Source organism: Micromonospora sp. NPDC001898 (genome assembly GCF_042891255.1).
In the GTDB taxonomy this organism is placed as follows: Bacteria; Actinomycetota; Actinomycetes; order Mycobacteriales; family Micromonosporaceae; genus Micromonospora.
Genome location: NZ_JBIATC010000001.1, coordinates 170,749 through 218,478, shown reverse-complemented (window position 1 = coordinate 218,478; position 47,730 = coordinate 170,749). Strand labels below are relative to the sequence as shown.

Below are 47,730 nucleotides of genomic sequence, written 5' to 3'. Positions count from 1 at the left end.
GCCCAACCCCTTACAAAACCCCCCCCCCGGCCTGGGGGGTGTCCGTACCGCCGCGGGGGGGGGCCCCCCCCGCGGGGCCCCCACCCCCATCGTCGTCTCCGGGCCGGTATCCGGGTGGTCAACGAGGTGCCGGTGCGCCGGCACGGCCAGGGGCGGCCGGTCGCGGGGCGGCGGAACGGAGCCGGCAGCCGTAGGCCCCGGACAGGCGAAAGGGGCGGCCCGCATCTCGGCGGACCGCCCCTTTCCATGTCTGCGGGATCAGCCCTCGGCGGCCCGGCGGCGGGACACCTCGGCGAGGGCCACCGCGGCGGCGACGCTGGCGTTGAGCGATTCCACCTCGGAGATCATCGGAATGCTCACGGTCAGGTCGCAGGTCTCGCCGACCAGCCGGGACAGCCCGCGCCCCTCCGAACCGACCACCACGACCAGCGGCCCGACGGCGGCCTCCAGGTTGTACAGGTCGGTCTCGCCGTCGGCGTCAAGGCCGACGACCATGAAGCCGGCGTCCCGGCAGGCCTTGAGCGACCGGGTCAGGTTGGTGACCTGGGCGACAGGCACCCGCGCCGCCGCGCCGGCGCTGGTGCGCCAGGCGGTCGCGGTGATCCCGGCAGCCCGCCGCTCCGGTACGAAGACACCCTGCGCGCCGAACGCGGCGGCGGACCGGATCACCGCGCCAAGGTTGCGCGGGTCGGTGACGCCGTCCAGCGCCACCAGCAGCGGGGCGGTCTGCTCCAGCGACGCGGCGACCATGTCGTCGAAGGACTCGTACGCGAACGGCGGCACCTGGAGGCCGACGCCCTGGTGCAGCACGCCGCCGGTCATCCGGTCCAGCTCGGCGCGGCTGATCTCCAGGAGGGCGATGCCCCGGTCGGCGGCGGTGCGGATGATCTCGTTGATCCGGTCGTCGCTCTCGATGCCCTGGGCGATGTAGAGCGCGGTGGCCGGCACCTGGGTGCGCAGCGACTCCAGCACCGGGTTCCGCCCGACCAGCAGCTCGGGGCTGTCCTTCGCGGGGTTGGACTTGCGGCCCGGCGCGACCCGGGGGCCGGTGCGGCCGGTCGGCTTTCCGCCCCGGCCGGCGGCCCCGCCGCCCCGGCCGACCGGAACGCCCCGACCGCCGCCCCTGCCCCAGGTGGTGTCCTTGGTGCCCGGCTTGCCGATCTTCGGGGCCCGCCCCTCCTCGCTCGCCGCCCGGAGCTCCTTGTCCTGCTTCCAGGCGGTGCGCTGCGGCAGCTTCTCGGTGCCCGAGTACCCCTTGTGCCAGGGGCGCTCGTCGGCGGGCAGGGTCCTTCCCCGGCCCGCGAGGGAGTCCTTGTTCTTGCCTCCGGAGCCCTTCGGGGCACCTGCCTTCGACGTCAGTCGCCGGCCACGGCGCTGCGAGTTGCCGGCCATCAGTCCTGCTCTCCAATAGTCCAACGGGGGCCCTGGGGGGTGTCCTCGATCATCACGCCGGCCTGCTTGAGCTGGTCGCGGACGGCGTCCGCGGCAGCCCAGTCCTTGCGGCTGCGGGCCTGCGCGCGCTGTTCCAGGGCCAGCGCGACCAGCGAGTCCATCACGTCGCGCAGGTCGTCCACGCGACCGCCGCCCGTCCAGGCCTCGTCCAGGGGGTCGATCCCGAGGATATCCAGCATTGCCCGCACGGAGCCGAGCGCCGTGCGGACGGTCACATCGTCGCCGGAGGTCAGCGCGCTGTTGCCGTCCCGGATCACCTCCTGGAGCACCGCGAAGGCGGCCGAGGTGTTCAGGTCGTCGTCCATCGCGGCGACGAAGGCCTCCGGTAGTTTCCCGAACCCACCCGGGCCGACCCGCTCGGCGGCCCGCTGGACGAACCCCTCGATCCGCCGGAAGCCGGTCGCCCACTCGCGCAGCGAGTCCTCGGTGTAGTCGATCAACGAACGGTAGTGCGCGACCGCGTAGTAGTAGCGCAGCTCGATCGGGCGCACCCCGAGCGACGCGACGTACGCCAGGTCGAGAGCGTTGCCGGCCGACTTGCCCATCTTCGCGCCGCCGATGCTGAGCAGCCCGTGGTGCACCCAGTAGCGGGCGAACGGCAGGCCGGCGGCCTGCGACTGGGCGATCTCGTTCTCGTGGTGCGGGAAGGTCAGGTCGAGCCCGCCGCCGTGGATGTCGAACTCGGCGCCCAGGTAGCGCCAGCACATCGCCGAGCACTCGATGTGCCAGCCGGGCCGCCCCCGGCCCCACGGCGAGGGCCAGTACGCGTCGGCCGGCTCGTCGGGCTTCACGCCCTTCCACAGCGCGAAGTCGCGCGGGTCACGCTTGCCCCGCTCCTGGGCGTCGCCGCCGGCCTGCATGGCGTCGGGCGACTGGCCCGAGAGCGCGCCGTAGGCCGGCCAGGAGGCCACGTCGAAGTAGACGTCGCCGGAGCCGTCGGTGGCCGGGTAGGCATGTCCGGTGTCGATCAGCTTCGCGATCAGCTCGTGCATCTCCGGGACGTGCCCGGTGGCCCGCGGCTCGTACGTCGGCGGCAGCACGTTCAGCGCCTGGTAGGCGCCGGTCAGCGCCCGCTCGTTGGCGTAGGCGATCGACCAGAACGGCCGGCCCTGCTCGACGGCCTTGACCAGGATCTTGTCGTCGATGTCGGTCAGGTTGCGGATGAACCGGACCTCGAACCCCTTCGCCAGCAGCCAGCGGCGCAGCACGTCGTAGTTGACGCCGGAGCGAAGGTGACCGATGTGCGGGGGTGCTTGAAGGGTGAGACCACACAGGTAGACCCCCACCTTGCCGGCTTCCTGCGGGACGAAGTCCCGCACCGATCGGGTGGCAGTGTCATACAGGCGTAGCGTCACCTCACAAGGGTAGCCGTCCACGCATTCCCGGGACGCCCGGTGCCGGGTCGTACGCTGCCCTCGTGGATGAGGCGGCACGGCGGTACGGCACGACGGCGCGACCCGGCGACGGGCCGCGCGGGGGCGAGACGGCCCAGACGCTGGACCGGGGGCTGCGGCTGCTGCACCTGGTCGCCGACGCCCCGGGCGGGCTGACCGTCACCGAGGCGGCGAACCTGCTGGGCATCGGCCGGGCGGCCGTCTACCGGCTGGTCGGCGCGCTGAGCGGGCACGGCATGGTGCGGCGGGACGGCGACGGCCGGCTGCGCCTGGGCGCGGGGGTGCTGCACCTGGCCCGCCGGGCCCAGCCGCTGCTCGCCGAGGGCGCGCTGCCCGCCCTGCGCCGGCTCGCCGAGCAGGCCGGCGCGACCGCCCACCTCACCGTGGTCGAGGGCGGCGAGGGGGTCGCGCTCGCGGTGGTGGAGCCGAGCTGGACGTCGTTGCACGTGGCGTACCGGACGGGGACGCGGCACCCGTTGGACCGGGGGGCGGCCGGTCGGGCCATCCTCGGCGGCCGGTCGGGCTCCGCCGACCCGGTGGGCACCAGCGGCGAGTTGCAGCCCGGCGCGTACGGGGTGGCCGCGCCGGTGCTCGGCGTGCCGGGCCTGGAGGCGAGCGTCGGGGTGGTCGCGCTGGCTCCGCTGGACCCGGAGGTGGTCGGCGAGCAGGTGCTCGCGGCGGCCAGCGCCGTCGCCACCGCCCTCGCCCCCTGACGGCGGCCAGCTCCGTCGACCACCGCCCTCGCCCCCTGATGCCGGCCAGCGCCGTCGCCACCGCCCTCGCCCCCTGATGCCGGCCGCCCGGCCCCGACGTGTCGGGAGCAGGCCACTAGCACAGCCGGAGGGCATCCGGCTGGTTGTCCACAGGGGGATCGATCGACCGGGCGGGGCGTTGTCCACAGGGGTATCCAGGCGCGGCGGCTGCCGGGAGCCTGGGCGCATGCCCCGACACCCTGATCGCCCGTCCGCCCTCGCCTGGCAGGTCTTCCGTGCCTCCGAGGCGATCCGGCTGGGCCTCGTCACCGCGCACAAGCTACGCAGCTCGGCCTGGGTCAACCTGCGCCGCGACATCTACGCCGACTCCCGCCTCGACCTGGACCACACACTGGCCTGCCGGGCGGCGTCCCTGCAACTGCCCCCGGGCTCGGCGCTCGCCGGCCCGTCGGCGGCGCTGCTGTACGGGGTCGAGCACGCCGCCGAGTTCTCCGACGAGGTGCACGTGGCCAGCCCCCGCGCGGCGGGGCTGCGCAGCCAGCGGGGGCTCCGGGTGCACCTGACCGACCTGCGCCCCTCCACCTCGCCACCGGCCCCCGCAGCGCTGCTCACTCCCGCCCCACTGCCCGCCCTCGCCTCACTGCCCGCCCCTGCCCCGCTCTCGCCCCATGTTCCGCTGTCCCCGCACGTTCCGCTGTACGCCCACTCCTCGCTGCCGGCCCACGGCCCGGCCACGATCGGGGCAGCACCATCACCCGCCCCGGGTGCCCTCCGCCCGACGCCACCACCGCGCGACGCCGCCCGCGCCGGGCCGCGTCTCGGCCGGGACGCCGTGGATATCGCCATGGACGCCGCAGGTGTCGCGGGTGTCGCGGGGTGCCCGGAGGCCTCGACCCTCGTCGGGGCGGCTCCGATCGCGGTCGCGGCGGCGGCGTGGGCGCTCCCCCGCACCGATCCGGCGACGGCGGCCTGGGAGACCGCCGTCTGGCTGGAGCCCCTCCGGGCTGTCGGGATCGTCGACAGCCTGCTCCGCAAGGGCCTGACCACCCGGGACGCGCTGACCGCGATCGGGGTCCGCAACGCGGACCGGCCCGGGGGCCGGCGGGCGAGGTGGGTCTTCGGCCTGGCCGATCCCGGGGCGCAGTCACCGCCGGAGTCCGAGTTGCGGGTCCGGCTGGTCCTCGCCGGGCTGCCCCGCCCGGTCGCCCGGCACCCGGTCCGGCTGGCCTCGGGGCTCGTCCTGCATCCGGGCCTGGCCTGGCCGGAGTTCCGCGTCGCGGTCGAGTACGACGGCAACTCGCACGCCGACGCCGACCAGTTGCACCGCGACCGCCGGCGGCTCAACCAGCTCGTCTGCGCGGGATGGATCGTGCTGCACGCGCCGGGCCGCCGCCTCCGGCACGACTTCCCCGCGCTGACGCGGGAGGTCCACGCCGCCCTGGCCGCCCGGGGTTGGCGGCGTTGATCCCCGGGGCGAGAAGGGCCCAGGCGACCGTGGTCGCCCGGGCCCTCCCGGTGGCACCGGTGCTCAGCTGCGGGTCTTCACCGCCGCGTACGCGTCGATGATCCCGTGGCCGTAGAAGCCGTTGAACTTCGAGTCACCCGCGCAGTAGGCGTTGAACTCGGCATCCCGGCCCTCGTTGGTGTACGTCTGCAGGCGCGGCTCCGGGCAGGCCCGCTCCGTGGCGGTGCGGTAGAGCTGCCGCTCGACCTTGGCCGGGTCCATGCCCAGGCCATCCCGGGTCTTCTTGCCGTACTTGCTGACGATCAGCGCCGCGACGCCACTGACATGCGGCGACGCCATCGAGGTGCCCTGAAGGTAGGTGTAGTACCCACAGTCGCCGTTGGCCTTGCACTGCTTGAACACCGACTCCTCGAAGCCCTCGACGATGTTGCCGTTCTCGTCGACCGACCCCTCCTCCTGGAGCACGTGCTTCGGATACGTGGAGAGGATCATGTTGGCGTCGAGGCGGTAGGTGTCCGTGCCGAAGCCGTCGCGGAACCAGCCACCCGGCGCGGCGACCGAGATCTGCTCGGTGCCGTAGTTCGAGTAGTCGGCCTTCTTGCCGGAGGGGCCGACCGCCGACACGCCGATCACGTGCGGGCCCTCTACCGGGAGGTCCCAGCAGGTGGCGTTGTCGATCGGACGGTCGTACGGGTCGGCGCCGTAGTCCGGGCTGGAGGTGTCGGTGCGCGGCGCGCCCAGGTCCTCGTGGTTGTTGCCCAGCGAGCCGACCAGGGTGACGCCCTTGCGGTGGGCAAAGTCGAGCGCCCTCTTCATGGCCTCGATGGTCGCCCGCTGCTCGGTCTGCGCCTGCGGCGAGTCGGCCGGGTTCGCGGTGCAGTTGTAGAGCCACGGGTCGACGTAGAAGGACATGTTCACCACGTCGAGGCCGACGTTGCCCGCGTGCACCAGGGCGTTGACGACCGGGTCGAGGAAGAAGTAGCCGGAGTCCTGGCCGCCCTTCAGCTCGACCAGGGTGACGTTCGGGGCGACGCCGGAGAGGCCGAAGCCGTTCGCGGCGGCCCCGATGGTGCCGGCGACATGGGTGCCGTGGCCGCCGTCGTCGGTGCCGACCGGGTCGAGGCAGCTCGCCACCTCGCACTCCCCGTCGACCTCGGGGATGTCCGGGGCGAAGTTGCGCGACAGGGACCAGCTGAAGTTCGGCGCGAGGTCGGGGTTGCTGGCGTCGACACCGGTGTCCAGGATGCCGACGGTGACCCGACGGTCGCCCGGTTCCACCTTGCGGGCCTCGTCGGCCCGGATCATCTCCAGTCCCCAGAGCTTCTCGTCCAGCGGGTCCATCTTCTTGCCCCGCTTGGCGACGGTGCCCTTGGCGACGGCCTTGGCCTGGGCGAGGAGGTGCTCCTGCTCGACCCGGTCGAGCTTGGGCTTGCGGCCGATCGCCTTCCGCTCGGCCGCGCCGAGCAGGGCCGCGTTCGCGGTCGCCCGGCTGGCGAAGTCGGTACGGTCGCTGGTGACCTGGAACAGCCCGACCTCGTCGGTGCGGGAAACCACGGTGCCGCCCGCGGCGGTAATGGCGGCGATCGCCGCGTCGGCGGAGACGCCGGCCTCCGCGACGACGGTGAACTCCCGGGTCGCGGTCGGCTCGGCGTTCGCCGTGCCCACCACGCCGGTCACCGTGAGTGCCAACGCCGTTGCGGTTGCGACGGCACCGGCGGTGAAGCGCTTGCTCACCACATCAGATCCTCTCGTTGAGGGACGTGGCAGTCATCCCATATCACCGATGGACCTTCCGCCAGGTGAGAGTCCGTATTACACGGCATTCAGGCTTTCGTCGGCTCACTGTCATCGCGGCGTCGGCGGGCGCCCCGGCGCGGGAGGAGCTACGCCTCGCTCATCTCGCGGCCGGCGCAGAGCCGGTCGACCGCGTCCGGCAGGTCGGCCAGGGTGGAGACCTCGGCGTCGGCCGGCACACCGGGCGGCCGGGGCAGGCCGAGGCGGTTGAGCCAGACCGCCCGCAGCCCGGCCCGCCGGGCCCCGAGCACGTCGAGGTTGGGCGAGTCGCCCACGTGCACGATCCGCTCCGGCGGCACCCCGGCCGCCTCGACCACCGCGGCGTAGAACTCGGGGGCGGGCTTCTTCGGCAGGCCGTTCTCGTGCGCGTACAACTCGAAGGCGAACTCGCCGGCGAGGCCGCAGCGCTCCGCGCGGCTGTTGCCGTTGGTGGCGTAGCCCAGGGTGTACCGGCCGCGCAGCGCGGCGAGCGCCGGCAGCACGTCGGGGAAAGGGCTGGTCAGCGCGAAGCGCCGGGCGAAGAAGATCGCCGCGATGTCGTCCAGGTGCGCGTCGAGGCCGGCCCTGGCAAGGGAGCGGGCCAGCGCGGTCCGCCGGATCTCCATGACGGGGGCGGCGCCCATCGCGCCGAACACCGTGTGCCAGTCGGACTCCAGGTCCGCGAGGCTGATCCCGGCCGCCGCCGGGGTCATCCTCCGCATCTCCTCCAGTACGGCCATCAGCCCGCCGGTGACCGCCGGGCGCAGGTCGATCAGGGTCTCGTCGGCGTCGAACACGACATGGGTCAGCATCCGGCCAGCCTTCCACCCACCGGCGTGACCGTGGGGGGCGTCAGCCCTCGGCGGCGAGCGCGGGCTCGACGGGACGGCCGCCCGGCCGGTCGTCGACGGGCGACCCGCGCAGTTCGTCGAGGCGGACCAGGGCGACCCCGGCGACGATCAGGGCGCCGCCGAACAGTTGCACGACGGTCGGCAGCTCGCCCAGCACCAGCCAGGCGATGAGCACCGCGAACATCACCTCGGTCAGCCCGACGAACGAGGAGAGCCGGGCCCCGAGGATCCGGGTTCCGGCGATCCCGGCCAGGTACGCGACCACCGCGGCGACGAGCGACAGCCCGGCGATGGGAACCAGCCAACTGGTGCGCTGCCCCGCGAAGGTCACCTCGCCGAAGGTGGCCCGCAGCGGCAGCACCCCGGCCAGGCCCAGCAGGAGCAGGATCCCCGCGCCGACGGCCATCCCGGCGCTGGCCATCGTCACGGACGGCAGGCCGTCGTCGAGGCGGCCGGCGACCACGAAGTACCCGGCCAGCCCGACCGCCGCGCCCAGCCCCCACAACACGCCGACGGGGTCGAGCCGGCCGGCCCCGGTCAGGTCGAGGACGCCGACGAGGCCGGCCAGCGCGGCGACCGCCCCGGCCACGGTCAGCCGACGCGGACGCTGCCCGTGGATGAGCCACATCCAGCCGACCACGAGGATGATGCCCAGGTACTCCAGCAGCAGCGCCACGCCGACCGGGAGGTAGCGGACGGCGTTGAAGAAGCACGCCTGGGCGAGCGCGACGCCGAGGAGCCCGAAGACGCCGACCGGGGCGAGGTTGCGCCGCAGCACGCTCCACCGGCCGCGCATGGCCAACGCCGCTGGCACCGCAAGGATGCTGGCGGCGATGCCGACCCGGGCGATCACCGCGGCCTCCGCGGACCAGCCGGCCTCGATCAGCGAACGGGCGAAGGTGCCCGAGGTGGCGAACGTGACGGCCGACAGCAGCGCCAGGCCGAAACCGGTGCCGGCGGCGGGTCGTGGACGCATCGAGATCCTCAGTCCGTCATGGGTGAAGTAGCCTTACACCGATGACGCTAGGCGGGTCACCTGACAGGAGTCAAGTTGCTTTTCGCCCATGACACCGAGTACGGGCTGATCGCCACCGCCGCCCTGGTCAACACCACCGGCGACCACGGCGAGGCACTACCCGACGTGGCCGCCCTGGACGCGTTCTTCGCCGCGCACGGTTGGACCGGCCGGCACGAGCACACCGACGCGGAACTGCGGTCCGTCCGGGACCTGCGCCCCCGGCTGCGCCGGATCTGGCACGCCGAAACCGACGAGATCGTCGACATCGTCAACGGGCTGCTGCGCGAGGCCGGGGCGCTGCCGCAGCTCGTCCGGCACGACGACGAGCCGTACCACCTGCACGCCGTGCCCAGGGACGCGCCGCTGGCCACCCGGATGGCGGTCGAGGCCGCGATGGCCCTGGCCGACCTGGTACGCAGCGGCGAGCTGAGCCGATTGCGCGTGTGCGACCACCCGGACTGCGACAACGTGCTGGTCGACCTGTCGAAGAACCGTTCCCGGCGGTACTGCGACGCGAGCTGCGGAAATCGCGCTGCGGTCACCGCCTACCGGGCCCGCAGGGCCGCCACCCGCCCCTGACCCACGTCGCGCCCCTGCCCGCCCGCGACGACCGGGGCGTCCCCGTCCCCGGCGGCCTCCCGGTGGCCAGCCCTCGCCCACGCCGACCGGCGCAGCCGGGAAGCGCGGTCAGGAGGAAGTGTCCGTCATCAGCCAACGGGAGACGGCGACGCGAAGCAGGACGTTGTCCCCGGCGGGCCCGGCCGGGGCGGTGACGTCCCAGTCGTACTTGCGGCGGAACCCGTCGACGGCCCACTCCGGGAAGGACGAACGCAGGAAGGTGACCACGCCCTCCGCCACCACCGGGTACACGCCGTCCGGCAGCGCCAGCGACACCCGGGGATCGGCAACGATGTTACGGGTCTTCCGGTTCCGCTCCTGCGTGCAGATCCACCAGTCGCCGTCCCGGTAGAGGAACCAGACCGGCGTGACGTGCGGCGACCCGTCCGGTCGCACCGTGCACAGCCAGACGATCCGTTCCCGTTCGAGCCGCTCCAGGATCTCCGGATCGAGCATTGCCTGTCCGGTCACCGCGACGACGCCACAACGAAGGCCAGCCACGGGGCCGGGTCGACGGCCAGCACCGGCCCCGTCGGGCCCTTGCTCCAACCCCGACGCATCCGTGCCCGGCCCGGCTCCGCGACCAGGAAGGCCGCCACCGTCGTCTGTTCACCGGTCACCGGCAACCGCCCTCCACACTGATGATGATCTCCTCCGATGGTCCGCCACCTGCGGGTGGCCCAACGCGGAACGGCTTCCGCGGCCGTCGGAGACCCTTCCGAGAGCAGCGGCGCCCCCATCAGACGTCTCCCCCGGCCACCGCGCGGAGCAGTTGCTCGACCGGGACGTCCCGTCCGGTCCACCCGAGCACCGACTGTAGAGGGTGGACGATCAACTGGGCTCGTCCCCCCGGCCCGCCCGCACCCCGACCTGCCCGGTCAGGGTGGGTCACCGGTCAGGGGTGGGTCATCCGGAGCAGGTCGAGGGCCTCGTCGAGCTGGTCCGCGGTGAGCCTGCCGTCGGCCACGTGCCCCCGGGCGATCACCACGTCCCGGATTGACATCTCCTTGGCCAGCGCCTCCTTGGCGATCGAGGCGGCCTCGTCGTACCCGAGGTGACGGTTGAGGGGGGTGACGATCGACGGCGAGCCCTCGGCGTACGCCAGGCAGACCTCGGCGTTCGCGACCAGGCCGGCCACGCAGCGGTCGGCGAGCAGGCGGCTCGACGCGGCGATCAGCCGGATCGACTCCAGCAGGTTGCGGGCCATCACCGGCAGCATGACGTTCAGCTCGAAGTCGCCCTGCGAGCCGGCGAAGCCGACCGTGGCATCGTTGCCGATCACCTGGGCGCAGACCTGCCGGACGGCCTCGGCGACCACCGGGTTCACCTTCCCCGGCATGATCGACGAGCCGGGCTGGAGGTCCGGGATGCGCAGCTCGCGCAGGCCGGCCCGGGGGCCCGAGCCCATCCACCGGATGTCGTTGGCGATCTTGTAGAGGCCGACCGCGATGGTGCGGAGCTGCCCGGACGTCTCCACCAGCGCGTCCCGGGCGCCCTGCGCCTCGAAGTGGTTGCGGGCCTCGGTCAGCGGCAGGCCGGTGGACTCGCGCAGCTTGGCGATCACCGCCGCGGCGAAGCCGAACGGGGTGTTGATCCCGGTGCCCACGGCGGTGCCGCCGAGCGGCAGCTCCGCCAACCGGGGCAGCGCCCCCTCCAGCCGTTCGACGCCGTAGCGGACCTGGGCGGCGTACCCGCCGAACTCCTGGCCCAGGGTGACCGGCGTGGCGTCCATCAGGTGGGTGCGGCCGGCCTTGACCACGGTCTCGAACTCGGCCGACTTGGCCTCCAGCGCCTCGGCGAGGTGGGTCAGCGCCGGCACCAGATCCTCCACGACGAACTGGGTGGCGGCCAGGTGGATCGAGGAGGGGAAGACGTCGTTGCTGGACTGGGACGCGTTCACGTCGTCGTTCGGGTGCACGTCCCGGCCCAGTTCCCGGCCGGCCAGGGTGGCGATCACCTCGTTGGCGTTCATGTTGGACGAGGTGCCCGAGCCGGTCTGGAACACGTCGATCGGGAACTGGTCGTCGTACCCGCCGTCGGCCACGTGCGCGGCGGCGGCGGCGATCGCGGCGGCCACGTCGGCGTCGATCACGCCCAGCTCGCCGTTCACCTGGGCGGCCGCGCCCTTGATCTGGGCCAGGGCCTTGATCTGGGCCGGCTCGATCCCCCGCCCGGAGATCGGGAAGTTCTGCACCGCGCGCTGGGTCTGCGCCCGCCACAGCGCCTCGGCGGGCACCTCCACCTCGCCCATCGAGTCGCGTTCGATCCGGTAGCCCGCTGCCTCTGGAGTCGTCACGCCCTCCATCCTGCCGCGCCCGGCAGCTGCTCGCAGCGAGGCTCAGGAGAAAACGGACCGGACAACCAACACGGCAAGATCCACCGCGCTGGCCTCAACACGCTGGTCGACGGCTGGTGCATCGCCGACGAAGCCGGCATCCGCAAGCCCGAGCCGGCGATCTTCAACACCACCGCAGCGGGCAGGATCGCTATCCATGATCGACGATTTCGCGAAAGAGTACCTGCACAGCGATCTGCGAGACATTCGCAAGGTGATGCTGTGGAAACTCGGCGGGCTTTCCGAGTACGACATCCGCCGTCCCCTGACCGCGACCGGCACCAACCTCCTCGGCCTGGTCAAGCACCTGTCGATGATGGAGGCCAGATACTTCGGCGACATCTTCGACCGGCCGTTCCCCGAACCCCTGCCCCGGTGGGACGACGCCGACGCAGACGACGCGGCCATGTGGGCGACCGAGCACGAGACGCGCGAGGAGATCATCGACCGGTACCGTCGCGCGTGGGAGCACTCGGACGCGACGATCGCCGCTCTGGCGATCGACTCGCCCGGCCACGTGCCCTGGTGGCCACGCCCCAACGTGAAGCTGTTCAACATCCTGGTGCACGTCCTCACCGAGACCAGCCGGCACGCCGGACACGCCGACATCCTGCGCGAACAGCTCGACGGCTCGACCGGGTTCATGGCTGGATACGCGGACGCGCAGCCCGACGCGGGCTTCTGGGAAGCTCGGCGCGCGAAGATCGAACGGGCCGCCAAAGCAGTCGTCACCAAGCCCGATCCCGCTCCAGGAAGACCGCACGGACCCGCTCCGGTCGAGCCCTGACCGGAAGACCGCAGAGTAGGTCCGGACGCTTCGGTCCACCAGCGTCCGGACCTACCCTGCCGGCCGCTGGTCAGCGTTTGATCATCCGCGTAGAAGAAGCTCCACCCATTGCGGTGCGGGCTGACCTCCGGGTTGTAGTGCTTCACGATCTCCCGAGCTGCCTCGCTGGGAGTACGGACCGACCTGCCGGCCAACGCCCCAGACGTGATGTCGATGCGCTGCGGCGAGCAGGCGTTCCACCTCGCGGGCCCGCAGATCACGGCCGAAAGTCGGGGGCGCGGAGACAGTCGCGAATTTAAAATCTTGGAATCGTCGTCTCCGACCGGAGGGCCTCACCTTGCAGTTCAACCGGGGTTTCCCGGGCGTCCCTTCCGGACGCCTCCGGCGCGCACCGCGCCGGTTCCTCACCACGGGCCTCGCCGGCCTGCTCGCCGGCGCGAGCGCGCTGACCGTCACCACCGGGCCGGCCGCCGCCGGCGTGACCCAGTACGTCCTGCCGACCAGCGTCAGCTACACCGACGCCCGGCAGCCCACCCTCGCCTTCCCCACCACCGCCGCCGACGTGCCCGTCGGCACGTGGCAGGCCGACGGGGTGAAGCACACCTCGCGGGCCTACTTCACCTTCGACCTCACCCCGTACCGGGGCAAGGAGGTCATCACCGCCCAGGTCGTCACCGGGGAGTCGACGGTCACCGACTGTGACCGGCCGCGTGAGCTGGAGCTGTGGCGCACCGACACGCCGGCCGCCGCCCCCACCTGGAACACCGCTCCTGCCGTACGCGAGAAGGTCGGCGACGTCGGCCCGACCGCGCCCTGCCCCGCCGGCTACCTGGAGTTGGGCGCCACCGAGGTCTTCCGGCAGGCCGTCGCCGACGGGCGCGACTCGCTCACCCTGATGGCCCGGATCGCTGGCGACCACGAGGAGAACAAGCACTTCGGGCGGCGGATGAAGAAGCCGGGAGCCTCGCTGCTGGCCAACGGCGTGCCCGACGTGCCGAGCAAGCTGAACGTCGCGGGCCGGGCCTGCGCCGCCGGGCTGCTGATCGGCACCACCACCCCGATCCTCACCGCCGAGGTGACCGACCCGGACAAGCTGGAGCCGTATGCCGGGGACCGGGTGCGGGCCACCTTCGCCTGGTGGCCGGTCGACCGGCCCGCCGAGCGGACCGAGTGGACCTCCTCCGACTGGTACGCCCCCGCCCTGATCCAGTACACGGTGCCGAGCGGCCTGCTGGTCGACGGCGGCACGTACGCCTTCGTGGTCCGCGCCGCCGACGAGCACGCCGCCTCCGGCTGGTCGCCGGAGTGCCGGTTCACCGTGGACACGGTCCGTCCGCCCGCGCCCACGGTGGTCTCCACCGACTACCCGGCCGGCTCAGGTTTCCCCGGCCACGGCGGCCCGGGGATCGCCGGCGACTTCACCTTCAGCAGCGCCGCCGACGACATCGCCGGATTCTGGTATGGCCGTTCCGGCCTCACCACGTACGCCGCTGCCGGCCCCGGTGGCACCGCGACGGTCAGCCACACCCCCGACAAGTACGGCCCGGACTGGCTCAACGTGCAGGCCGTGGACCGGACGGGCAACCGATCGGCGCAGACCCGTTACTCGTTCACCGTGCGCAACACCGCGCCGACGGTTACCGACGGCGACCCCGACGCCTGGCTCGGGCAGCCGCGAGAGTTCACCTTCGCGCCGAACATGACGGACGTGGTGGAGTACGTCTGGTCGCTCAACAACGGCACCCAGCAGACCGTGGCGGCGGACGCTGCCGGCACCGCCACGGTGACGGTCACGCCGACGTTGGCGCGCAACACGGTGCACGTGCGCAGCCGCACCCGGGACGGGGTGCTCTCCGGCGACGCCGGGTACACGTTCTCCGTCCGCACCGCCCCGTTCGTCACCTCCGAGCAGTGGACGTTCGACGGGATGCCGGGCGCACCGGCCGGCACCGAGGGGAGCTTCACCTTCAAGCCGGCGATGGCCGACGTCACCGAGTACGTCTACGCGTTCGACTACGGCGACCTGCGGACCGTCCAGGCGGGCGCGGACGGCAGCGCGACCATCTCGTACACGCCGACCGACGCCGGTCACCACACGATCGAGGTGTTCAGCCGGACCAGCGCCGGGGTGCAGTCGGCCTCGGTCGGCCTGGCGTTCTACCCCGCCTCGATCGCGCCGACCGTGGCGTCCGAGGTGTACCCGCGCAACACGACCGGCGGCGGGCCGGGCGTGCCGGGCACCTTCACCTTCGCCCCGCACTCCTCGGTCACCGGCGTCACCTCGTACGTCTACCAGTTCCGGGGCGAGCCGGAGCGGACCGTGGCGGCGAACGCGGACGGCACCGCCAGTGTCGAGTGGACGCCGTCGGCGTACGACAACGAGTACGGCGGTTGGACGGAGCTGCGGGTGCGGGCGCGGACGGCCGCCGGGGTGACCACGGACGCGCAGTACTACTCGCTCCGGGTCGACCCGCAGAGCCCGCTGGTCACCTCGGACGTGTTCGGCTGGCAGGGCGGTGCCGTGGTCGGGCAGACCGGCGAGTTCGTGTTCACCGCCCAACTGCCGGGCACCACGGAGTTCGTCTACTCGTTCGACGACGGCGCGGAGAGCACCGTGGCGGCGGGCGCGGACGGCACGGCCCGGGTGAGCTGGGCGGCCGACTCGCCGTACGGCCACAGCCTGACCGTGCGCAGCCGCACCGCGGCGGGTGTTGTCTCCGGCCCGGCGTACTACAACATCTTCATCGACCCGAGCTGACCCGCGCGGTACGCCGGAGGGGGCACCGGGCCTGTGCCCGGTGCCCCTTCGTCATGCGCGGGACGGTCAGCGGCGGCCGACGGTGAGCACAGGCTTGGTGACCTCGGCGAAGAAGTCGTTGCCCTTGTCGTCGACGACGACGAAGGCCGGGAAGTCCTCCACCTCGATCTTCCAGACCGCCTCCATGCCCAACTCGGCGTATTCGAGCACCTCGACGTGGCGGATGCAGTCCTGGGCGAGCCGGGCGGCCGGGCCGCCGATCGAGCCGAGGTAGAAGCCGCCGTGCTGCTGGCAGGAGCGGGTCACCTGGGCGGACCGGTTGCCCTTGGCCAGCATCACCATCGAGCCCCCGGCGGCCTGGAACTTCTCGACGTACGCGTCCATCCGGCCGGCCGTGGTCGGGCCGAACGAGCCGGAGGCGTACCCCTCGGGGGTCTTGGCCGGGCCGGCGTAGTAGACCGCGTGGTCGCGCAGGTACTGCGGCATCGCCTCGCCCGCGTCCAGCCGCTCGGCGATCTTCGCGTGTGCGATGTCCCGGGCGACGACCAGCGGGCCGGTCAGCGACAGTCGGGTCTTCACCGGGTACTTGGACAGCTCGGCGCGGATGTCGTCCATCGGCCGGTTGAGATCGACCCGGACCACCTCGGACGCGTCGAGCGTCTCGTCGGTGACGTCGGGCAGGTACCGCGCCGGGTCGGTCTCCAGGCGCTCCAGCCACACGCCCGACGGGGTGATCTTGGCGACCGACTGCCGGTCCGCCGAGCAGGACACGGCGATCGCCACCGGGCAGGACGCGCCGTGCCGGGGCAACCGGACCACCCGCACGTCGTGGCAGAAGTACCGGCCGCCGAACTGCGCGCCGATGCCGAAGTTGCGGGTCAGCTCCAGCACCTCGGCCTCCAGTTCCAGGTCCCGGAAGCCGTGTGCGGTCATCGAGCCGGAGGTGGGCAGCGCGTCGAGGTACTTCGCCGAGGCGTACTTGGCGGTCTTGAGTGCGTACTCGCCGCTGGTGCCGCCGATGACGACGGCCAGGTGGTACGGCGGGCAGGCCGAGGTGCCGATCAGCCGCAGCTTCTCCTCCAGGAACTGCATCATCCGCGTCGGATTCAACAGCGCCTTGGTCTCCTGGTAGAGGTACGACTTGTTGGCCGAGCCGCCGCCCTTGGCCATGAACAGGAACTTGTACGCGTCCGGGTGGCCGTCCGGGTCCTCGGCGTAGATCTCCACCTGCGCCGGCAGGTTGCTGCCGGTGTTCCGCTCGTCCCACATGGTCAGCGGGGCGAGCTGCGAGTAGCGCAGGTTCAGCTTCGTGTACGCCTGGTACACGCCCCGGGAGATCGCCTCGGCGTCGCCGCCGTCGGTCAGCACGTGCCGGCCGCGTTTGCCCATCACGATGGCCGTGCCGGTGTCCTGGCACATCGGCAGCACCCCGCCGGCGGCGATGTTCGCGTTGCGCAGCAGGTCCAGCGCGACGAACCGGTCGTTCGGCGAGGCCGCCGGATCGTCGATGATCGACCGGAGCTGGGCCAGGTGCGCGGGGCGGAGGTAGTGGGCGATGTCGTGCATCGCCTCGGCGGTCAGCGCGGTCAGCGCGGCCGGCTCGACGGTCAGGAACCGACGCCCGCCCGGCCCGTGGACAACGTCGACGCCCTCGTCGGTGACCAGGCGGTACTCGGTCTGGTCGGGCCCGGTCGGCAGCAAGGGAGCGTAGGAGAACGCGGCACTGCTCATGAGCGGAAAGCCTAGGGCAGGCCGGCCGATCGGGGACACCCGACGGGTCGGTCCTGGGACGCCGCTCTCACCCGTCGCGCTCAGCCGTCCTTGTCGTCCTGTTCGGGGCAGAGTTCCCGCTTCGGCCCGCAGCCACCGTCGTCGCCGGGGCCACCGTCGGTGCCCCCGCCGGGGTCACCCGGGCCAGGGTCACCCGGGCCGGGGACGCCACCGTCGCCGGACGGCCGCGCGGGGGCCGTCCCGCCCGCGCCGAAGCGGACGTACCCGATTTCCCGACCCTCGCCGATGACCATGCCGGCCGGGCCGATGGCCAGGGCGTTCGCCGAGGTCCGCAGCACCAGCAGCTCCTTTCCGGTACGCGGGTCCAGCGCGATCAGCCGGTTCGGCTTCTCCTCGGCGAGCACCGCCGCGTACGGGGTGAGCGTCCCACCGCTCCTGCCGCCGGCCGCCCGGGTCCACCGGGTCCGGTCCGCGCCCAACTCCCGGGCGACGATCGACCGCTTGTCGGCGGTGCGGACCAGCGCGTACCGGTCGTCGACCGCGATCAGCTTCTCCCCCTCGCCGTTGACCTGGAGCATCCGGCCGTCGTACCCGTCGATGACGGCCTCCCGACCGTTCGGGGCGACGCCGATCAGCACGTTCCGCGCGCCCTGCGGGTCCTCCCGCTGGGCACAGCCGGCGCTGTCGGCGGTGCGCAGGTTGATCCCGGTGCGCCGCCACACCTCCCGGCCGGTGGTCGGGTCGTGGGCGGTGAGGGTGAACGCGCACGCCCCGTCCTGCGAGACCGCCCGGATCCGCAGCATCCGGCCGCCGACCACCGCGAGCCGCTCGTCCCGGCCGGGCTCGACGTCCTGGAGCACCCGCCCGGTGGCGGTGTCCACGACGTGCACCCGGCCGTCGACCGGGAAGCCGAGCAGCGGGGGCACCGCCTCCGGGCCGGCCACCCCGTCGTCGACCCGGGTGGTGCTCAGCCGGCGGGTGCCGAGCAGGTCCGGGTTGTCGGCGAAGAGGCCGGTGCTGACGCCGGGCAGGAACGCCGTCCACAGGGGCGCGGTGCCGCGCGGGTCCCAGGCGCTCAGCGTGCAGTCGGTCGCCTCGGTGCACCGGGCGTCGAGCAGCAGGTTCCGGTACGTCCACACGGCCACCGCGTCGTCATCGCGGCGGCGGGTCGCCCCGGTTGTCGGGTCGAGCAGCTCGTACCCCTTGACCAGGAGCTTGCCCACGGCGACGACCGGGTCGCGGTCGCCGCCGGCCACGGCGGACCAGTCGGCCTTGCGCTCCCAGAGCTGGACGCCGGTGGCGAGGCTGCGCGCCTCTACCCGGGTACGCTGCTCGACGACGACGACGGCGCCGCCGGCGATCGTGACGCTCTTCGGGGTCCCGCCGATCCGCTGCTGCCAGACCACGTCGGGCTCGGAGATCGGCTCACTGCGGTCGACCCAGTCCCACACCCCGGGCCACGGGTTCCACACCCCGGCGGCGGCGAGGACGACCACCGTGACGAGGGCGAGCAGCAGCCAACCACGCAACCTGAGGCCGCCCACCTTCGCCACACCGGACACGGTAACGACGATCACCGCCGGGTCGAGTGCCCGCGCGCCCGTGTCGCGGTGCTTTCTGCGCGGCGGACGTGTTAAGAGGGGCCCTGCTGCACCGGGGACGTCAGGAGGGCGCCCTCGTCTCCCGGGCCGCGGAACGGACGAGGGGGAGCACCCGGTACGGGATCTGCTGGGCGAGCGCGATGATCGTCGACGCCCGGCGGATGCCCTCGTACGAGACGATCTGGTCGATCACCCGCTGGAGGTCGGCGTTGGACCGGGCGACGATCCGGCAGAGCAGGTCGCTGGAGCCGGTGATGGTGTGCGCCTCCAGCACCTCGGGGATCGCCGCGAGGTGCGCGGTGACCGCGTCGTGCCCGAGCCGCTGGCTGATCTCCAGGGTGACGAAGCTGGTCACCCCGAAGCCGATCGCGGCCGGGGAGACGTCCGGCCCGAAGCCGCCGATCACGCCCCGGTCGACGAGCTTGTCGAGCCGGGCCTGGACGGTGCCCCGGGCCACCCCGAGCCGCCTGGAGCACTCCAGCACCCCGATCCGGGGCTCCTCGGCGAGCAGCCCGATGAGTCGCGCGTCCAATTCGTCGAGCTGGACATCCTGCACAGCGGCCACGGGTGCAGACCATACCGAATGCGCAACCTGACCAGGGATTCGGCCAACTGTTGCCCAACCACCCGCAATCCGGCGATCCTCGCCACAACAACCCACCGACGGCGGCCCGCGAGGCCGGCCGGTACGCAAGGGAGGCAACCATGACCCAGGCGATCGACCGACTCCAGTCGACCGAGGACATCGACGTCGACGTGCTGGTCGGCGCAGTCGACCACGACATCAGCCGCGACCCGTTCCCGGTCCGGGGGCTCGACCACCTGCACTTCCTGGTCGGCAACGCCAAGCAGGCCGCGCACTACTACTCGACCGCGTTCGGCATGACCTGCGTGGCGTACCGGGGGCCGGAGCAGGGCTACCGGGACCACGCCGAGTACGTGCTGACCAGCGGCTCGGCCCGGTTCGTGCTGACCGGCGCGGTGCGCCCGGACGCGACCGGCGCGGACCACGTGACGAAGCACAGCGACGGTGTCAGCGACATCGCGCTGGAGGTGCCGGACGTCGACGCCGCGTACGCGCACGCCACCGCGCAGGGCGCGACCGGCCTGATCGAGCCGCACGACGTCTCCGACGAGCACGGCACCGTGCGGATGGCGGCCATCGCCGCGTACGGCGACACCCGGCACACCCTGGTCGACCGGTCCCGGTACACCGGCCCGTTCCTGCCCGGCTTCGTGGCCCGGGGCCCGATCATGGACCGGCAGCCGATGATCGACGCCGGTCTCCAGCCGAAGCGCTTCTTCCAGGCCGTCGACCACGTGGTCGGCAACGTGGAGCTGGGCCGGATGGACGAGTGGGTGGAGTTCTACAAGCGGGTGATGGGCTTCTCCAACATGGCGGAGTTCATCGGCGACGACATCGCCACCGACTACTCGGCCCTGATGAGCAAGGTCGTCGCGAACGGCACCCGGAAGGTGAAGTTCCCGCTCAACGAGCCGGCCGTGGCCCGCAAGAAGTCGCAGATCGACGAGTACCTGGAGTTCTACCAGGGGCCCGGCGCCCAGCACATCGCCGTGGCCACCAACGACATCCTGAGCAGCGTCGACGCGATGCGCGCGGCCGGCGTCGAGTTCCTGGACACCCCGGACTCGTACTACGAGGACCCGGAGCTGCGCGCCCGGATCGGCAACGTGCGGGTACCGATCGAGGAGCTGAAGGCCCGCAAGATCCTGGTCGACCGGGACGAGGACGGCTACCTGCTCCAGATCTTCACCAAGCCGGTGCAGGACCGCCCGACGGTCTTCTTCGAGCTGATCGAGCGGCACGGCTCGCTGGGCTTCGGCAAGGGCAACTTCAAGGCCCTGTTCGAGGCCATCGAGCGGGAGCAGGAGAAGCGCGGCAACCTGTAGCCCACCTGCGACACTGTCCAGCGTGACCCAGCCTCCGACGTACCCGACGCCGCCGGCCGGTGGGCAGCCGCCCGCCGCCGGTGGCGTCGCGCCGCCCGCCGCCCCGGCGCAGCCCGGCCCCACCGGCTACGCCCCGCCGGGCGCCTCCGCCGGCCCGCCGCCGTCGCCCGGCTGGACCGGCCCGCCCGGCTATGCCCCGCCGCCCGGTTGGGTCCCGCCGCCGCGTCCCGGGTTCGCGCCGGTGCCGGTCAGCCCCGGCGGTCAGCCGCTGGCCAGCTTCGGCGACCGCCTGCTGGCCTACCTGATCGACACCGCTCTCGCCAGCGTGGTCGCCGTGGTGCTCTTCCTGCCGGTCTTCATGATCTTTGCGCACAGGATCTTCGGCGGCATCGACCAGGCCCACCCGGCCGGCACGTACTACGCGGCCGACGCGGAGAGCTTCATCACCGGCTTCATACTGCCGTTGCTCCTGGCCGAGGCGGGGCTGTTCGTCCTGATGCTGGGGCTCTACTGGCTCTACCACGTCGAGTACCTGCGCCGGACCGGACAGACGCTGGGCAAGAAGGTGATGAAGATCCGGGTCGTCCCGCTCGACCCGACCCGGACGCTGGACCGTGGCATGGCCGGCCGGCGGTACCTGGTGCAGTTCGTCGGGGCCATGTTCGTGCCCGGGATCAGCTACGTCGACGGGCTCTGGCAGCTGTGGGACAAGCCCTGGCAGCAGTGCCTCCACGACAAGTTCGCCCGGACGGTCGTCGTTAAGGTTGCTCCGTGAGCGTGCAACCAGGCTGGTACGTCGACCCCGCCGACCGCGAGACCAGGCGTTACTGGGACGGTGGGGGCTGGATCGGTGCGCCGATCCCGGTCGACGCCACCCCGCCGGAGGGCCCACCCCCGGTCGAGCCCCCGCCCCCGGCCAGCCCCGCCGGGCCGCCCGGGCAGCAGGCCGCACCCCCGGTGCAGCAGCCCCGGTCGCCCGGCGCCCCGGGGCCGTCCGGGCCCGGCCCGTTCCCCGGCTGGCCGGGGCCCGGCCCGCAGCAGGGACCGGTCGGCGGCCCGCCGCAGGGTCCGGGACACGGGCACGGCCCGCCACCCGGGTACGGGCACCCGCAGGGGCCACCGCCCGGCTGGCCGTACCCGAACTGGCCCGCGCGCCCGCCCGCGCCCCGCCCGCACGGGCTGCCGCTGGCCTCCTTCGGTGCCCGGCTGATCGCCCGGCTGATCGACTTCGGCGTCGTGTTCCTGCTCAACGCGGTCGTCAACGGCTGGTTCGTCTACCGGTACGTCGAGGAGATCACCCCCTACTTCCGGGAGGTGCTGCGCCGGGCCGTGGCCGGCGACTCGTCCACCGAGGGGCTGCCCCAGCCGGGCGAGCAGGCCGGCGGGCTCCAGGTCGCCATCCTGCTGATCGCCACCGCGCTCTGGTTCGCCTACGAGGTGCCCACGATGGCCGGCAACGGGCAGACCCTCGGCAAGCGGATGATGGGCGTACGGGCCGTGCCGGTCGAGGCCGACCAGCCGCTCGGCTTCGGCCGGGCGCTGCGCCGGTGGAGCACGCTGGGCCTGCCCACCCTGCTCTGGTACTGCTGCGGCTTCGGCCTGCTGCTCCAGCTCGTCGACGCGCTGTCGCCGCTGTTCGACCATCCGCTGCGCCAGGCGCTGCACGACAAGCGCGCCCAGACCGTGGTGGTCCAGCTCCCCCGCGTCCCCCGTGCCGGCAGTGGCTCCGCCGCCCCGAAAGACCCCGCCAACCCCCCGGGAGACACCTCATGACCGACACCGGACGTCAGCAGCCGCCGCTGCGGCTGACCCGCGCCGACCTCGACGCGCTGCCGAACTACGTGCCCGGCCGCAGCCCCGCCGATCTGGCCCGCGAGCTGGGCCTGGCCGAGGCGATCAAGCTGGCCAGCAACGAGGTGCCGTACGGGCCGTTGCCCGGCGTGGTGGAGGCGGTCGCCGAAGCGGTCGCCGGCTCGCACCGGTACCCGGACATGGGCGTGGTGGCGCTCCGCGCGGCGCTCGCCGAGCGGTACGGGGTGGACGCCGACCGGATCGCCACCGGCTGCGGATCGGTGGCGCTGGCCGAGCACCTGGTCCGGGCCACCTGCCTGCCCGGCGACGAGCTGCTGTACTCGTGGCGCTCGTTCGAGGCGTACCCGATCATCGCGGCGACCAGCGGCGCGACCAGCGTGCGGGTGCCCAACGACGCCCGGCACGGGCACGACCTGACGGCGATGGCCGCGGCGGTGACCGACCGGACCCGGATGGTGCTGGTCTGCAACCCGAACAACCCGACCGGCACGGCCGTGCGCGGGCCGGAGCTGGACCGGTTCCTCGACTCGGTCGGCGACGACGTGCTGGTGGTCATCGACGAGGCGTACCGGGAGTTCGTCACCGACCCCGAGGTGCCGGACGGCCTGACCTACCTGGACCGGCCGAACGTGGTGGTGCTGCGCACCCTGTCGAAGGCGTGGGGGCTGGCGGGCCTGCGGATCGGCTTCCTCGTCGCCGCCCCCGAGGTGGCCGCCGCCGTGCGCAAGGTGGTCACCCCGTTCTCCACGAGCATGGCCGCCCAGGCCGGCGCGCTCGCCGCGCTGGCCCAGGCCGACGAGGTCCAGCGACGATGCGCGCTCGTCGTCGCCGAGCGCGACCGGGTCACCGAGGCGCTGCGCAAGTTCGTCCCGGACCTGCCGTCGAGCCAGGCGAACTTCGTCTGGCTGCCGCTGGGCGACCGGGCGGTGGAGTTCGGCCGGGCCTGCGAGCTGCGCGGGGTGATCGTCCGGCCGTTCCCGGGCGACGGTGTCCGGGTCACCATCGGCACCCCGGCGGAGAACGACGCCTTCCTCGCGGTGGCCGAGTCCGCCCTGTCGTGACGGCAGGGGCCCGGTCCACGCATCGCGTCGACCGGCCCCTGCCCGTCGAGGAACCAGTCGACCGGCCCCTGACCGTCAGGGGGCTACGGGGTGTCGTCACGCCACCGGCACGGGGGCCCGGAACCGGCCGCGCCTGCGGTACACGTACGCGGCGAACAGGGCCAGCACCAGGCCGGAGGTGACGAATCCCCCGGTGAGCACCTGGGACGACCGGTCGGTGCCGCCGGTCGCGACGGGTTGCCCGCCGAAGGTGACCGTGCCGGAGGCGGTGCGCTTCGTCCAGCCGCTGGCCAGGTCGAGCTTCGCCGCCCACGGGCCGTCGGGCAGCCGACGGTCCAGCACGACCCGGACGGTGGTCGTGTCGCCCACGGCGAGGGTCTTCGCCTCGGCTCTCACCGGCCCGGCCGACAGCCCGCCGGGCCCGTCCGAGAGCCACAGTTCGCCGGTGAGGTCCAGGGCCCGCCGGCCCGTGTTGCGTACCTCGGTGGTGACCACCGGAACTCCTTCGGCGTCCCGGGCGCCACGGAGCGGCCCGGTGTCGAAGCTGGACGGCGGCTCGCCGCCGGGCCCGACCGACAGGTAGACCCGGATACCGGCGCGGCCGATCTGGCGCACGCTCCGCCCCTCGATGTCGGCCAGCTCGGCCCAGATCACCGCGTACCGCTCGCCCGCGGAGGCCCGCGCGGGCACGGTGATCGTCACCGGGAGTACGACCTCCTCGTCCGGGGCGGGCTCCAGTTCGCCGCGCTCCACGCGGACCCAGCTGCTCAGCTCGTTCTCGGTGCGCCCGGGGGCGAACTCGAAACCCTGCTCGCCGACGTCGGCCGCGGCGGCGTAGACGGCGATCTTCCGGCGGATCTCCGACGAGTTCTTGACCACGATGCGTCGCTTGACAGTGGTACCCGGACGGACGTGGTCGACGATGTACTTGTGCGCCCGGCTGTCGTCCCGTCGGTCCAGCGGGGCGTCGAGCAGCCGGATGCCGACCCGGCCGGCCGGTCCGACCGGTTGCCCGCTCGGTTCGGCCGTGGGCTGCGCCGGCCCGTCCCGATGAGCCTCCCCGACGTCGGGCCGCCCGGCTCCGGGCAGTGCGGGGCCGGGCGGGGCCGCCGGGCCGGCGAGGGCCGGTATCGGCGCCCCGGCCGCGACCACTGCGGTCACGGCCAGGGCAAGGGATCGGACGAGCGTGCGGTCATGCCACCGAATGGGTGATCACCCCCGTGTATGTGCCGCCGACCGCGCCGGCCGGGACGGCGATGCGTAGGGTCGGGTTCCAGGTGGCGGTGTTGTTGCCGGTGCCGGAGGTCTTGGAGAAGGCAATCCGGGGGACGTCGAGCGCCACGGCGTCGGCGGCGGTGGGCTGCCCCGGCACGAAGGTTCCGGCTCCGGTGGTGGACACGGCGGGGCCCGACCAGTAGGCCACGAGATTGGGCAGGATCGTCTCCGACCCGGTGCCGCCGCCGGTGGTGAACGCCGAACTGCTCACGGTGACCCTCCACGTAGCCGAGAGCGCCGCCCGGCTGTCGGTGACGGTGACGTTGCCGAGCTGACCGGTGTCGGTGGAACCGGCGAACACGGCGCCGAGGTTGACCGCGGGCGGCACGTTGATGTCCAGGTCGGCGGTGGACACGGTGAAGGTGACGATCGTGTCACCCGAGGGGGCGGCTGCCGCTGGCGACGCCACGGCCAGCAGCGCGGCCCCGGCTGCCAGGGCAAGAAGTGGTTTCCTCATGGCCAGCAGCCTAACGGGCATAAGGTCACTAACCGGACAGACTTACCATTTTCCCCTTAAGCGACAGAGTGGGTCACCGTGCCGACATAGGTGCCCGCCACGACACCCGAGGGGATGGCGATCCGGAGGGTCGGCGCCCAACTCACCTTGTTGTTGCCGTTTCCCGAGGTTTTACTGAAGGCCCGCCTGGGGACGCCGAGGGTGACCGCCTGCGCTGAGGTGGCCTGCCCCGGAACGAGCGTGCCGCCTCCGGTGCTCTTGACCACCGGCCCCGACCAGTAGGAGACCTGGCCGTTGGCGATCGTGCGACCGGCACCGCCGGCACCGGTGACGAAGGCGGTCGCGGTGACGGTGACGATCCAGGTGTTGGGGTTGACCGGGCCACGGAAGTCATCCACCTCCACCGTACCGAGACTCTTCGTCAGCGTGCCGCCGACGAATCCCGAGCCGAAGCTGACGGACGCGGGCACGGCGATGTCGACGCCTTCCACCCGGGCCAGCACCGCGGCCCGATGGCCCACCGCCTGGCCGATCGGGGGCACGCCGCCGAGGAGCAACAGAGGGCCGAGCACGGCCGAAAACACTCGCACGGGTGACACTTTAGAAGCTAATGTCCATTTTGTCGAAGGCGTGGTCCGCTCAGGTGGCGGCGAGCACCACCGGCTCGGACATCAGGAAGTAGCGCTGGTCGTCCGCGTCCGGGTCGACCGGCTCGCGGAGCCGCTCGACCGCCACGTAGCCGCCCCCCGCGTACGCCAGACCCGGTGCCCAGCCGATGCCGTCCCGGCCCACGTCCAGCGAGAAGCGGGAGCGCTCCGCGCCCGAGCTCGGGTCCAGGGTGACCAGGTCGTTCGCCTCGGTGAGCAGGTGCACCCGGCCGGGCTGGGCGGCGATGATCAGGGCCGGTCCCAGGTCGGCCCGGCGCCACATCTCCTCACCGGTCCGGGCGGCCCGCCCGGTCACCGCCCCGTCGGCCACCGCGACGACCCGCTCACCGTCCAGCTCGGACCCCGCCGGATCCAGGGCCGGGGCGGCCACCGGTGAACCGGCGCCGACCAGCCAGCCGCGTCCCGCCCCGTCGGCCGGGCCGGTGGTCCGCAGGCCCCGGCACCGGGAGCGGTGGCTCACGCACCCGACCGGGGTGACGGCCAGCTCGGCGGTCGCCCCGGGGGGCGCCCAACGGGTGGTCTGCGCCCCGGTGGCCACGTCGCGGAACTCCAGGGTGGTCGGCCCGGCGCAGCGGTCCACGGCGACGAACTGCCCGGCCGACGTGGTGGCCACGTCGGCACGGCACCCACCGTCCACGCCCGCCGACCAGAGCTGCCGGCCGTCGGCGAGCGCGATGCCGCGCACCCCGTCCGCCCCGGAGACCACCAGCACCGGCCGGCCGTCTGCGGCCCGGGAGAGGAAGAGCCCCGGCGGGTCCCAGACCGCCCCGGCCCCGGTGCGGCGGGTGGTCCAGCCCTCGACGGGCGTGGGGCCGTCGGCCTCCCAGTCCACCCGGCCGGTACGCGCGTCAAGCGCCACCAGCTTCCCGTCCGACCACCGGCTGACCACGGTGGTCCCCTCCGCCACCACCCCACTGACCTCGGCCGGCCAGCGCCGGTACGACCAGTACGGGGTGACCCGGTACCGGGCGTCGGCCGGCTGGTCGGCGTACACCTGACGGGTGGCGGCGTAGACGCGGAGCCGGCCGTCCACGATCAGCGGGGCCACCGGCAGCCGGCCCACCACCCCGACCGCGGGGGTGACCGCCGCCGGGTAGCCGGCCCGGGCGGGCGTGTCGACCTCGGCGGGAGCGAGCACCCGGTGCACGACCACCGCGACCGCCCCGGCACCGACCAGCGCCGCGACCGCCATCGCGACCCGCCGCCGCCCCCTCGCGAACACCATGCCGCACCTCCGCCCGGCACCCTACCGAGGAGGGCCGCCGCCGCCCCGGTCAGGCCGCCTCCGCGGCAGCCGCCGGTTCGACAGCGTGGGCGAGGTCGGCGAGGTCCCGGCGGAAGGCGCCCTCGACCGCGCGGGCCGCCAGGCCGCCGAAGAGCAGGGCCAGGACACGACCGTACGGGGCGGTGGACACCGCCTCCTGGCGCACCGTGACGGCGGTGCAGAACCGGCGGCGGCGCCGCACGGTCTGCAGCGTCCAGGTGGTCCGGTAACTCACGCCGATGCCGACCGAGGTGAGCACCAGCCGACGGGGCGGCACGGCCTCCAGCACGACGAACTCCTCGGCCTGTCCGCCGCCGTCCGGCCGGGTGCGGGTCTCCCGCCAGGCCGTGCCCGGGGCGAGCTGGCCCGGGGTGAGCAGCTCGACCTGGCCGACCGTGCAGAGCCAGTCCGCGCGGGCCGGCAGGTCGACCAGGATCCGCCACAGGTCGACGGCGGGTGCCTCGATGAACTGGGTGACCGTGACCGTCGACATGACACCTCCCGTGTCCTCCACGGTACGGTGGGTGAGTGTGCGGCGGGGCCCCAGCGGCGGGAATTCCGCCGCTGGGGGCCGTCCCGGGCGAGGCGGGACCGGCCTCCCCCGAGGGTGTTGATCAGGCCCGGATCCGCCCGACCTGGATGGCGTCGACGAAGGCGGTCCAGCCCGGCGGGCTCACTGCCAGCGCCGGCCCGGCCGGATTCTTCGAGTCGCGTATCGCGACCACGCCGGCGGTGTCGACCAGGTTGTCCGCCACCTCCACGCACAGTCCCTGGTCGTTGGAGCGGCTGCTGGTGCGCCAGACGGCGCCCGCGAGATCGGTCATGCTCTTTACCTTCTGTCCGCTGAGACGTCCACGACAGCCGACGCCGCTGCGCTGCGCCGCCGGCCGGGGCCGCCGCGACGGACGGTCCCGACGCTAAACGCGGATACGCCGGACCCCGATCGCACAGCGGGTGCGATCGGGGTCCGGTGGTGCTTCGAAGCCGCGTTCCGGTGGCGCGGCGGGGCGGCTCGGCCCCCGGTCAGCGGGCCGGGTGGACAGTCCCGGTGACCTCGCCGAGGGCGACGGTGGTGCCGTCCGGGCCGGGTGCGGTGGCGGTGAGGGTGACGGTGTCGCCGTCCTCCAGGAAGGTCCGGGTCTCGCCACCGACCTTGACCGGCTCGGCGCCGCCCCAGGTCAGCTCCAGGAACGAGCCGACCTGCCCCCGCTCGGGGCCGGACACGGTGCCGGAGGCGTACAGGTCGCCGGTGCGCAGGGACGCGCCGTTGACGGTGAGGTGGGCCAACTGCTGGGCCGGGGTCCAGTACATGGTGGCGAAGGGCGGCTCGCTGACCCGCTCGCCGTTCCACTCCACCGCCAGCCGCAGGTCCAGCCCGACGTGCGGCACGTCGCGCAGGTACTCCGCCACCGGCGGGTCCTGGTCCGGAGCGGGCACGAACGCGTCGGCCAGCGCGTCCAGCGGGGTCACCCAGGCCGACACGGAGGTGGCGAAGGACTTGCCGAGGAACGGGCCGAGCGGCTGGTACTCCCAGGCCTGGATGTCCCGGGCGGACCAGTCGTTGACCAGCACCACCCCGAAGACGTGGTCGGCGAAGTCGGCCGCCTCGACCCGGTCACCGAGCGCGCTCGGCACGCCGACGACGAAGCCGACCTCGGCCTCGATGTCGAGGCGCACGGACGGGCCGCAGACCGGGCCCTGCGGGGTGGCCCGCTGCCCGGTGGGGCGGACGACCGGCGTGCCCGAGACCACCACGGTGCCGGCCCGGCCGTGGTATCCGATCGGCAGGTGCTTCCAGTTCGGCAGCAGGGGCGGCTGGCCGGGACGGAAGATCTGCCCGACGTTCCCGGCGTGGTACTCGGAGGAGTAGAAGTCGACGTAGTCGGCCACCTCGAACGGCAGCAGCAGCTCGATCTCGGCGAGCGGGATGAGCAGCGGTTCCACCGCTGCCCGGTGGGCCTCGTCGGTGAGCAGCGCGGTGACCCGCTGCCGCACGGCCGTCCACTGCGGACGTCCCAACGCCAGGAACGCGTTGAGGGTGGGCCGGCCCAACGTGCCGGCGGCCAGCACCAGCCCGGCCGCCTCGGCACCGGCCAGGTCGAGCACGAAGTTCCCGATGCGTACGCCGATCCGCGGATCGTCCCCGCCCCACCGGAACACCCCGTACGGCAGGTTGCGCACCCCGTACGCCGAGCCTTCGGCCTCCGTCACCCAGGTCATCCGTCGTACCCCCCGTTCACCAGCCCCAGCCGGATCAGATCGGTCAGTGGTTCCTCGATGCTGCACGAGCCGAAGCCCACCCACAGCGGCCGGTCGCCGTCCCGCCCGGCGCGGGCCCGCTCGACCAGCGGCACCGGGTCGGTCGCGGCGAGCAGGACGGCCACCTCGGCCACCTCGGCCCAGTCGGCGGCGGCGAGGGTCGCGGCGAGCACGTTGCCGAAGCCGTGGTGGGTGAAGCCGGTCTCCGGATCCCGGTGCCGCACGGCGTGGTGCAGCCCGGCGGTCAGCTTGAACGGCAGCTCCCGGTCCCGGCAGGCGCAGATGACGGCGGCCAGCTCGGCCGGGGTCGGGAACAGCTCGGCGGCCAGCCCGCCGGTGCGGAACTTGGCCGCGACCGGCACCCCGTCGGCGCGGGCGGCGGCGACCGTGTCCAGCGCCCCCATCAGCCCGAAGGTCAGCGGGATCTCGGCGTAGACGTCGACGCCGTCCCACCGCCCGGTCAGTTTCAGCAGCTCGGTCAGGCCGGGCTGCGGGTCCTCGCCGCGCCTGGCGACCGCCACCTCGACCTGGCGGGCGGTGACGCCGGCCGGGGCCAGGAACGACAGCGCGGCGGGCAGCCCTTCGACGCCGGTGTCGCCGATCAGCCCGACGACGAGGCCCTCGGCGGGATCGACCAGCGGGGTCAGCTCGCCGGCGACGACGGCCGAGGCGGGGACGAGCAGCGGGCCGACCAGGCCGGCATGCCAGGAGTCGCGGTGCCCGCGGTGGGCGGCGACCGCGTCGGGCAGCGTCGCGCTGCCGGGCGGGAAGACGGCGGCGTCGTCGACGAGTCCGGCGAAGAGGCGGGGCACCTGCGTTGACACGACACAAGAACTTACGGGACGCTACAAGGAACGGACAACAGCGTCCGATTATCGGACGCCAATGGCCGGTGAACGGGACGAATCGGGAGGCGACATGCCGTACTACCGCAGCGTCGGCGAGGTGCCCCGGAAGCGGCACACCCAGTTCCGGCAGCCCGACGGCACCCTCTACGCGGAGGAACTGGTGGGCCAGGAGGGCTTCTCCTCCGACTCGTCCCTGCTCTACCACCGGTACGCCCCGACCGCGATCGTCGCCGCCGAGGAATACACCCCGCAGGCCGTCACCCACGCGCCGAACCTGCCGCTCAAGCCCCGCCACCTGCGCACCCACAAGCTCGACGGGACCGGCGCCGACCCGGTGCTCGGCCGGCGGTACCTGCTCGCCAACGACGACGTCCGGATCGCGTACGTGCTCGCCGACCGGCCCTCCCCGCTGTTCCGCGACGCCACCGGCGACCACTGCCTGTACGTCGAGTCCGGCGAACTGCGGGTGGAGTCGCCGTTCGGCGTGCTGGACGCGGTCGCGGGCGACTACGTCGTCATCCCCACGTCGACCATCCACCGCCTCGTGCCGACCGGCGACCAACCCGTCCGGCTGCTGGCCGTCGAGGCCACCGGGCACATCGGCCCGCCCAAGCGCTACCTGTCGGTGCGGGGTCAGTTCCTGGAACACTCGCCGTACTGCGAGCGGGACGTCCGGGGGCCGGACGCGCCGTTGCAGGTGGACGGCGAGGACGTGGAGGTGCTGGTCCGGCACCGGCGCGGGTGGACCCGGTACGTCTACGCCAACCACCCGTTCGACGTGGTCGGCTGGGACGGGCACCTCTACCCGTGGGCGTTCTCCATCCACGACTTCGAGCCGATCACCGGCCGGATCCACCAGCCGCCGCCCGTGCACCAGACGTTCCAGGGCCCGAACTTCGTGATCTGCTCCTTCGTGCCGCGCAAGGTGGACTACCACCCCGACGCCATCCCGGTCCCGTACAACCACCACAACGTCGACTCCGACGAGATGCTCTTCTACACCGGCGGCAACTACGAGGCCCGGCGCGGCTCCGGCATCGAGCAGGGCTCGATCTCGCTGCACCCGTCCGGCTTCACCCACGGCCCCCAGCCGGGGGCCGCCGAGCGGTCGATCGGCGCCGACTTCTTCGACGAACTGGCCGTCATGGTCGACACGTTCCGCCCCCTCGACCTGTGCGACGCCGCGACCGAGTGCGAGGACCCGGGCTACGCCTGGACCTGGTCCCGCCGCGGCTAGGACGCATCCGGTCTCGGGGGTCCGTGACCGGGCCGACTGCCGTCGCCGGCCGCCACCACTGCGGGCGGCGTCCGGCGACGGGTCAGGGCGTCCTCTTCGGGCTCCGGGTCAGGGCAGCGCCTTGAGGAACGGACCGTGGCTGAGCCGGAACTCCCAGGAGTAGAACCGGTCCCAGTTGATCGACCAGGTCATCAGGCCCCGGAAGGCGGGGTTGGTCCCGCTGCGCGGGGTGTACCCGCCGCAGTTCTGCCCCTTGACCAGGCAGGTCACCGCCTGTTGTACGCCCGCGGGTGCGAGGTATCCGTTGCCCGCGCTGGTCGAGGAGGGTGCGCCGAAGGCGACCTGGTCCTCGCGCAGGGCGGGGAAGACGGCGTTGGCGTTCCCGGCGACCGGGAACCCGGTGAGCAGCATGTCGGTCATCGCGATGTGGAAGTCCGCGCTGCCCATGGTGTGGTACTGGTTGTCCAGCCCGACGATGGGGCCGGAGTTGTAGTCCTGCACGTGCAGGACGGTGAGGTCGTCGCGCAGCGCGTGGATCACCGGCAGGTACGACCCGGCGCGGGGGTCCTGTCCGCCCCACGGGCCCGACCCGTAGAACTGGTAGCCGAGCTGCACGAAGAACGTCTCCGGGGCCATGGTGAGCACGAAGCCCGCCCCGTAGCGCTGCTTGAGGGAGCGGATCGCCGAGATCAGGTTGACCACGACCGGCGTGGTGGGGTTACGGAAGTCGGTGTCCCCGGTGTTGAGGTAGAGGGAGTGGCCCTCGAAGTCGATGTCCAGGCCGTTGAGGCCGTACCGGTCGATGATCGCGGAGACCGACCGGACGAAGGTGTCGCGGGCGGCGGTGGTGGTGAGCTGCACCTGCCCGTTCTGGCCGCCGATCGAGAGCAGCACCTTCTTGCCCTGCTGCTGCTTGGCCCGGATCGCCGCGGTGAAATCCGCCTCGGTCTCCACGCCGGGGCACTCGGCGACGGGGCAGAGCTGGAAGCGGATGTCGCCGGAGGTGACCGAGGTGGGTTCACCGAAGGCGAGGTTGATGACGTCCCAGTCGGCGGGCACGTCGGCCATCCGCAGGTAGCCCGCGCCGTTGCCGAAGCTGGCGTGCAGGTAGCCGATCAGCGCGTGCTTGGGCAGCCCACCGACCGGCGGGGTGGTCGGCGGTGGGGTCGTCGGCGGCGGGGTGGTCGGGGGCGGAGTGGTGGGGGGTGGGGTCGTCGGGGGCGGGGTGGTCGGCGGTGGGGTGGTCGGCGGTGGGGTGGTCGGGGGCGCCGTCGTGGTGGGCGGGGAGGTGGGCGTGCCGCCGCCACACGACGCCCCGTTGAGGGTGCAGTCGGTGGGGGAGCCCGTGCCGGTGGCCAGGAAGCCGAACGACACCGAGGCGCCAGGGGCGACGGTGCCGTTCCAGGACCGGTTCGTGAAGGTGTGCCGCTGGCCGGCGCTGCTCACCGTGGCGTCCCAGTACGACCCGAGCGTCGTGCCCGTCGGCAGCGTGAAGGCAACCTGCCATCCGGTGATGGTGCCCGGGCCGCCGTTGGTGATGGTGAAACGGCCCTCCCAGCCGGTTCCCCAGTCCGAGGTCTTGGTGAAGGCGGCCGTGGGGCCGGCGGCCCGGGCCGGGGTGGCGAGGGTCAGGGTCGCTGCGGCGGCGGTGGCGAGGGCCGCCAGGACGGCCAGGAGCGGTGTTCGGGGACTGCGCTGCATCCGGTCCTCCCGGTAGGGAATCGCCCCGCCGGAGGCGTATCGACGGGTGGCTAATTATTAGGTTTGTTAACTGTAAATGTCCAGAGCTGGGCCGCAACGAGGTCCGATCGTCGGCGCTGCGCCGGATCCGCGCCGACGGGCGCCGGGGAGGCCGGCCCCGGCCCGCCGGCCACGGCCCGCCGGCCACGGCCTCAGCGCACGGTACGGGTGAACACGGCCAACTCGGCCACGGCAGTGACGGCGATCGTCAGCACCAGCGGCCAGGGCGTGCCGACCACCGCGTAGAGCACGAGCAGCACCGGCGCGGCGGCCACCCCGTACACGGCCAGGGCCAGCGACCGATCCGAGCGCAGCAGGCCCGGCAGCACGGTACGGGTCAGCCCCGGTACCCGCGCCGCGAGCAGCCAGCCCACCAACGCCCCGCTCAGCGCCACCAGCACCGCGAGGAAGCGGGACGGGCCGGCCGCGCCGGCCGCCGCGATCGCCACCAGGACCGTGCCCACGAGCGACCAGCCCGCCCCGTACAGCACCAGGCGGCGCAGCTCATCGGTGGTGCCCCGCCGCAGGCCGACTCCGTCCTGATTCGGGTCGGCTCCGCCCCGGCTCGGCTCAGACGGCGCTGGGGTGAACGGGACGGACTCGGCCAACTCCGCCAGCGCCTCGGCGTACCGGCGCCGCTCCAGCCGGACGATGCCCGGCTCGTCGCCGGCCCCGGCCAGCTCCGGGTCGAGCCGCAGCGCCTCCCGGTACGCCCGCTCGGCCAGGTCGTAGAGCCGCAGGCGGCCGGCGACCAGGGCGAGGACGAGGTGTCCCTGTGGTTCCTCCGGGGCCAACTCCACGCCCCGCCAGGCCGCGTTGAGGGCCGCCTGCCCGCCGCGCGAGCCGGACAGGATCGCGGCGGCGCTGCGCTGGGCATACGCGTCGGCGGGGCCGACGGTGAGGAGCCGGTCGGCGGTGCTCGCCGACTCGGCGTACTCGCCCAGGTCGGCCAGCGCCAGCCCACGCACCACCAGCGGGCCGACCGCGTCCGGGGCGACGGCCAGGGCCGCGTCGGCGGCGGCGCGAGCCTCGGCGGGCCGCCCGGCGGCGAGGTGCACGCGCCCGATGGTGGTCAGCGCGGCGGCGTTCGCCGGCTCCAGGGCCAGCGCGAGGCCGACCTCGCCGGCCGCCTCGTCGTAGCGCCCGAGGCCGGCCAGCAGCTGGGCGCGCTGGAGATATCCCTCGGCGGTGGCGTCGCTGGACATCGCGGGCCTAGGCGGCAGGGGCCTGGTGGACCAGGGCGACCGCGATCCCGGTCAAACCCTCGTCGCGCCCGGTGAAGCCCAGCCCGTCGGTGGTGGCGGCGGAGACGGTGACGGGGGCGCCGACCGCCTCGGACAACACCGCCTCGGCCTCGGCCCGGCGCGGACCGATCTTCGGGCGGTTGCCGATCACCTGCACCGACACGTTGCCGATCTGGAAGCCGGCCGCCCGGACCCGGCGGGCGCTCTCGGTCAGCAGCGCCACCCCCGACGCGCCCGCCCACTCCGGCTCGGCCACCCCGAAGTTCGACCCGAGGTCGCCCAGCCCGGCGGCGGACAGCAGCGCGTTGCAGGCCGCGTGCGCGGCCACGTCGGCGTCGGAGTGACCGGCCAGGCCGTCCTGGTCGGGCCAGTGCAGGCCGGCCACCCAGCAGGGTCGGCCGGCCGCGAAGGCGTGCACGTCGGTGCCGATGGCCACCCGAGGAACGATCATGCGCCGAGGGTACGCGTCACGCGCCCGTGGCCAGTAGATGCTCGGCGAGCGCCAGGTCGAACGGGCGGGTGACCTTGAACGCGTACTCGGAGCCGGGGACACACACCACCGGGATGCCCTGCTTCTCCACGAGGCCGGCGTCGTCGGTGAGCGGGTCGCCGGCCGCCGCGTGGGCGGCGACCAGCACCGACCGGCGGAACCCCTGCGGCGTCTGCACGGCCCGCAGAGCGGACCGGTCCACGGTGCCGAGGACCACCTCGCCGGCGCCGACCTCCTTGATCGTGTCGACCACGGGGAGGGCGGGGATCACCGCGTCGTGCCCGGAGCGGACCGCCCCGGCCACCGACTCGACCAGATCGGGCGGGGTCAGGGCACGGGCCGCGTCGTGCACCAGCACGATCCCCGGGCCGGCGGGGACGGCCGCGAGCGCGGCGGCCACCGACGCCTGCCGTTCCGCCCCGCCGGGGACGACCAGCACCGGGGCGACCGGGGCGAGGAGCCGCCGGACCGCCCCGACCTCCCCGGCCGGTGCGGCCACCACGATGGTGTGCACGGAGCCGGCGGCGGCGATCCGGCGGACCGCGTGCACGAGCAGCGGCTCCCCGGCGAGCAGGCGCAGGGCCTTGGGGACGCCCGGACCGAGCCGTACGCCGGCACCGGCCGCAGGCACGAGGACCGCGACGTCACCGCGCGGATTGAGCTGCGCGGTCACGTCGCGGTCCTCGGGTTTCTCTGCTGTGGGGTGGGTACGACGATGCTGTGCGGACTAGCCCTCGGTCAGCACCTTGTCGAGCAACGTCTCCGCCCCGTCCTTGGTGCTCTTCTCGGCCAGCGCGACCTCGCCGACGAGAATGTCGCGGGCCTTGGCGAGCATGCGCTTCTCGCCCGCGGACAGGCCCCGCTCCCGCTCCCGACGCCACAGGTCGCGGACGACCTCGGCCACCTTCAGCGGGTTGCCGGAGGCCAGCTTCTCCAGATTCGCCTTGTAACGCCGCGACCAGTTGGTCGGCTCCTCGGTGTGCGGAGCCCGGAGAACGTCGAAGACCTTGCCGAGGCCCTCTTCGCCGACCACCTCACGCACGCCCACGATCTCGGCGTTCTCAGCGGGCACCCGGACCGTCAGGTCACCCTGCGCGACCCGCAGGACGAGGTACTCCCTGGGCTCGCCCTTGATAACCCGAGTCTCGATTGCCTCGATGAGTGCGGCCCCGTGGTGGGGGTAAACAACGGTCTCGCCGACACTGAAAACCATAGGTTCGAAACCCCTTTCGCTGTGTCTAGGGTAACACGCTCAGGCACCGATGTCCCACCGCTGTCCTGACCGTTGGCGCAGCTCAGGGGCCCTGTGAGAGGTCTTTCTTCAGCTTGACAGGCGGCCAAACCGATGGTCTGAACACGCTCCGTAACCGAAAGGTGACCCCCCGGTGGAGGGTGGGCGGAGCGTGGATTTGTGGGCGATGCGCTCTTTCCATGGTAGCCCGGCCGCACCAGCCCCGCTCAGATGTAGCGGGAGCAGGGGCCCGTGCGAGACCCTTGAGGCGAACCGCTGTCCGCACACCGAGCCGGTTCGAGGGGGTCCGATGGGCATGCCCGACGCAGATGGTCACGGCCCCTTCGACGGGCTCCCCGGCCTACCCCCGGAGTGGGGCCGGGTGGTGGTGCCGGACGACGCGTCCGCGCTGGCCGAGGAGGCTGCGCAGGTCCGGCTCGAGCTGCGCCCGCAGGCCGGCCGGAACCGGTGGCGGCGGCTGCTCGGCCTGGCCGTCCCGAGGGACGGCCGGCCACCGCTCGGCCTGCCGCTGCTGGTGCTCCTGGTGGCGTTGCTCACCACCGCCGCCGGACTGTTCGCCGTCACCTGGCCCCGCACCCCCCGCTCAGGCGACCGCCCCACCGTCGTGCCGTACCCGACGGCGCCCGACCTGACCGGTCGCGTACTGCCGGCCCTGGAACTGGTCGACGCCGACGACTCGGTCGTGTCGTTACGCGCGCTGCTCCCCGCGATGATCGTCCTGGTGGACGCCTGCCCCTGCCCCGACCGGGTGGCCGAGGCCGCCGAGCTCGCACCGCCGGGGGTCACCGTGGTCACCGTCGACGGCACCCGTGCGCTGCGTCCCACTCCGGTGCCGGCCGGCGCGACCGTGCGTGCACTCGCCGATCCGGGCGGCGGGCTGCGCGCGTTCCTGCGCATGCCACCCCGCCCCGGCACCGCCACCGCGCTGCTGGTCGGCCGCACCGGCAACCCGGTCCGGGTGATCCAGGACCTGCGCTCCGCCGACGACTACCGCGCCGACCTGGCCCGCCTCGGCCCCTGACCCCGTCGGCTGCTCAGAACGCCAGGGCCGCCACCCGGGCGTCGACCACGATCGGGGCGATTCCCGGGGCGACGGCGGCCAACTCGATCCGGATCGGGCTGTTCCCGCCGCTCAGCGTCGTGGCGAGCGAACCGTCGCAGGTCACCCGGCGGCTGTCTCGGTGGCCGGAGCGGACGGTCACCAGCAGGAGCTGCCCCGGCCCGACGCACCGGTACTGGACCAGGTGCACTCGCGTGGTGACCTCGACGACCCGTCGCTGCGAGGGCTGACCGGGGCGCAGCGTCAGCCGGTCCTGCCAGACGGTCCCGGTCACCCCGCCGAGCCCGCCGTCGGGGCTCTCGCCGTAGCCGGTGCCCGCGTCGTACCGCTCGATCACCCGCCCGGTGGGCGGGTCGATGACGACGAGGTTGGATCTCACCCGGCCGGCCGGGTCGACGGTGACGACCAGCGGCGCGTCGCCCCTGGACACTCGGCCCGGGTCGCCGGACGGTGCCCCGGACCCGGTGCGCCGGGTTCCGTCACCGGGACCACGCCGCTCGTCGGTTCCGGACGCCGAGGCGGGGCCGCCGGTCGGACCGACCGCAGGGGCCACGGCCCGCCACCATTCGGCGCCCACGGCCACGACAAGGACGCCCAGCAGGGCGAGCCCTCCGCCCCGGAGCCGGTCAACCACGTCGCCGCCCACCACGCGGTCGAGCCTAGCCACCCGGCACCGGTCCCGCCGACCGCGAGACCCGACCGAAGCCCTCCGCCAGACGGCGGCCCGGTCAGGAAGACAGCGGCCCGGGCCGGTCAGGCAACGCGGCCCGGGCCTCCAGCGGGGCGGCCCGGTCAGGCGGAGCGGTCGAGGAGGGCCGCGTAGAGGGTCAGGCCCGGTCCGAAGGCGAGCATCAGCACCCGGTCGGGCGGCTGCGCCGCCCGCAACAGCCGGTCGAGGATCAGCAGCACGGTCGGCGAGGAGCAGTTGCCGTGCTCCTGCAACGTCGCCCGGGACGCGGCCAGCGCCCGCGACGGCAGCGCCAGCTCGCGTTGCACCACGTCGAGGATCCGCGGGCCGCCCGGGTGCACCGCCCAGCCGTCCACCTCGGTGAGCCGGGTGCCGTGCCGGGCCAGCAGGCCGTCGACCAGACCCCGGACGTGGGTCGAGAGCACCTGCGGCACCTGCGGCGACAGTCCCATTCGGAAGCCGGTGTCGGTGACCTCCCAGGTCATGTGGTCGGCCGTGGAGGTGTCCGTGACCGAGGTGACCTCGCGCAGCGCGTACCCCCGGCCACCGGGGAGGACCACGGCGGCGACGGCGGCGTCCGAGAAGAGCGCGTGGGAGACGATCTGCTGGGTGTCCAGCCGGGCCGTGGCCGGCTGGATGTGCAGGCTGGTCAGCTCGGCGCAGAGCAGCAGCGCGGGGCGCTGCCGTGCGGTGACGAAGTCGCCGGCCGCGCCGAGCCCCGGCAGGGCGGCGTAGCAGCCCATGTGCCCGACGAACATGCGCTGGGTGTCCGGGGCCATGCCCAGGTCCCGGGCGAGCAGGATGTCCAGCCCGGGGGTGGCGTACCCGGTGCACGAGCAGACGACGAACAGGCCGATGTCGCGGGCGTCCAGACCGGCGGCGGTGAGCGCCCGGCCGACCGCCTCCTTGCCCAACGGCAGCGCCTCGACCTGGTAGCGGCGCAGCCGGCGCTCGGTCGACCAGTCCGAGACGTCCTCCAGCAACGGGTTGACCGCCGCCTGCCGCCGGTTCACCCCGGAGTTGGCGAAGATCCGTTCTGCCAGCGCCCGGGTCCGGCCCGGGAAGTGCTTCGAGAAGAAGCCCTGCCAGAGCTCGTCCTGCGCGGCACCTGGCGGCTGCGCCGTCCCCATGCCCGCGATCACCGGTACGGCCACGTTCCCCACCTCTCGTCCGCGAACCCCCATGTCGTCCCCGTGTCGCCTCCGTCCGACGACCACGGGACCGCCTTCCTCACGTTCACCAACGAGGGGCCGGGCCGCCACGGTCCGGGACGTCGCCCGGGTCGCGGGCGGGGCGCTCGTGGCGCGCACCCTCGGGTGGCCCCTTCCCGGCGTCCCCAGTACCCCGATGCCGACCCGGCTACCCGCGCCGGACCCCCCACCCCTGGTACAGCACCGAAGTCGACCAGGTCGGCCTGATCCGTGGCACCCGCCCGACCGTCGTCGGCTGTGGACGACCACCACGGGAGCGGATCCGGCGCAGCAGCCAGGCCAGCGTCCCGGGCAGCCCCGGGCGGACGCCCCGGACCCGCAGGTCGACGCCGTGCCGGGCGCACTCGGCGACCAACTCCCGGTGGTCCACGAACAACCGTGGATCGTGGATGCCCCGGGGCACCGTCGGCAGCCGCTCGCCGATCTCGACCGCGATCAGCCGGCTCAACGCGGTGTCGTTGAGGGTGTCCAGGACCAGCAGCCCGCCCGGACGGAGCAGCCGGCACGCCTCGGCCACCGCCCGCCGCCAGTCGGGCACGTGCTCCAGCAGCTCACCGGCGGCCACCACGTCGGCGCAGCCGTCGGCCAGCGGCACGGCGGTGGCATCGCCGTTGACGGGGGTCACCCCGTGCCGCGCGGCCTGGGCCAGGGCCGAGCGGGTGAGGTCGACCCCGACGTGCCGGTAGCCCTTGCCGGCCAGGTGCGGGGCGAGCAGCCCGGCGCCGCAGCCCAGGTCGACCAGGAGTGCGTCGGGTCGGGCGGCCGGCGGCACGAGGGCCGCCCGGGCCCGGGCCAGCCAGTGCAGCATGGCGAACGCCCCGTCGGGACGCCACCACTCGTCGGCCAGGTCGTCGTACTGCCGTGGATCGTTCGGGGGTAACGGGCGGGGGCGGTCGGACACCCGGGACGAACCGTCGCGCATGGCACGAGCGTGGCACGACTGGACGGTAACGACCAGACTTCCCTTATGTCGACGACGGTGTTAGGGCTGGTCAGGGCAAGTCATCCCGAGCCCGCCGTGGCGGTGACCGTGGTCGCCGGGCTGCTCGCCCAGGGAGTGGGGCACCGCCCGTCCGGGGTGGCCGCGGTGGCGCTGACGGTGCTCGCCAGCCAGCTCACGGTCGGCTGGTCCAACGACGGCCTGGACGCCGGCCGGGACGCCGCGGTGGGGCGTACCGACAAGCCGGTCGCGAGCGGCACGGTCAGCACGCGGGCGGTCGGCCTGGCGGCGGGGGCGGCGGCCCTGGCCACGTTCGGACTGGCGGCGGCGACGACCAACCGGACCGCGGCGGTCTGGGCGGCCGTGGCCCTGGTCTCCGCGCTGTCCTACAACTGGCCGCTGAAGTCGACCCCGGTCTCGGTGCTGCCGTACGCGGTCTCCTTCGGGGCGCTGCCCGCCTTCGTGGTGCTGGCCCTGCCCGGCGCGCCCGCCCCGCCGGCCTGGCTGGTGGCCGCAGCCGCCCTGCTCGGGGCCGGGGCGCACTTCGCCAACGTGCTGCCGGACCTGGCCGACGACGCCCGGACCGGGGTGCGTGGGCTGCCGCACCGGCTCGGCGCGGCGGGCAGCCGGGTGGCCGCCGCCGGGCTGCTGCTCGCGGCGACCGTCACCCTGGTCGTCGGGCCGCCCGGGCCGCCGTCGTGGGCCGGGCTGTCGGCCGTCGCGACCGCCGCACTGGTGCCACCCCTGACCTGGTACGCCGGCCGCGGCGCCCGCCGGGGGGCGGCCGCCTTCCGGGCGGTGATGCTGGTGGCGCTGATCGACGTGGTGCTGCTGGTGGCGAACGGCCGGGTGGTCTGAGCGCCCCCGGGAAGGTGGTGGTGCCGGGTCGGCGTGCGGCTCCCGATCAACCCCAACTACCCTGAAGCCGGTCTGCGCGGGTATGGCCACCGTGCCCGGTGGCGGCCGGGTGGGGATCGTGACGAGGAGGACCGACGTGACGCGCTCGATCAGGGGTTCCCGGCGGGCGGCCCTGCTGCTGTCCGGCGTGGCGGCGGCGACCGGCCTGCTGGCGACCGGTTGCGGCGCCGGCCAGGTGGCCGAGACCGCCAACAAGACCCCGTCGGTCCAGGGCGTCAACGTCCAGACTTCCGACAACGCCTACAAGGTACGCGGCCTGTACGTCGAATACCCGGGCGACGGGAGCTACCAGTCCGGCGGGAACGCCGCCGTCAACGCGGTGCTCTACAACGACACGCAGAGCCCGGTGACGGTGGCCGTCACCACGGACAGCGCGCGGGAGATCGTGATCACCAGCAGCGAGTCCGGGTCGGCCAGCCCGGCCGCATCGGGCAGCGCGTCGCCGTCGGCCAGCGCGTCGCCGTCGGCCAGCGCGTCGCCGTCGGCCAGCGCGTCGCCGTCGGGCAGCGCCAGCCCGTCCGGGTCGGCCAGCCCGTCGGAGGGCGGCTCGCCGTCCCCGTCCGAGGGCGCGTCGGCCAGCCCGTCCGCGCCCGCCGGCGAGCCGGCCCGGATCGAGATCCCGGCCCTCGGCTACGTCCAGCTCAACGTGCAGGGCGGCCGGTCCCTTCAGCTCGTCGGCCTGAACGAGGCCCTGCTCGTCGGGCAGCAGGTCAACCTGACCTTCGACTTCGGCAACGGCACGACCCTCAGCACCCCGGCCCCGATCGGCGTACCGCTGACCCCGCTCCCGCAGCCCTCCCAGATCGTCGAGCGCGAAGGCTCGCACGGCGAGGAGGGTGGCACCGAGGCCGGCGCGGGCCACGGCGGCTGACGCCCCGCACCACCGACCGTCGACGGCACCGCCGGCGTGGCACCCGCCACGCCGGCGGTGTTTCGTCGTACGGGGGGACTAGCGTTCCGGTGTGACGACGCCCCGATCGACACCCTCCCGAGCGACCCCCCGCGCGGGCCGGGCCGCCCGCGAGCCCCGTCCGGCCTACGAGTGCGACGCCTGCGGGCACCAGCCCCCGAAGTGGGTGGGGCGCTGCCCGGAGTGCGGCGAGTGGGGCGCGGTGGTCGAGTGCACCGTGACCGGTCCGACCGTCTCCGGCCGGGTGGTCAGCTCCCGGATGCCGGCCGAGCCGGCCCGTCCCATCGCCACCATCAGCGCCGCCCCCGCCAGGGCCCGGCCGACCGGGGTCAGCGAGCTGGACCGGGTGCTCGGCGGCGGCCTGGTGCCCGGCGCCGTGGTGCTGCTCGCCGGCGAGCCGGGCGTAGGCAAGTCCACGCTGCTGCTCGACGTGGCCCAGCAGTGGGCGGCCACCGCCGGCAGCCCGTCGCTCGTGGTCAGCGGCGAGGAGTCGGTCAGCCAGGTGCGGCTGCGCGCCGAGCGGATGGGCGCCCTGCACGACCAGCTCTGGCTGGCCGCCGAGAGCGACCTGGGCGCGGTCCTCGGGCACCTGGACGCGGTGAAGCCGGGGCTGTTGGTGCTCGACTCGGTGCAGACCATCTCCACCCCCGGCACCGAGGGGGTGCCCGGCGGGGTGACCCAGGTCCGGGCCGTCACCGCCGCCCTGGTCGCGGTGGCCAAGGAGCGCGGCCTCGCCACCGTGCTGGTCGGTCACGTCACGAAGGACGGCCAGGTGGCCGGCCCCCGGGTGCTGGAGCACCTGGTCGACGTGGTGCTGCACTTCGAGGGCGACAAGCACTCCTCGCTACGGATGGTGCGCGGCGTGAAGAACCGGTTCGGCGCCGCCGACGAGGTCGGCTGCTTCGAGATGCACGAGGGCGGGATCAGCAGCCTCGCCGACCCGTCCGGGCTGTTCCTGACCCGCTACTCGGAGCCGACGCCGGGCACCTGCGTCACGGTGGCGATGGAGGGTCGGCGGGCGCTGGTCACCGAGGTCCAGGCGCTGATCGGCGCGACCGTCGCGGGCTCGCCCCGGCGCACGGTGTCCGGGCTGGACGGGGCCCGGCTGGCAATGGTGCTGGCGGTGCTCCAGCGTCGCGCCGAGCGGCTGACCCTGCACGACCGGGAGGTCTTCGCGGCCACCGTCGGGGGCATCCGGGTGGTGGAGCCGGCGGCCGACCTCGCGGTCGCCCTGGCGGTCGCCTCCGGCGGGCTCAACCTGGCCATCAACCCGCACCTGGTGGCGATCGGCGAGGTCGGGCTGACCGGAGAGGTGCGCCGGGTCGGCGCGGTGCCACGCCGGCTGGCCGAGGCGGCCCGGCTCGGGTTCCGGGTGGCGCTCGTCCCGACCGGATGCGGCCCGGAGAGCGTCGGGGCGGGCCCGGAGAACATGCGGGTGATGGAGGTCACCGACGTGCGCTCGGCGCTCCAGTGTGCCGCCCGCGCATCCGCGGAGTGACCGACGGTGGCGGCCGGGCAGGATCGCCCGTGCGATACCGGACAAGCGCGGCAGAGCGCTCGGCGTGGACATCGGGGGTCGCCGTGACACATCACAGTAACCACGACAGCACCCACCGCACGCCAGTCCGTAGACTGTGCGGGTGCCGATCGACCGCGATGCCAGCAAAACCGCCGGCGCGACACCCCACGCCCGCACCGGCGCCGTGGGCTCGCCCGCCCGTCCGATCAGCGTCAGCGTGACCGGGAGTGCCAGCGGCGCGAGTGGGGACCCGCTACGGGCCAACCTGGCGCTCATGGCGCCGGGCACCGCGCTGCGTGACGGCCTGGAACGGATCCTGCGCGGCCGGACGGGCGCGTTGATCGTCCTCGGCTACGACAAGGTGGTCGAAGGGCTGTGCACCGGCGGCTTCCCGCTGGACGTGGAGTTCTCGGCGACCCGGGTCCGCGAGCTGTGCAAGATGGACGGCGCGGTGGTGCTGTCCAGCGACGGCACCCGGATCGTCCGGGCCGCCGTGCACCTGATGCCGGACCCGTCGATCCCCACCGAGGAGTCCGGCACCCGGCACCGCACCGCCGAGCGGGTGGCCCGGCAGACCGGCTACCCGGTCATCTCGGTCAGCCAGTCGATGCGGATCATCAGCCTCTACGTCAACGGCCAGCGGCACGTGCTGGACGACTCGGCGGCCATCCTGTCCCGGGCCAACCAGGCCCTGGCCACGCTTGAGCGCTACAAGCTGCGCCTCGACGAGGTTTCCGGCACCCTGTCCGCCCTGGAGATCGAGGACCTGGTCACCGTCCGGGACGCGGTGGCGGTGGTGCAGCGGCTGGAGATGGTCCGCCGGATCGCCGACGAGATCGCCGGATACGTGGTGGAACTGGGCACCGACGGCCGACTGCTCGCCCTCCAGCTCGACGAGCTGATGGCCGGCGTGGACGCCGACCGCACCCTGGTCATCCGGGACTACCTGCCCACCGGCCGCAAGCCCCGCACGTTGGACGAGGCGCTGGTCGAGCTGGACCTGCTGGGTTCCACCGAGCTGATCGACCTGGTCACGGTTGCCAAGGCGATCGGCTACCCGGCGGCCTCCGACGCGCTGGACGCGGCGGTCAGCCCGCGCGGGTTCCGGCTGCTGGCGAAGGTCCCCCGCCTGCCGGTGGCGATCGTCGACCGGCTGGTGCTGCACTTCGGCAGCCTCCAGCGGCTGCTCGGGGCCACCGTGGAGGACCTACAGGCCGTCGAGGGCGTCGGTGACGCCCGGGCCCGGGGCGTCCGGGAGGGGCTGTCCCGGCTCGCCGAGGCGTCGATCCTGGAGCGCTACGTCTGACCGGGCTCGCCCCGCCTGGCCCGACCCGCACGGCAGGCCGTTCGGCTCAGCCGGTGACGGTGAACTTCACCGGCTCGCTCAGCTTGGTGTCCAGCCGCCCGAAGACCTGGTAACTCCCGGCCGGCGGGAACGGGCCGTTCGCCAGCCCGTCCTTGCAGCGGCTGGTGTCCTTGCCGTTCCAGTCCACCTGGTACGACCGCTCGAAGCCCGGGGTGAACGACTGCACGTCCGAGCCCTTCACGTTGCCGCAGGTGTCGGAGGACCAGACCTTCTCCGCGCCGGACTTCACGTACAGCTCCTGGAAGTCCGCGCCGACGTCCCGGCTGCAGGTGCGGTTCGACTTGTTCTTGATCTTGAGGTGGAGGCTGACCACGGCGCCCCGCTGCGCCGACGACGGCGCCGCCACCGGCGTCACCGAGATCTCCGCGTCGGTGCATGCCCCGACATCGGTGCCCGGGGCTGCCGGAGCGTCGTTCCCGACCGGATCGGCCGAGGATCCCGGGTCACGCGGAGCGCCGGACGAGCCGGCGTCGTCCGGGCCGCCGGGCGAGGCGCCGGTCTGCGGGGGCAGCGCCGAGCCGCTCGGGTCCGGGGCCGCGGACGGGTCGCCGGTAGCCGGGGCCACAGTCGGTGTCGGTGTCGACTTCGACTGTGGGGTGGTGCCGGTGTTACCCGCATTGTTGCAGGAATAGAGCAGGACAATCAGGAAGAGAAGCCCCGCTCCGACCACGACGGCTCGACGCCGCCAGTACACAGCGGATGGCAGGGGGCCGACCGTCAGACGCATGATGCCTCCACCGTAACGGCGGGCCCCACCCTCGTCCGACGCGACGCGCCGGACCACCCTCCGGTCACCGGTACGACTCTCCACTCACGACGACCGCCCGCCCCGGTCCGCCCGCGACGCCGGGCGGGCCGCCTCCCGGCCGCGGCCCCGCCCGGCCAGGCTCACAGGTACACCTTGCGCTGGTAAATCGCGTGCGCACCGGCCACCCGGTCGAGGAAGAGCAGGCCGGCGCAGTGGTCGATCTCGTGCTGCACCGCCCGCGCCTCGAACCCGTCGGTGACCAGCCGCACCGGCGCGCCGGTGCCCGGGAGCACCCCCTCGACGACCAGCCGGCTGGCCCGCTTGACGTCGCCCGTCAGATCGGGCACCGACATGCAGCCCTCCCGGCCCGCCTTCCACCGGCTCGCCTCGACCACCCGGGCGTTGCACAGCACGAAGGTTCCGTGCACGGTCACCGCCTTCGGGTGCCCGGTGATGTCGACCGCGAACATCTGGGCGCTCACGCCGACCTGAGGCGCGGCGAGGCCCACGCAGCCCGGCGAGACGCGCATCGTGGCGACCAGGTCAGCGGCGAGGCGGACCGCCTCGTCGGAAGTCGGGTCCACCTCCGACCCGGGCCTGCCGAGCACCGGGTCCGGGGCGGAGACCACCGGACGCACCTCGCCGGGCACCGCCAGCGCCTCGGCTGTCCAGTCGCCGAGGCCGACGTACTCCGCGGTCACAGCAGGTCCGAGTCCGCCGGGCGGAGGCTGACCCCGACGCCGAGTTCCGCGGCTTTACGGGCCAGCCGGCCAGCCACCTCGTCGGAGGAACCCGGCGGCAGCTCGACCTCGGCCACCACCACGTAGAGCGAGCCGGTCAGCCGGGTGCTCAGGTCGGTGACGTTGCCGCCCACGTCGGTCAGCACCCGGGTCATCGCCGCGACGATGCCCATCCGGTCCGCGCCGTGCACCGACAGCACGTACGGCTCGCCGGCCGGAGCAGTCGCGCCGTCGGAGGTGACCGCCCGCACGGTGGCCAGGAGCTGGCCGTCGGTGGCCAGGGGGGCCAGCGCGGCCTCGACCTCGGCGGCGCCCGGGCCGACGCAGATCAGGGTCATCGCGAAGTGGCCCCGCAACCGGGTCATGGTGGAGTCGGTGAGGTTCGCGCCGAGCCCGGCGAGCACCTCGGCGACGTCGGCCACGATGCCGGGCCGGTCCCGACCGATGACGGTGATCGCTAGCTCGCTCATCCGGGCATTCTGCCCGATCCGGGGCCGGGCCTCGCGCCCGCCCCGCCCGGCCCGCCCAACCTACGGGAAGGCGGCCCGTGACATGATCGGCGGCGCGATGTCTGAGCCCACCTTCGCCACCCTGGTCAGCCGGTGGTACGAGCAGAACGCCCGCGACCTGCCGTGGCGCGTGCCCGGCGTGGGCGCGTGGGCGATCCTGGTCAGCGAGGTCATGCTCCAGCAGACGCCCGTGGTACGGGTGCTGCCGGCGTGGGCGGCGTGGCTGGAGCGCTGGCCCACACCCGCCGCGCTGGCCGACGACACGCCGGCCGAGGCGATCCGGATGTGGGGGCGGCTGGGCTACCCCCGCCGGGCGGTACGGCTGCGCGACTGCGCGGTGGCGATCGTCGAGCGGCACGGCGGAGAGGTGCCCGACCGGCTGGACCAGCTCCTGGCGCTGCCGGGGGTGGGCACGTACACGGCCAGGGCGGTGGCCGCGTTTGCGTACGGGCAGCGGCACCCCGTGGTGGACACCAACGTGCGGCGGGTGGTCTGCCGGGCGATCGCCGGGGAGCCGGACGCCGGCCCGGCCACCCGCCCCGCCGACCTGGTGGCCACCGAGGAACTGCTGCCTTCGGAGCCGGCCGCCGCCGCGCTGGCAAGCGCCGCGTTCATGGAGCTGGGGGCAATGGTCTGCATCGCCCGCTCGCCCCGCTGCCCGGGGTGCCCGGTGGAGTCCGTCTGCGCCTGGCGGGCGTCCGGCCAGACGGCCCCGGCCGGTCCGACCCGCCGGCCCCAGCGGTACGCCGGCACCGACCGGCAGGTACGCGGACTGCTGTTGGCGGTGCTGCGGGAGGCCACCGGCCCGGTGCCGCACCAGCGGCTGGACCAGGTCTGGACCGACGACGTGCAGCGCGCCCGGGCGCTGGCCGGGCTGGTCACCGACGGCCTGGTGGAGCCTGTCGGCGAGGCGGAGTTCCGGCTGGCTGGCGACGGCCCCACGGCACCGACGCTGCCCACGGGCGGCTGACCCACAGGCCCCGGCCCGCCGCCCCCGGACGACCCGTCGGGGTGGGAACGGCACGCAGAAGGGGGGGGGGGGGGGGGGGGGGGGGGGGGCGCGCGGGGCGGCGGGGGGGGGGGGGGGCGGCGGGCCAGCAGGGGGCG

Annotated in this window: 47 protein-coding genes; 16 read left to right on the top strand and 31 right to left on the bottom strand. The window is 73.7% G+C overall.

Going from position 1 to position 47,730, the window contains the following annotated elements; all coding sequences use genetic code 11:
• Positions 1-258: 258 nt before the first annotated feature.
• Together rlmB and cysS are read right to left on the bottom strand one after the other, a co-directional pair.
• A complete protein-coding gene (gene rlmB / locus ACFYZF_RS01050) occupies positions 259-1,392 on the bottom strand; it encodes a 23S rRNA (guanosine(2251)-2'-O)-methyltransferase RlmB (RefSeq protein ID WP_387014437.1) in 1,134 nt (377 codons plus the stop codon).
• Positions 1,392-2,807 carry a cysteine--tRNA ligase gene (gene cysS, locus ACFYZF_RS01045; protein ID WP_387014434.1) on the bottom strand — a complete coding sequence of 472 codons (1,416 nt, stop codon included), beginning with the start codon at positions 2,805-2,807 and terminating at the stop codon, positions 1,392-1,394. Before cysS ends, rlmB begins: the two co-directional genes overlap by 1 nt.
• A 62-nt stretch (positions 2,808-2,869) precedes the next feature.
• Between cysS and ACFYZF_RS01040 the strand changes: the two genes are divergently transcribed.
• Positions 2,870-3,559: an IclR family transcriptional regulator gene (locus ACFYZF_RS01040; RefSeq protein WP_387014432.1), complete on the top strand. Its 690-nt coding sequence runs from the start codon at positions 2,870-2,872 to the stop codon at positions 3,557-3,559.
• 226 nt (positions 3,560-3,785) lie between these two features.
• Complete coding sequence (locus tag ACFYZF_RS01035) at positions 3,786-5,024, top strand: hypothetical protein (RefSeq protein ID WP_387014429.1); 1,239 nt, start codon at positions 3,786-3,788, stop codon at positions 5,022-5,024.
• A gap of 63 nt (positions 5,025-5,087) precedes the next feature.
• On the opposite strand, the gene ACFYZF_RS01030 is transcribed toward ACFYZF_RS01035, so the two are convergent.
• The 3 genes from ACFYZF_RS01030 to ACFYZF_RS01020 form a co-directional block, all read right to left on the bottom strand.
• Positions 5,088-6,758: a S8 family serine peptidase gene (locus ACFYZF_RS01030; RefSeq protein ID WP_387014426.1), complete on the bottom strand. Its 1,671-nt coding sequence runs from the start codon at positions 6,756-6,758 to the stop codon at positions 5,088-5,090.
• Positions 6,759-6,907: 149 nt separating this feature from the next.
• Positions 6,908-7,609, bottom strand: a complete 702-nt coding sequence (locus tag ACFYZF_RS01025) for an HAD family hydrolase (RefSeq protein WP_387014423.1) — start codon at positions 7,607-7,609, stop codon at positions 6,908-6,910.
• A gap of 40 nt (positions 7,610-7,649) precedes the next feature.
• On the bottom strand, positions 7,650-8,624 hold the full coding sequence (locus tag ACFYZF_RS01020; protein WP_387014420.1) for a DMT family transporter: 975 nt from the start codon (positions 8,622-8,624) through the stop codon (positions 7,650-7,652).
• 75 nt (positions 8,625-8,699) lie between these two features.
• Between ACFYZF_RS01020 and ACFYZF_RS01015 the strand changes: the two genes are divergently transcribed.
• On the top strand, positions 8,700-9,245 hold the full coding sequence (locus ACFYZF_RS01015) for a CGNR zinc finger domain-containing protein (RefSeq protein ID WP_387014417.1): 546 nt from the start codon (positions 8,700-8,702) through the stop codon (positions 9,243-9,245).
• Positions 9,246-9,353: 108 nt separating this feature from the next.
• On the opposite strand, the gene ACFYZF_RS01010 is transcribed toward ACFYZF_RS01015, so the two are convergent.
• From ACFYZF_RS01010 to ACFYZF_RS00995, 4 genes are all read right to left on the bottom strand, one after another.
• Complete coding sequence (locus tag ACFYZF_RS01010) at positions 9,354-9,755, bottom strand: pyridoxamine 5'-phosphate oxidase family protein (protein WP_387014414.1); 402 nt, start codon at positions 9,753-9,755, stop codon at positions 9,354-9,356.
• Positions 9,752-9,904, bottom strand: a complete 153-nt coding sequence (locus ACFYZF_RS01005) for a DUF397 domain-containing protein (protein ID WP_387014412.1) — start codon at positions 9,902-9,904, stop codon at positions 9,752-9,754. The genes ACFYZF_RS01010 and ACFYZF_RS01005 overlap by 4 nt, the downstream gene beginning before the upstream one ends.
• Positions 9,905-10,179: 275 nt before the next feature.
• The gene (locus tag ACFYZF_RS01000; RefSeq protein ID WP_387014410.1) at positions 10,180-11,580 is read right to left on the bottom strand and encodes a class II fumarate hydratase; all 1,401 of its coding nucleotides are present in this window, start codon (positions 11,578-11,580) and stop codon (positions 10,180-10,182) included.
• A 42-nt stretch (positions 11,581-11,622) separates the two neighbouring features.
• Positions 11,623-11,778, bottom strand: coding sequence for a hypothetical protein (locus tag ACFYZF_RS00995; RefSeq protein WP_387014407.1), 156 nt, complete (start codon positions 11,776-11,778; stop codon positions 11,623-11,625).
• Here ACFYZF_RS00995 and ACFYZF_RS00990 point away from each other — a divergent pair.
• A complete protein-coding gene (locus ACFYZF_RS00990; protein WP_387014405.1) occupies positions 11,777-12,406 on the top strand; it encodes a DinB family protein in 630 nt (209 codons plus the stop codon). The two genes, ACFYZF_RS00995 and ACFYZF_RS00990, sit on opposite strands and share 2 nt — an antisense overlap.
• Positions 12,407-12,743: 337 nt before the next feature.
• Positions 12,744-15,164, top strand: coding sequence for a hypothetical protein (locus tag ACFYZF_RS00985; protein ID WP_387014402.1), 2,421 nt, complete (start codon positions 12,744-12,746; stop codon positions 15,162-15,164).
• 66 nt (positions 15,165-15,230) lie between these two features.
• On the opposite strand, the gene ACFYZF_RS00980 is transcribed toward ACFYZF_RS00985, so the two are convergent.
• From ACFYZF_RS00980 to ACFYZF_RS00970, 3 genes are all read right to left on the bottom strand, one after another.
• A complete protein-coding gene (locus ACFYZF_RS00980; protein WP_387014399.1) occupies positions 15,231-16,895 on the bottom strand; it encodes a fumarate hydratase in 1,665 nt (554 codons plus the stop codon).
• An 80-nt stretch (positions 16,896-16,975) separates the two neighbouring features.
• Complete coding sequence (locus ACFYZF_RS00975; protein WP_387014397.1) at positions 16,976-18,448, bottom strand: PQQ-binding-like beta-propeller repeat protein; 1,473 nt, start codon at positions 18,446-18,448, stop codon at positions 16,976-16,978.
• Between the two features lie 109 nt (positions 18,449-18,557).
• Positions 18,558-19,061, bottom strand: coding sequence for an Lrp/AsnC family transcriptional regulator (locus tag ACFYZF_RS00970; protein WP_387014394.1), 504 nt, complete (start codon positions 19,059-19,061; stop codon positions 18,558-18,560).
• A gap of 140 nt (positions 19,062-19,201) precedes the next feature.
• Between ACFYZF_RS00970 and hppD the strand changes: the two genes are divergently transcribed.
• From hppD to hisC, 4 genes are read left to right on the top strand one after another with little or no spacing between them, the layout of a single operon-like run.
• A complete protein-coding gene (hppD, locus tag ACFYZF_RS00965; protein WP_387014391.1) occupies positions 19,202-20,407 on the top strand; it encodes a 4-hydroxyphenylpyruvate dioxygenase in 1,206 nt (401 codons plus the stop codon).
• A 22-nt stretch (positions 20,408-20,429) separates the two neighbouring features.
• Positions 20,430-21,182: an RDD family protein gene (locus tag ACFYZF_RS00960; protein WP_387014388.1), complete on the top strand. Its 753-nt coding sequence runs from the start codon at positions 20,430-20,432 to the stop codon at positions 21,180-21,182.
• Positions 21,179-22,180, top strand: coding sequence for an RDD family protein (locus ACFYZF_RS00955; protein WP_387014385.1), 1,002 nt, complete (start codon positions 21,179-21,181; stop codon positions 22,178-22,180). Before ACFYZF_RS00960 ends, ACFYZF_RS00955 begins: the two co-directional genes overlap by 4 nt.
• Positions 22,177-23,280 carry a histidinol-phosphate transaminase gene (gene hisC / locus ACFYZF_RS00950; RefSeq protein ID WP_387014382.1) on the top strand — a complete coding sequence of 368 codons (1,104 nt, stop codon included), beginning with the start codon at positions 22,177-22,179 and terminating at the stop codon, positions 23,278-23,280. Before ACFYZF_RS00955 ends, hisC begins: the two co-directional genes overlap by 4 nt.
• A gap of 96 nt (positions 23,281-23,376) precedes the next feature.
• Here the strand turns inward: hisC and ACFYZF_RS00945 are convergent, their stop codons facing one another.
• The 8 genes from ACFYZF_RS00945 to ACFYZF_RS00910 all read right to left on the bottom strand — a co-directional run bounded on the left by ACFYZF_RS00945 (position 23,377) and on the right by ACFYZF_RS00910 (position 30,027).
• A complete protein-coding gene (locus ACFYZF_RS00945) occupies positions 23,377-24,441 on the bottom strand; it encodes a hypothetical protein (RefSeq protein WP_387014379.1) in 1,065 nt (354 codons plus the stop codon).
• A 31-nt stretch (positions 24,442-24,472) separates the two neighbouring features.
• Entirely contained in the window at positions 24,473-25,012 is a 540-nt protein-coding gene (locus ACFYZF_RS00940) for a hypothetical protein (RefSeq protein ID WP_387014376.1), read from the bottom strand.
• A gap of 56 nt (positions 25,013-25,068) precedes the next feature.
• Positions 25,069-25,602: a hypothetical protein gene (locus tag ACFYZF_RS00935; protein WP_387014374.1), complete on the bottom strand. Its 534-nt coding sequence runs from the start codon at positions 25,600-25,602 to the stop codon at positions 25,069-25,071.
• A gap of 49 nt (positions 25,603-25,651) precedes the next feature.
• Positions 25,652-26,905, bottom strand: coding sequence for a pyrrolo-quinoline quinone (locus tag ACFYZF_RS00930; protein WP_387014372.1), 1,254 nt, complete (start codon positions 26,903-26,905; stop codon positions 25,652-25,654).
• A gap of 49 nt (positions 26,906-26,954) precedes the next feature.
• The gene (locus ACFYZF_RS00925; RefSeq protein WP_387014369.1) at positions 26,955-27,437 is read right to left on the bottom strand and encodes an SRPBCC domain-containing protein; all 483 of its coding nucleotides are present in this window, start codon (positions 27,435-27,437) and stop codon (positions 26,955-26,957) included.
• Positions 27,438-27,558: 121 nt separating this feature from the next.
• Entirely contained in the window at positions 27,559-27,768 is a 210-nt protein-coding gene (locus ACFYZF_RS00920) for a DUF397 domain-containing protein (RefSeq protein WP_387014366.1), read from the bottom strand.
• Between the two features lie 199 nt (positions 27,769-27,967).
• A complete protein-coding gene (gene fahA, locus ACFYZF_RS00915; protein ID WP_387014365.1) occupies positions 27,968-29,164 on the bottom strand; it encodes a fumarylacetoacetase in 1,197 nt (398 codons plus the stop codon).
• A complete protein-coding gene (locus tag ACFYZF_RS00910; protein ID WP_387014362.1) occupies positions 29,161-30,027 on the bottom strand; it encodes a hypothetical protein in 867 nt (288 codons plus the stop codon). The genes fahA and ACFYZF_RS00910 overlap by 4 nt, the downstream gene beginning before the upstream one ends.
• 94 nt (positions 30,028-30,121) lie before the next feature.
• Here ACFYZF_RS00910 and ACFYZF_RS00905 point away from each other — a divergent pair, with 94 nt between their 5' ends.
• Positions 30,122-31,288 carry a homogentisate 1,2-dioxygenase gene (locus tag ACFYZF_RS00905; protein WP_387014359.1) on the top strand — a complete coding sequence of 389 codons (1,167 nt, stop codon included), beginning with the start codon at positions 30,122-30,124 and terminating at the stop codon, positions 31,286-31,288.
• Positions 31,289-31,396: 108 nt separating this feature from the next.
• Here ACFYZF_RS00905 and ACFYZF_RS00900 read toward each other — a convergent pair whose 3' ends face one another.
• From ACFYZF_RS00900 to ACFYZF_RS00880, 5 genes are all read right to left on the bottom strand, one after another.
• Entirely contained in the window at positions 31,397-32,989 is a 1,593-nt protein-coding gene (locus tag ACFYZF_RS00900; protein WP_387014356.1) for a chitinase, read from the bottom strand.
• Positions 32,990-33,180: 191 nt separating this feature from the next.
• On the bottom strand, positions 33,181-34,233 hold the full coding sequence (locus tag ACFYZF_RS00895) for a tetratricopeptide repeat protein (RefSeq protein WP_387014353.1): 1,053 nt from the start codon (positions 34,231-34,233) through the stop codon (positions 33,181-33,183).
• Positions 34,234-34,240: 7 nt separating this feature from the next.
• Entirely contained in the window at positions 34,241-34,723 is a 483-nt protein-coding gene (gene ispF / locus ACFYZF_RS00890; RefSeq protein WP_387014350.1) for a 2-C-methyl-D-erythritol 2,4-cyclodiphosphate synthase, read from the bottom strand.
• Positions 34,724-34,739: 16 nt separating this feature from the next.
• A complete protein-coding gene (gene ispD, locus ACFYZF_RS00885) occupies positions 34,740-35,435 on the bottom strand; it encodes a 2-C-methyl-D-erythritol 4-phosphate cytidylyltransferase (protein ID WP_387014347.1) in 696 nt (231 codons plus the stop codon).
• Positions 35,436-35,489: 54 nt separating this feature from the next.
• Positions 35,490-35,975, bottom strand: a complete 486-nt coding sequence (locus ACFYZF_RS00880) for a CarD family transcriptional regulator (RefSeq protein WP_350881453.1) — start codon at positions 35,973-35,975, stop codon at positions 35,490-35,492.
• A 328-nt stretch (positions 35,976-36,303) separates the two neighbouring features.
• Here ACFYZF_RS00880 and ACFYZF_RS00875 point away from each other — a divergent pair, with 328 nt between their 5' ends.
• Positions 36,304-37,035, top strand: coding sequence for a hypothetical protein (locus tag ACFYZF_RS00875; RefSeq protein ID WP_387014344.1), 732 nt, complete (start codon positions 36,304-36,306; stop codon positions 37,033-37,035).
• 13 nt (positions 37,036-37,048) lie between these two features.
• On the opposite strand, the gene ACFYZF_RS00870 is transcribed toward ACFYZF_RS00875, so the two are convergent.
• From ACFYZF_RS00870 to ACFYZF_RS00860, 3 genes are all read right to left on the bottom strand, one after another.
• Positions 37,049-37,723, bottom strand: a complete 675-nt coding sequence (locus tag ACFYZF_RS00870) for a hypothetical protein (RefSeq protein ID WP_387014341.1) — start codon at positions 37,721-37,723, stop codon at positions 37,049-37,051.
• A gap of 143 nt (positions 37,724-37,866) precedes the next feature.
• Positions 37,867-38,925 (bottom strand): type III polyketide synthase, encoded by a 1,059-nt coding sequence (locus ACFYZF_RS00865; protein ID WP_387014338.1) that lies wholly within the window; start codon positions 38,923-38,925, stop codon positions 37,867-37,869.
• Positions 38,926-39,121: 196 nt separating this feature from the next.
• On the bottom strand, positions 39,122-39,895 hold the full coding sequence (locus ACFYZF_RS00860; protein ID WP_387014335.1) for a methyltransferase domain-containing protein: 774 nt from the start codon (positions 39,893-39,895) through the stop codon (positions 39,122-39,124).
• 45 nt (positions 39,896-39,940) lie between these two features.
• On the opposite strand from ACFYZF_RS00860, the gene ACFYZF_RS00855 reads away from it, so the two are divergent.
• From ACFYZF_RS00855 to disA, 4 genes are all read left to right on the top strand, one after another.
• A complete protein-coding gene (locus ACFYZF_RS00855) occupies positions 39,941-40,771 on the top strand; it encodes a UbiA family prenyltransferase (RefSeq protein ID WP_387014332.1) in 831 nt (276 codons plus the stop codon).
• A gap of 136 nt (positions 40,772-40,907) precedes the next feature.
• Complete coding sequence (locus ACFYZF_RS00850) at positions 40,908-41,702, top strand: hypothetical protein (RefSeq protein ID WP_387014329.1); 795 nt, start codon at positions 40,908-40,910, stop codon at positions 41,700-41,702.
• Positions 41,703-41,793: 91 nt separating this feature from the next.
• Complete coding sequence (radA, locus tag ACFYZF_RS00845) at positions 41,794-43,239, top strand: DNA repair protein RadA (protein WP_387014326.1); 1,446 nt, start codon at positions 41,794-41,796, stop codon at positions 43,237-43,239.
• A gap of 142 nt (positions 43,240-43,381) precedes the next feature.
• Entirely contained in the window at positions 43,382-44,566 is a 1,185-nt protein-coding gene (gene disA, locus ACFYZF_RS00840) for a DNA integrity scanning diadenylate cyclase DisA (RefSeq protein ID WP_387014323.1), read from the top strand.
• A gap of 46 nt (positions 44,567-44,612) precedes the next feature.
• Here disA and ACFYZF_RS00835 read toward each other — a convergent pair whose 3' ends face one another.
• The 3 genes from ACFYZF_RS00835 to ACFYZF_RS00825 form a co-directional block, all read right to left on the bottom strand.
• A complete protein-coding gene (locus tag ACFYZF_RS00835; RefSeq protein WP_387014321.1) occupies positions 44,613-45,353 on the bottom strand; it encodes a hypothetical protein in 741 nt (246 codons plus the stop codon).
• A gap of 161 nt (positions 45,354-45,514) precedes the next feature.
• The gene (locus tag ACFYZF_RS00830) at positions 45,515-46,075 is read right to left on the bottom strand and encodes a peptide deformylase (protein ID WP_387014318.1); all 561 of its coding nucleotides are present in this window, start codon (positions 46,073-46,075) and stop codon (positions 45,515-45,517) included.
• Entirely contained in the window at positions 46,072-46,584 is a 513-nt protein-coding gene (locus ACFYZF_RS00825) for a glycine cleavage system protein R (RefSeq protein ID WP_387014315.1), read from the bottom strand. Before ACFYZF_RS00825 ends, ACFYZF_RS00830 begins: the two co-directional genes overlap by 4 nt.
• A gap of 97 nt (positions 46,585-46,681) precedes the next feature.
• Here ACFYZF_RS00825 and ACFYZF_RS00820 point away from each other — a divergent pair, with 97 nt between their 5' ends.
• The gene (locus ACFYZF_RS00820) at positions 46,682-47,593 is read left to right on the top strand and encodes an A/G-specific adenine glycosylase (protein ID WP_387014313.1); all 912 of its coding nucleotides are present in this window, start codon (positions 46,682-46,684) and stop codon (positions 47,591-47,593) included.
• The last annotated feature ends 137 nt before the right edge of the window (positions 47,594-47,730 follow it).

Bases quoted from the DNA above. Each gene is read 5' to 3' on its own strand.
- rlmB (WP_387014437.1), bottom strand. From the start codon at position 1,392: ATGGCCGGCAACTCGCAGCGCCGTGGCCGGCGACTGACGTCGAAGGCA.
- ACFYZF_RS01035 (WP_387014429.1), top strand. From the start codon at position 3,786: ATGCCCCGACACCCTGATCGCCCGTCCGCCCTCGCCTGGCAGGTCTTC.
- ACFYZF_RS01025 (WP_387014423.1), bottom strand. From the start codon at position 7,609: ATGCTGACCCATGTCGTGTTCGACGCCGACGAGACCCTGATCGACCTG.
- ACFYZF_RS01020 (WP_387014420.1), bottom strand. From the start codon at position 8,624: ATGCGTCCACGACCCGCCGCCGGCACCGGTTTCGGCCTGGCGCTGCTG.
- ACFYZF_RS00990 (WP_387014405.1), top strand. From the start codon at position 11,777: ATGATCGACGATTTCGCGAAAGAGTACCTGCACAGCGATCTGCGAGAC.
- ACFYZF_RS00995 (WP_387014407.1), bottom strand. From the start codon at position 11,778: ATGGATAGCGATCCTGCCCGCTGCGGTGGTGTTGAAGATCGCCGGCTC.
- ACFYZF_RS00980 (WP_387014399.1), bottom strand. From the start codon at position 16,895: ATGAGCAGTGCCGCGTTCTCCTACGCTCCCTTGCTGCCGACCGGGCCC.
- hppD (WP_387014391.1), top strand. From the start codon at position 19,202: ATGACCCAGGCGATCGACCGACTCCAGTCGACCGAGGACATCGACGTC.
- hisC (WP_387014382.1), top strand. From the start codon at position 22,177: ATGACCGACACCGGACGTCAGCAGCCGCCGCTGCGGCTGACCCGCGCC.
- ACFYZF_RS00940 (WP_387014376.1), bottom strand. From the start codon at position 25,012: ATGAGGAAACCACTTCTTGCCCTGGCAGCCGGGGCCGCGCTGCTGGCC.
- ACFYZF_RS00930 (WP_387014372.1), bottom strand. From the start codon at position 26,905: ATGGTGTTCGCGAGGGGGCGGCGGCGGGTCGCGATGGCGGTCGCGGCG.
- ACFYZF_RS00925 (WP_387014369.1), bottom strand. From the start codon at position 27,437: ATGTCGACGGTCACGGTCACCCAGTTCATCGAGGCACCCGCCGTCGAC.
- ACFYZF_RS00920 (WP_387014366.1), bottom strand. From the start codon at position 27,768: ATGACCGATCTCGCGGGCGCCGTCTGGCGCACCAGCAGCCGCTCCAAC.
- fahA (WP_387014365.1), bottom strand. From the start codon at position 29,164: ATGACCTGGGTGACGGAGGCCGAAGGCTCGGCGTACGGGGTGCGCAAC.
- ACFYZF_RS00905 (WP_387014359.1), top strand. From the start codon at position 30,122: ATGCCGTACTACCGCAGCGTCGGCGAGGTGCCCCGGAAGCGGCACACC.
- ACFYZF_RS00900 (WP_387014356.1), bottom strand. From the start codon at position 32,989: ATGCAGCGCAGTCCCCGAACACCGCTCCTGGCCGTCCTGGCGGCCCTC.
- ACFYZF_RS00895 (WP_387014353.1), bottom strand. From the start codon at position 34,233: ATGTCCAGCGACGCCACCGCCGAGGGATATCTCCAGCGCGCCCAGCTG.
- ispF (WP_387014350.1), bottom strand. From the start codon at position 34,723: ATGATCGTTCCTCGGGTGGCCATCGGCACCGACGTGCACGCCTTCGCG.
- ACFYZF_RS00880 (WP_350881453.1), bottom strand. From the start codon at position 35,975: ATGGTTTTCAGTGTCGGCGAGACCGTTGTTTACCCCCACCACGGGGCC.
- ACFYZF_RS00875 (WP_387014344.1), top strand. From the start codon at position 36,304: ATGGGCATGCCCGACGCAGATGGTCACGGCCCCTTCGACGGGCTCCCC.
- ACFYZF_RS00860 (WP_387014335.1), bottom strand. From the start codon at position 39,895: ATGCGCGACGGTTCGTCCCGGGTGTCCGACCGCCCCCGCCCGTTACCC.
- ACFYZF_RS00855 (WP_387014332.1), top strand. From the start codon at position 39,941: ATGTCGACGACGGTGTTAGGGCTGGTCAGGGCAAGTCATCCCGAGCCC.
- ACFYZF_RS00835 (WP_387014321.1), bottom strand. From the start codon at position 45,353: ATGCGTCTGACGGTCGGCCCCCTGCCATCCGCTGTGTACTGGCGGCGT.
- ACFYZF_RS00825 (WP_387014315.1), bottom strand. From the start codon at position 46,584: ATGAGCGAGCTAGCGATCACCGTCATCGGTCGGGACCGGCCCGGCATC.
- ACFYZF_RS00820 (WP_387014313.1), top strand. From the start codon at position 46,682: ATGTCTGAGCCCACCTTCGCCACCCTGGTCAGCCGGTGGTACGAGCAG.